Origin of the sequence: Streptomyces sp. NPDC046977, from assembly GCF_040644455.1 — a bacterium.
Lineage (GTDB): Bacteria > Actinomycetota > Actinomycetes > Streptomycetales > Streptomycetaceae > Actinacidiphila.
Genome location: NZ_JBEYWO010000015.1, coordinates 115343 through 173013 on the forward strand (window position 1 = coordinate 115343; position 57671 = coordinate 173013).

5 protein-coding genes (2 of these 5 running past the window's edge) are annotated in these 57671 nt (G+C 73.5%); all 5 read left to right on the plus strand.

Annotated elements, in window-relative coordinates; all coding sequences use genetic code 11:
• Positions 1-10956, plus strand: partial view of a type I polyketide synthase gene (locus ABZ883_RS22775; RefSeq protein ID WP_360908788.1) — the 3' portion only. 13617 nt of this gene lie to the left of the window's left edge; the window shows 10956 of its 24573 coding nt (coding positions 13618-24573); its start codon lies off the left edge, out of view; it ends in the stop codon at positions 10954-10956.
• Positions 10957-11096: 140 nt separating this feature from the next.
• A complete protein-coding gene (locus ABZ883_RS22780; protein WP_360908790.1) occupies positions 11097-16064 on the plus strand; it encodes a type I polyketide synthase in 4968 nt (1655 codons plus the stop codon).
• A 370-nt stretch (positions 16065-16434) separates the two neighbouring features.
• The gene (locus tag ABZ883_RS22785) at positions 16435-31950 is read left to right on the plus strand and encodes a type I polyketide synthase (protein WP_360908792.1); all 15516 of its coding nucleotides are present in this window, start codon (positions 16435-16437) and stop codon (positions 31948-31950) included.
• A gap of 106 nt (positions 31951-32056) precedes the next feature.
• Positions 32057-53209 (plus strand): SDR family NAD(P)-dependent oxidoreductase, encoded by a 21153-nt coding sequence (locus tag ABZ883_RS22790; RefSeq protein ID WP_360908794.1) that lies wholly within the window; start codon positions 32057-32059, stop codon positions 53207-53209.
• A 123-nt stretch (positions 53210-53332) separates the two neighbouring features.
• Positions 53333-57671, plus strand: the 5' portion of a protein-coding gene (locus ABZ883_RS22795; RefSeq protein WP_360908796.1) for a type I polyketide synthase. The gene runs 5282 nt beyond the window's last position; the window shows 4339 of its 9621 coding nt (coding positions 1-4339); the start codon lies at positions 53333-53335; the stop codon falls past the right edge of the window.

Genomic DNA, 57671 nt, shown 5'->3' on the forward strand with positions numbered 1-57671 from the left:
CCGGAGCGCATCGACGGTGTTCTTCGGGCGAAGGCCACGTCGGCCCTCAACCTGCACGAGCTGACGATCGAGCTGGGCATCACCCTCGACGCCTTCGTGCTCTTCTCTTCTGCCGCCGGCGTATGGGGAGCCGCGGGCCAGGGCAATTACGCGGCGGCGAACGCCTACCTCGATGCTCTCGCTGAGCAGCGGCGTGCGGATGGTTTGGCGGCGACGTCGATTGCTTGGGGTCCGTGGGCCGAGGGCGGCATGGCGGCCGACGAGGCGATGGCCGCCCGGATGCGCCGCGGCGGCGTATCGCCCATGAACGCGGCAACAGCACTGACTGCCCTGCACCGTGCGGTGGGCGCCCAGGACATTGTCGTCGCCGTCGCGGACATGGACTGGGAGCGCTTCGCCCCTGGATTCACGTCCGCGCGTCCGAGCAGGCTCCTCGCCGAGCTGCCGGAGGCGATGGCGGTCGCCCGCACTGAAGAGGACACGGATGAGTCCTCTCAGGCGGTCGGTTCGTCGTTTGGTGTGCGGTTGCGGGGGATGGCTGAGGGTGATCGTGCGCCGTTTGTGCTGGAGTTGGTGCGTCGGGCGGTTGCCGAGGTGCTGGGGCATAGCGGCGTGGGGGATGTCGAGGCGGGTCGGGCGTTCAAGGAGTTGGGCTTTGACTCGCTGACCGCGGTGGAGCTGCGGAACCGGTTGGGTGCGGCGACGGAACTGCGGTTGCCGGCGACGCTGGTCTACGACTATCCGACGTCGGCTGCGCTCGCGGATTATCTGCGGGGTGAGGCGCTGGGGACGGTCCGTGTTGCGGATGCGGATCTGCCGGCGGTGATTGTTGCGGATGATGATCCGATCGCGATCGTGGCGATGAGTTGCCGGTTCCCGGGTGGTGTACGGAGCCCTGAGGACCTGTGGCAGCTGTTGTCGTCGGGGACGGATGCTGTTTCGGGGTTGCCGTTGGACCGTGGCTGGGATGTCGCGGGGATGTATGACGCTGATCCTGGTGCGCAGGGGACGTCGTATGCGCGCGAGGGTGGCTTCGTTTATGACGCGGCGGACTTCGATGCGGACTTCTTCGGGATCTCGCCGCGTGAGGCGTTGGCGATGGATCCGCAGCAGCGGTTGTTGCTGGAGACGTCGTGGGAGGCGTTCGAGCGGGCCGGCATTGATCCTGTGACGCTGCAGGGCAGCCAGACCGGTGTGTTCGTCGGCACGAACGGCCAGGACTACCTGTCGGTGTTGCTGGAGGATTCCGAGGGCCTGGAAGGGCACTTGGGGACGGGCAACGCGGCGAGTGTGGTGTCGGGTCGGTTGTCGTACGTGTTCGGGCTGGAAGGCCCGGCGGTGACGGTCGACACGGCGTGTTCGGCGTCGTTGGTGGCGTTGCACTGGGCGGTGCAGGCGCTGCGCAATGGCGAGTGCTCGCTGGCGCTGGCCGGTGGTGTGACGGTGATGTCGACGCCCGGCACGTTCGTGGAGTTCAGCCGTCAGCGCGGCTTGGCGGAGGACGGCCGGGTCAAGGCGTTCGCCGCCGCTGCTGATGGCACGGGGTGGGGTGAGGGTGTTGGTCTGCTGCTGGTCGAGCGGTTGTCCGACGCACGGCGCAACGGTCACCCGGTGCTGGCTCTGGTGCGGGGTTCGGCGATCAATCAGGACGGTGCGAGCAATGGTCTGACGGCGCCGAACGGTCCGTCGCAGCAGCGCGTGATCCGCCAGGCCCTGGCCAGTGCGGGGCTGTCGGCCACGGATGTGGATGCGGTGGAGGCGCACGGCACGGGCACGCGGCTGGGTGATCCGATCGAGGCCCAGGCCCTGCTGGCTACGTACGGCCAGAACAGGCCGGAGGACAGGCCGCTGCTGCTTGGGTCGATCAAGTCGAACATCGGTCACACGCAGGCCGCGGCCGGTGTCGCGGGTGTGATGAAGATGGTGCTGGCGATGCAGCACGGGGTGCTGCCGCAGACCCTGCACGTCGATGCACCGACCCCGCATGTAGACTGGATGGCTGGGGACATCGCTCTGCTGACCGAGGCGGCCGAGTGGCCGGAGACCGGACGGCCCCGTCGAGCGGGTATCTCGTCGTTCGGGTTCAGCGGCACCAACGCCCACACCGTCATCGAACAGGCACCGCTGAACGACGACGTGGAGCAGGTCGCTCCGCAGGGCGAGGAGAAGCTGTACCTCCCCTTGGCGCTCTCGGCGAAGAGCGACAGTGCTCTGCGTGAGCAGGCCGGGAATCTTCGTGTGCGGTTGGTCGCGGCTCCGGAGGTGCGGCTGTCCGATGTGGGGCGGACGCTGACGACGGGCCGCTCGGCCCTCGAACGGCGTGTGGTGGTGACGGCCCAGGGCCGTGACGATGTGCTGGCCGCGCTTGAGGCCCTGGCCGAAGGAACCTCCGTGCCCGGCACGGTGACCGGATCCCCGGTCGCGGGCAAGCTCGCCTTCCTGTTCACGGGCCAGGGCAGCCAGCGGCTGGAGATGGGCAGGGAGCTCTACAACACCTACCCGGCGTTCGCCGAAGCCCTCGATGGGGTCAGCGCTCACCTCGACACCCAGCTCGAACGACCCCTGCAGACCGTGCTGTTCGGGGACAACACGGAGGCTTTGGACCAAACGGAGTTCACGCAGCCGGCGCTGTTCGCGGTCGAGGTGGCGCTGTTCCGGCTGCTGGAGTCGTGGGGTGTCAAGCCCGACTTCGTGTCTGGCCACTCGATCGGTGAGATCGCTGCCGCGCATGTGGCCGGCGTGCTGTCGCTGGAGGACGCCTGCACGCTGGTCGCCGCTCGTGGACGGCTGATGCAGGCGCTGCCGGCCGGCGGCGTGATGATCGCGCTGCAGGCATCGGAGGACGAGGTCCTGCCGCTGCTGACCGACCGCGTGAGCATCGCGGCCGTCAACGGGCCCCAGGCGGTGGTGATCGCGGGTGTCGAGGACGCGGCGACGGCGATCGTGGAGTCCTTGCCGGACCGGAAGTCCAAGCGTCTGACGGTCAGTCACGCATTCCACTCGCCGCACATGGACGGCATGCTCGACGCCTTCCGCGAGGCGGTCTCCGGGCTGTCGTTCGAAGCCCCGCGCATCCCCGTGGTCTCCAACCTGACCGGTGCCGTCGTCACCGACGAGATGTCCTCGCCCGACTTCTGGGTCCGCCACGTCCGTGAAGCCGTCCGCTTCCTCGACGGCGTCCGAGCCCTGGAGACCGAAGGAGTCACGACCTACCTGGAGCTCGGCCCGGACGGAATCCTGTCGGCGATGGCGCAGGAGTGTCTGAGGGGCGAGGCCGCGGCCTTCGCTCCGGTGATGCGCAAGGGCCGCCCCGAAGCGGAGACCGCTGTCACGGCGCTCGCGCAGGCGTATGTCCGAGGCGTGGAAGTGGACTGGACCGGATTCTTCGCCGGGACCGGCGGACGACTTGTCGATCTGCCGACATACGCCTTCCAGCGAAAGCGGTACTGGCCGGAGGCGGCACTGAGCGGCAACGCTCCCACCGGCGGTGCTGTGGACACCATCGATGCCCGGTTCTGGGACGCCGTCGAGCGCGAGGATCTGACCTCGCTGCTGGCGGAGTTGGACGTCGCCGGCGATGCGTCGCTGGTCGAGGCGCTTCCGGCGCTGTCGGCGTGGCGTCGACAGGGCCGTGAACGATCGGAGGTGGACGGCTGGCGCTACCGGGTGGTGTGGAAGCCGCTGGCCGAGGCCTCCGGTGCGCGCCTGTCCGGGGCGTGGCTGGTGGTCGTGCCGACCCGGGGAGCTGATGCTGCAGCGGTCGTAGGCGCGCTGGCGGGGCGTGGTGCGGAGGTGCGCCGGGTCGAGGTCGAGCCGGGCACGGATCGTGCGTCGCTGGCGGGTCTCGTCGCTGGTGAGTACGCCGGTGTGGTCTCGCTGCTGGGGCTCGTCGACACGGTGAGCCTGATCCAGGCGCTGGGCGATGCCGGAGTGCACGCCCCGTTGTGGTGCCTCACGCGTGGAGCCGTCTCCGTCGGCCGGTCGGACAGATTGACCGCGCCGACGCAGGCTCAGCTGTGGGGACTGGGCCGGGTCGCCGCCCTGGAGGTGCCGGAGCGCTGGGGCGGTCTGATCGACCTGCCCGAGGTACTGGACGAGCGTGCGCTGTCGCGCGTGGTCGGTGTCCTGACCGCCTCCGAGGACCAGGTGGCCGTGCGCTCGTCCGGAGTGTTCGGGCGACGGCTGGTTCGCGCGGCGCTGCCCGAGGGCACGGCTTCGTGGACCCCGTCCGGCACAGTGCTGGTGACCGGTGGCACGGGTGCGCTCGGACGTCATATCGCCCGGTGGCTGGCGGGTGCGGGTGCCGAGCGGCTGGTGCTGACCAGCCGGCGCGGCATGGACGCACCCGGTGCCGCGGAACTCGTTGCCGAGCTGGGCGTCGACGTCTCCGTCGTCGCGTGTGATGCCTCCGACCGTGATGCGCTGCGGGCGCTGCTTGCCGAGCACGCTGATTCGCTGACCGCTGTCGTGCACACGGCGGGCGTCCTGGACGACGGCGTCCTCGACTCGCTCACCCCGGACCGTCTCGAGACCGTCCTGCGGGCCAAGGCGACCTCCGCCCTCAACCTGCACGAGCTGACGACCGAACTCGGCATCACCCTCGACGCTTTCGTCCTCTTCTCCTCGACGAGCGGCACGATCGGCGCCGCCGGCCAGGGCAACTACGCGGCCGCGAATGCCTACCTCGACGCCCTCGCCGAGCAGCGCCGGGCCGACGGCCTGGCCGCGACATCGATCGCGTGGGGCCCGTGGGCCGAGGGCGGTATGGCGGCCGACGAGGCGATGGCCGCCCGGATGCACCGCGGCGGCATTCCTCCGATGGACGCGGCTCTGGCCGTCTCGGCCCTGCGGCGTGCGCTGGAGGCGGCGGACGCCGCCGTCGCCATCGCGGACATCGACTGGGAGCGGTTCGCCCCCGGCTTCACCTCAGTCCGGGGCAGCAAGCTCCTCGCCGATCTGCCCGAGGCACAGCGAGCCCTCGCCCCGCGTACCGGCGAGGCCGGGGACGCCAGGGGCGACGGGGACGCGGCACACGGTTCCGGCTCGCTCGCGGAACGGCTCGGGAAGCTGAGCGAGCCGGAGCGGGAGCGGGCGCTGCTCGACCTCGTGCGCGGGGAGGTGGCGGCGGTCCTCGGTCATGCCGGAACGGAGACCGTCGGCGCGGAGCGGGCGTTCAAGGAGCTCGGCTTCGACTCGCTGACCGCCGTCGAGCTGCGCAACCTGCTGGGTGCGGCGACCGGGATGCGGCTGCCGGCCACCCTGGTCTATGACTACCCGACGTCGGCGGCCCTCGCCGACTACCTGCGAGGGGAGCTGTTCGGCACGCAGCCCGTGGTGCCGGGCCCGGTCGTCGCCGCCGTACCGGTGGACGACGACCCCATCGCGATCGTGGCGATGAGCTGCCGCTTCCCGGGCGACGTACGGACCCCGGAGGACCTCTGGCACCTGCTGGCGACCGGAACGGACGCGGTTGGAGAGTTCCCGGCGGACCGCGGCTGGGACGCGGAGGCGCTGTTCGGCTCGCAGACCGTCGGCGAGGAGGTGCCGCCGTACGCCCAGGAGGGCGGATTCCTTTACGACGTGGCGGACTTCGATCCCGGATTCTTCGGGATCTCCCCGCGCGAAGCCGTCGCCATGGACCCGCAGCAGCGGCTCCTGCTGGAGACGTCGTGGGAGGCGTTCGAGCGGGCCGGCATCGACCCGTCCTCGCTGCGCGGCAGCCAGGCGGGCGTCTTCGTCGGCACGAACGGCCAGGACTACCTCTCCCTCGTGCTCAACTCCGCCGATCGTGACGGGGGTTTCCTCGGCACCGGCAACTCCGCGAGCGTGGTGTCGGGCCGTATCTCGTACGTCTTCGGCCTGGAGGGGCCGGCCGTCACGGTCGACACGGCCTGCTCCGCGTCCCTGGTGGCGCTGCACCTCGCGGCGCAGGCACTGCGCAACGGCGAGTGCACGCTCGCCCTGGCCGGTGGTGTGACGGTCATGTCGACGCCGGGTGCCTTTGTGGAGTTCAGCCGCCAGCGCGGTCTGGCGGCGGACGGCCGGGTCAAGGCGTTCGCCGCTGCCGCGGACGGTACGGGCTGGGCCGAGGGCGTCGGCATGCTGCTGGTCGAGCGCCTGTCCGACGCCCGGCGGAACGGCCACCCGGTCCTCGCCCTCGTCCGGGGCTCGGCGGTCAACCAGGACGGCGCCAGCAACGGCCTGACGGCGCCGAACGGCCCGTCCCAGCAGCGGGTGATCCGCCAGGCCCTCGCCAGCGCCGGTCTGTCGGCCACCGATGTGGACGTGGTCGAGGCGCACGGCACCGGCACCCGTCTGGGCGACCCGATCGAGGCCCAGGCACTGCTGGCCACCTACGGCCAGGGCCGCTCGCCGGAGCGGCCGCTGCTGCTCGGCTCGATCAAGTCCAACATGGGCCACACGCAGGCCGCGGCCGGTGTGGCCGGTGTGATGAAGATGGTGCTGGCGATGCAGCACGGCGTGCTGCCGCAGACCCTGCACGTGGACGAGCCGACGCCGCACGTCGACTGGTCGGCAGGCGAGATCGCCCTGCTGACCGAGCAGCGGGAGTGGCCGGACACCGGTCGCCCCCGCCGCGCCGGCATCTCGTCCTTCGGCGTGAGCGGCACGAACGCGCACACCATCGTGGAGCAGGCCCCGCCCGCCCCGCAGGTCGCTGACGCGGAGCCCGACCGGACGGACGAGGAGGGCGCCGCGACGCCGTCGGTGTGGGTGCTGTCCGGCAGGACCGAAGCCGCCCTGCGTGACCAGGCGGAGCGACTGCGCGACCGTCTCGCCGCCCAAGAGGAGCCGCGTCCGCTCGACGTCGCCTTTGCTCTGGCGACCGGACGGGCGGCGCTGGACCACCGCGCCGCGATCGTCGCCGATCACCGCGAGGCGTTCGCCGACGGACTCGCCGCCCTGGTGGCTGGGGACTCCACCGCGCAGGTGGTCCGGGGCGTGGCGGACACGGAACAACGGGTCGCGTTCCTGTTCACGGGCCAGGGCAGCCAGCGCCTCGGGATGGGGCGCGAGCTGTACGACACGTACCCCGTGTTCGCCGAGTCCCTGGACGCGGTGTGTGCGCACCTGGACCGGCATTTCGAAGTGCCGCTCAAGGACGTGCTGTTCGGGGACGACGCCGATGTCCTGAACCGCACGGAGTTCACGCAGCCGGCGTTGTTCGCGGTCGAGGTGGCGCTGTTCCGCCTGGTCGAGTCGTGGGGTGTGCGACCGGACTGTCTCTCCGGCCACTCCGTCGGTGAGCTTGCCGCCGCGCATGTGGCCGGGGTGTTCTCGCTTGAGGACGCGTGCGCGTTGGTGGCCGCGCGTGGTCGGTTGATGCAGGCGCTGCCGGGCGGCGGGGTGATGATCGCGCTGAAGGCGTCGGAGGACGAGGTGCTGCCGCTGCTGAGCGAGCGGGTGAGCATCGCTGCGGTCAACGGTCCTCGTTCGGTGGTCGTCGCGGGTGACGAGGATGCTGCCGCGGGGATTGTGGAGGCGTTCCCGGACCGGAAGTCCAAGCGTCTGACGGTCAGTCACGCGTTCCACTCGCCGCACATGGACGGCATGTTGGCGGACTTCCGGAAGGTCGCCGAGGGCCTGTCCTACACCGCGCCCCGTATTCCGCTGGTGTCCAACCTGACCGGCGGTCTGGTCACGGACGAGGTGACGTCGCCCGATTTCTGGGTCCGGCACGTCCGTGAGGCCGTCCGCTTCCTCGACGGCGTCCGCGCCCTCGAGGCCGCAGGTGTCACCACGTACGTCGAACTCGGCCCTGACGGGGTGCTGTCCGCGATGGCTCAGGACTGTGTGACCGGGGAAGGCGCCGCCTTCGTCCCCGTCCTGCGCAAGGGCCGCCCCGAGCCGGAGACGGCGGTGACCGCCCTCGCCCGGGCCCACACGCGTGGTGTCACGGTCGACTGGGCCCGGTTCTTCGCCGGGACCGGTGCCCGCCGCCACGTCGACCTGCCCACCTACGCCTTCCAGCGCGAGCGCTACTGGGCGGAGTACCTGCCCGAGTACGAGGACGTGGCGTCGGTCGGCATCGGTGCGGCCGGGCACCCGCTGCTCGGGGCCGCGGTCGAGCTGCCGGGCTCGGACGGCTTCGTCTTCACCGGGCGGCTGTCCACCCGGACGCACCCCTGGCTCGCCGACCACGTCGTTGCCGACACGGTCGTCCTTCCGGGCGCGGCCTTCGTCGAACTGGCCCTGCGCGCAGGTGAGGAGGCCGGGTGCGGCGGCCTCGACGAGCTGACGATCGAAGCGCCGCTCGTGCTCCCCGAGAAGGGTGGGGTGCAACTCCGCGTCACCGTGGGCGGGCCGGACGAGCAGGGGCTCCGCCCCGTCCAGGTGCACAGCAGGCCCGACGCGGCGGCCGGCCCGGACGGACCCGCGAACGGACTGGCGGAAGGGGAGTGGACCCGGCACGCCGACGGTCTGCTCTCCGCCGACAGCGCGGACCAGTCCGCGGCCGACGCCGCGAACGACGAGACGGCGGGGCAGTGGCCGCCCGCCGGCGCCGAGCCGGTCGCCCTGGACGCGGTCCGCGACCGCCTGGCGGCCGCCGAGCTCTACCACGGCCCCGCCTTCCGCACGCTGACCCAGGTGTGGGTGCGCGGCGAGGAGGTCTTCGCCGAGGCCGGGCTGCCGCAGGAGCAGCAGGCGTCGGCCGGGCGGTACGCGCTGCACCCGGCGCTGCTCGACGCGGCCTCGCAGGTACTGGCAGCCGGCCCCGCCGGCACGGGTCGGACGGCCGTCGCCTGGCGCGGTCTGCGCCTGCACGCCGTGGGCGCGGCCGCCGTGCGGCTCCACGTTGCGCCGGCCGGTGAGGACACCGTCTCCGTCGTCGTGGCCGACAGCACGGGCGGGCGGATCGCCTCCGTCGAGGCGCTGGTGACCGGGCAGCCCGACACCACCCGCTTCGCACCGGCACCCGCGGGGGCCCGCGAGTCGCTGTTCCGGCTCGACTGGACCCCCGTGCGGACGACCGGAGCACGGGCAGCCGCTGCCGCCCCCCTCGCGGTCGTCGGGGACTCCGCCGGTGCGCTGGAGCAGGCCGGCGTCGGCACGGAGTCGTACACCGACCTCGCGGCACTCGACGCGGCCGTCGCGGCGGGCGGGACGATGCCGGGCACGGTGCTCGTGCCGCTGAGCGGGACGACCGGCACGACCGGCACGCAGGCCGGCATCGACACGGCCGACGGCGTCGCACGCCTCGCGGGCGAGGTGCGCGACACAGCGCACGAGGCCCTGGCCCTGGTGCAGGACTGGCTGGGCAACGGCAGGTTCGCCGGGGCACGGCTCGTCGTCGTGACCCGGGGCGCGGTGGCCGTGGGCGCCGACGAGACCGAGGACCTGGCGCAGGCGCCGGTGTGGGGCCTGGTGCGTACGGCGCAGACGGAGAACCCGGAGCGCTTCGTGCTCGTCGACGTCGACGGGACCGACGCCTCCTGCCGGGTACTGCCGGACGCCGTCGCCTCCGCGGAGCCCGAACTCGCGGTACGCGGCGGAGCGGTGTTCGCGTCCCGCCTGGTCAGGACCGAGGCGACGGAGACCGGCGCTCGTTCCTTCGACCCCGAGGGCACCGTCCTGATCACCGGCGCCGGCGGCGGCCTGGCCGGGCTCGTCGCCCGGCATGCCGTGGAGGCGCACGGGGCGCGGCGGCTGCTGCTGGTGAGCCGACGCGGCGCGGGGGCGGAGCACGCGGCGGAACTCACCGCACAACTGCGGGCGTCGGGTGCGGAGGTGACCTGGGCGGCGTGCGACGTGGCCGACCGTGACGCGCTCGCCACCGTGCTCGCGGGGGTTCCCGCCGAGCATCCGCTCACCGCGGTCGTCCACACCGCGGGCGTCCTGGACGACGGGATCGTGGACCTGCTCACCCCGGAGCGGATGGACCGGGTGCTGCGGCCCAAGGCCGAGGCGGCCCTCCACCTGCACGAGCTGACCCGGGACCTCGACCTGTCGGCGTTCGTCCTCTTCTCGGCCGCCGCGGGCACACTCGGCGGCGCCGGGCAGGCCAACTACGCGGCCGCGAACGTCTTCCTCGACGCGCTCGCGCGACACCGCAGCCGCGCCGGGCTCCCCGCGCTGTCCCTGGCCTGGGGCATGTGGGCCGAGGAGCGCGGCATGGCGGGCCGGCTGACCGAGGCGGAGCGGGGCAGGGTCGCCCGCGGCGGCATCGTGCCGCTGTCGGCGGAGGAGGGCCTGGCGCTCCTCGACGCGGCCCTCTCGGCGGCGGAGCCCGTGCTCGTACCGGTCGGGATCGACCTGCCGACGCTGCGGGCGAGGGCCGCGGACGGCGCGCTGCTGCCGATGTTCCGGGGCCTGGTGCGCACCCCCGCACGCAGGACGGCGCAGAGCGGCACGGGGAACGCGGCGGCCACGGCCGTGGACGGGGCCGCGGACGAGCGCACGCTGACCGAGCGCCTCACCGGGCTCCCGGCGGCGGAGCGGGAGCGGACCGTCCTGGACCTGGTGCGCGGCCAGGTGGCCGCCGTCCTCGGGTACCGGTCGGCCGAACTCGTCGGCGACGGGCAGGCGTTCAAGGAGCTCGGCTTCGACTCGCTGACGGCGGTGGAGCTGCGCAACCGCCTGAGCGCCGCCAGCGGCCTGCGACTGCCGGCCACCTTGGTCTACGACTACCCCAACCCCGCCGCACTGGCCGGGCACCTGCTGGACGAGATGGCCCCCGAGCCTGCCGAGCGCGGGCTGTCGGTCCTGGAGGAGATCGGCCGGCTGGAGAGCACCTTCTCCTCGCTGACCCCGGAGGAGATGTCCGAGGCGGCGGCGGACGACGCCGCGCACGCGCGCGTGGCGGTGCGTCTGCAAGCACTGCTGGCGCAGTGGAACGAGGCCCGCGGGACGGCCGGCGAGTCCGGGGCCGACGAGATCGAAGAGGCGAGCGACGACGAGCTGTTCGCGCTCATCGACAAGAAGTTCGGCAAGGCCTGACCCGACACGTCGTGGACGCACCGCCGGCCCTCGGCGGTGCGTCCGCCCCGACCTCCGAACCTCCGACCCCCGAACCAAGACATCCCGAGCACGTGCGAGAAGACTCCACGGTCTCGACCACGCGAATAGGTGAAGCGCCAGTGGCGAACGAAGCGAAGCTCCGCGAGTACCTCAAGAAGGTCACGACCGATCTCGACGAGGCGTACGGACGCCTGCGGGACATCGAGAGCCAGGCTCACGAGCCCATCGCCGTCACGGCGATGAGCTGCCGCTTCCCGGGCGGCGTCCGTTCCCCCGAGGACCTGTGGGACCTGGTCGCCTCCGGAGGCGACGCGCTCACCGCGTTCCCCGCGGACCGGGGCTGGGAGCTCGACGGGCTCTTCTCGGACGACCCCGACGAGCCCGGCACGTCGATCACCCGCGAGGGCGGATTCCTCGCCGACGCCCCGGTCTTCGACGCCGGGTTCTTCGGGATCTCGCCGCGTGAGGCGCTGGCGATGGACCCGCAGCAGCGGTTGCTGCTGGAGACGGCGTGGGAGGCGTTCGAACGGGCCGGCATCGACCCGGGCAGCCTGCGCGGCAGCCAGGCCGGCGTGTACGTCGGGGTCAACGGATCGGACTACCTGACCCCGCTGCTGGAGGCCGCCGAGGACTACGCCGGTCACCTGGGCACCGGAAACGCCGCCAGTGTGATGTCCGGCCGCATCTCGTACACCCTCGGTCTCGAGGGTCCCGCGGTCACGGTCGACACCGCGTGCTCCGCCTCGCTGGTGGCGCTGCACCTGGCGGTGCAGGCGCTGCGGGCGGGGGAGTGCTCGCTCGCGCTGGCCGGCGGCGTCCACGTGATGTCGACGCCGGGCCTGTTCATCGAGTTCTCGCGGCAGCGCGGCCTCGCTCCGGACGGACGCTGCAAGGCGTTCTCGTCCGACGCCGACGGCTTCGGCCCGGCAGAGGGTGTGGGGCTCCTCCTGCTGGAGCGGCTGTCGGACGCGCGGCGCAACGGCCGCCCGGTGCTGGCGGTGGTGCGGGGTTCGGCGATCAACCAGGACGGCGCGAGCAACGGCCTGACGGCGCCGAACGGCCCGTCGCAGCAGCGGGTGATCCGTGCGGCCCTGGCCAACGCGCGCCTTTCGGCGGGCGACGTGGACGTGGTGGAGGCGCACGGCACGGGCACGGCCCTGGGCGACCCGATCGAGGCGCAGGCGCTGCTGGCCACCTACGGCCAGGACCGGCCGGCGGAGCGGCCCTTGCTCCTGGGTTCCGTGAAGTCGAACATCGGTCACACGCAGGCCGCGGCCGGTGTGGCGGGCGTGATGAAGATGGTGTTGGCGATGCGGCATGGTGTGGTGCCGAAGTCGTTGCACGTGGATGAGCCGTCGCCGCATGTGGATTGGGCGTCGGGTGCGGTGTCGTTGGCGTCGGATGCGGTGGTGTGGCCGGAGTCGGGGCGTGTGCGGCGGGCGGGTGTGTCGTCGTTCGGGTTCAGTGGGACGAATGCGCACGTGATTGTGGAGCAGGCGCCGGAGCCTGAGGCTGAGTCTGAGGCGCCGTCGTCGGCCGATGGTCCTGTGGTGGTGCCGTGGGTGCTGTCGGGCAAGAGTGCGGTGGCGTTGCGGGGTCAGGCGGAGAGGTTGTCGGGCTGGCTGGTGGGTGGGGCTGGTTCGGCGGCGTCGGTGGCTGATGTGGGGTGGTCGTTGGCGTCGTCGCGGGCGGCGTTGGAGCACCGTGCGGTGGTGCTGGGTGACCATGCGGCGGGGTTGTCGGCGGTGGCGCAGGGTGTGCCGGCGGCGGGTGTGGTGTCCGGGCGGGTTGTCGGTGGCAAGACGGTGTTCGTGTTCCCGGGCCAGGGTTCGCAGTGGGTGGGCATGGCCGAGGAACTGCTGGACTCTTCGCCGGTGTTCGCCGCCCGGATAGGGGAGTGCGCGCGGGCGCTGGAGCCGTTCACGGGCTGGTCGCTGGTGGATGTGCTGCGTGGTGTGGAGGGTGCTCCTTCGTTGGAGCGCGTGGATGTGGTGCAGCCTGCGTTGTTTGCGGTGATGGTGTCGCTGGCGGAGGTGTGGAAGGCGGCCGGCGTGCGTCCGGCTGCGGTGATCGGGCATTCGCAGGGTGAGATCGCGGCGGCCTGTGTGGCGGGGATCTTGTCGCTGGAGGATGCGGCCCGGGTGGTGGCTCTGCGGAGTCAGGCGATCGGCCGGGTGCTGGCGGGTCTGGGCGGGATGGTGTCCGTGGCGTTGCCCGCGGACGAGACGCGTGAGCGGATCGCGGCGTGGGGTGAGGAGCGGATTTCGGTTGCCGCGGTGAACGGGCCATCTTCCGTGGTGGTTTCCGGTGAGGTTGAGGCGCTGGAGGAGCTGTTGGCCTCGTGCGAGAGCGATGGGGTTCGGGCGCGGCGGATCGCGGTGGACTACGCGTCGCACTCGGCGCAGGTCGACCTCCTTGAAGAGGAGCTCGGGAAGCTGTTGGCGCCGATCGCGCCGGGCGATGCTGAGGTGCCGTTCCTGTCGACGGTGACCGGTGAGTGGGTGTCAGGGCCGGAGCTGGACGGCGGTTACTGGTTCCGGAACCTGCGCCAGACCGTCGAGCTGGAGCAGGCGGTGCGGACGCTGCTGGAGCAGGGCTTCGGTGTGTTCGTCGAGTCCAGCCCGCACCCGGTGCTGACGGTTGGTCTTCAGGAGACCGTCGAGGACGCAGGCCGCGAGGCCGCGGTCCTGGGTTCGCTGCGCCGCAACGAAGGCGGTCTGGAGCGGTTCTGGCTGTCCCTTGGTGAGGCCTACGTCCACGGCGCGTCCGTCGACTGGCAGGCGGTGTTCGCCGGAACCGGTACACAGCGTGTCGACCTCCCCACCTACGCCTTCCAGCCGCAGCGGTTCTGGCCAAAGATCACCGCGAACCCCGACGCCGACATGCCGGTGGAGAACGCGATCGACGCCCGTTTCTGGGAGGCCGTCGAACGCGAGGACCTCGAAGCCCTCGCGGGCACCCTCGCTCTCGACACCCCGGAAGCGATCGGTTCGTTGGGCAATGTCCTGCCCGGACTGTCGTCGTGGCGTCGGCAGAGCCGTGAGCAGTCCACCGTCGACGGCTGGCGCTACCGCGTGGCGTGGAAGCCCCTGCCCGAGCCGGCCTCCGCCCACCTCACCGGCCTCTGGCTGCTCGCCGTCCCCGACACGCTCACCGGCATCGACGGGGAGTGGGCGGCCGCCGTCGAGCGCACGCTCACCGACCGCGGCGCGCAGGTGCGTACCGTACGCGTCGAGCACGGCACGGCCGACCGCGAGCAGCTGACGGCGACCGTGAGGGCCACCCTCGACGGCACCGCGCCCAGCGGCGTCCTCTCCCTCCTTGCCCTCGGTGGCGAAGGCGCGTTCGCGGGTGAACTCGCGTTCGTCCAGGCGCTCGGTGACGCCGAGGTGACCGTGCCCCTGTGGTGCGTGACCCGCGGCGCCGTCGCCACGGGCCGCTCCGAGCAGGTGACCGATCCCGCCCAGGCGCTGATCTGGGGTCTCGGGCGGGTCGCCTCCATGGAGCAGGGCGGCCGCTGGGGCGGCCTCGTCGACCTGCCCGGCACGGACACGGCCGACGACCGTACGCTCAGCCGCCTCTCGGGCCTGCTGGCCGGCGACGGTGCGGAGGACCAGGTCGCGCTGAGGGCCTCCGGGATGCTCGGTCGCCGGCTGGTGCGTGCGCGGCTGGCGGAGACCGGCACCGTCCGTGAGTGGCGACCGCAGGGCACGGTGCTGGTCACCGGCGGTACGGGTGCGCTCGGCGCGCATGTCGCGCGCTGGCTCGCGTCCAACGGCGCCGAGCACCTGGTGCTGACCAGCCGGCGGGGCATCGACGCCCCCGGTGCCGCCGAGCTGCGCGACGAACTGACCGCGCTGGGCGCGGAAGTGACCGTGGCCGCCTGCGACGTCGCAGACCGCGACGCCCTGGCCGCGCTCCTCGGGGCCGTCCCCGCCGACCGCCCCCTGACCGCCGTCGTCCACGCGGCCGCGGCGGTGGACGACGGCGTGATCGAGGCTCTGACCCCCGACCAGGTGGAGGCGGTGCTGCGTGTCAAGGTCGACGCGACCATGCACCTGCACGAACTGACCCGCGACCTCGACCTCTCCGCCTTCGTATTGTTCTCGTCCTTCGCCGCCACCTTCGGTGCGCCCGGACAGGGCAACCAGGCGCCGGGCAACGCCTTCCTGGACGCGTTCGCCGAGCACCGCCGGGCGGCCGGGCTCCCCGCCACGTCCGTGGCCTGGGGCCCCTGGGGCAGCGGCGAGGGCGACGGCAGCGCAGTCGGCGACCGCATGCGCCGCCACGGCATCCTGACGATGGCGCCGGAGCGCACCCTGTCCGCCCTGCAGCACGCGCTGGACCGGGACGAGACGACGCTGACCGTCGCCGACATGGACTGGAAGCGCTTCACGCTCGCCTTCACCGCGGACCGCGACCGGCAGTTGCTCGGGGAACTCCCCGAGGCCCGGCGGGTGATCGAGTCCGCCGAGCGCGAGTCCGCCGACGACCTGGCCGGGGGCGTGCCGCTGACCCGGCAGCTCGCCGGTCTCCCGGAGGCCGAGCAGGAGCGCCTGCTCCTCGACCTCGTCCGGACCGCGGTGGCCGCCGTTCTCGGGCACGCGGACCTGTCGACCGTGGAGGCGAACCGGGCCTTCAAGGAGCTCGGCTTCGACTCGCTCACCTCGGTCGAACTCCGCAACCGCCTGGGGGCCGTGAGCGGGCTCAAGCTGCCCGCCAGCCTGGTCTTCGACCACCCCACCCCGGCCGCCGTCGCCGGTTTCCTGCGCGCCGGGATCGTCCCCGACGCCGCGGCGGGCGGGGCTCCGCTGCTGGAGGAACTGGACAAGCTGGAGGCCGTGCTGCAGCGGGGGACCGGCGACAACGTCGTCCGGGCCCGGGTGACGATGCGGCTCCAGTCGCTGCTGGCCAAGTGGAACGAGAGCGACGAGCCCGAGCCGGCCGCCGCGGCGGTACCGGCGGGCACGGAGGGCGGCAGCGGGGCGGACCCGGCCGGCACCGCGCTGGACGACGTGGCGCAGCTGCAGGACGCGAGCGACGAGGAGCTGTTCGCGTTCATCAACAAGGGCCTCGGCCGCGCCTGAACCGCGGAGCGGGTATTCGGCCGCCGCCCGGCGGCCGAATACCCGAATCCCGGGCCGCCGGTCCCGCCCGGCCCCGCCCGGTCCCGAGAATTACGGAACAGATCGCGGGGCATTATTGACGGGGGAAGTCTTCGCCGGTCACCATGGTCGACACCCCTTGAATTGCGGCATCGCAGCCATGTCCCGCGCAACCTGCGATGCAGGGGTCCGTAGGGGGCAGTTAGGGGTTGTCCGCGGAATCACGGGCTGAATATTCTGACCGCTGGCCAGCCGATTTGATCACCAAAGCGGCTGCTGCGTACCAGATGCGATTCCCGGATTTCCGATAATTTTCTGACGGCGCCTGCTGCAAAATAGGTGGTTGCGTTAAATGGCGAATGAAGAGACGCTGCGGGACTACCTGAAGTTGGTGACGGCGGATCTGCATCAGACGCGTCAGCGACTGCGGGACGCCGAGGCGAAGAGCCAGGAGCCGATCGCCATCGTGGGCATGGCGTGCCGCTACCCCGGCGGCGCGACGTCGCCCGAGGACCTGTGGCGGATCGCCGCCGAGGGCGTCGACGCGATCTCCGGTTTCCCCGCGGACCGCGGCTGGGACCTGGAGGCGGTGTTCCACCCGGACCCCGACCACCCGGGCACCAGCTACGCCGACCAGGGCGGCTTCGTCTCCGACATCGCCCGCTTCGACCCGTCGCTCTTCGGGATCTCGCCGCGTGAGGCGCTGGCGATGGACCCGCAGCAGCGGTTGCTGCTGGAGACGTCCTGGGAGGCGTTCGAGCGGGCCGGCATCGACCCGACGTCGATGCGCGGCAAGCAGGTCGGCGTGTTCGTCGGCACCAGCAACCACGACTACCTCGCGGCGCTGCTCAGTTCGTCGGAGAACATCGAGGGCTACATCGGCATCGGCAACGCGGCGAGCGTCGCGTCCGGCCGGCTCTCGTACACCTTCGGCCTGGAGGGCCCGGCGCTGACGGTCGACACCGCCTGCTCGTCCTCGCTGGTCGCCCTGCACCTGGCCGTTCAGGCGCTGCGCAACGGCGAGTGCACGCTCGCGCTCGCGGGCGGCGCCACGCTGATGTCCGCGCCGGGCACCTTCGTCGACTACAGCAAGCAGCGGGGCCTCGCCGACGACGGCCGCTGCAAGGCGTTCTCCCCGGAGGCCGACGGCTTCAGCCTCTCCGAGGGCGTCGGCGTGCTCCTGGTGGAGCGGCTGTCCGACGCCCGCCGCAAGGGGCACCCCGTGCTCGCCGTGGTCCGCGGCTCGGCCGTGAACCAGGACGGCGCCAGCAACGGCCTCACCGCCCCCAACGGCCCGTCCCAGCAGCGTGTCATCCTTCAGGCGCTCTCCAACGCCCGGCTCACCCCCGACGAGGTCGACGCCGTCGAGGCGCACGGCACCGGCACCAGCCTCGGCGACCCCATCGAGGCGCAGGCCCTGCTCGCCACCTACGGCCAGGACCGCCCCGACGGCGAGCCGCTGTGGGTCGGCTCGCTCAAGACGAACATCGGACACGCCCAGGCCGCCGCCGGCGTGGCGGGCGTCATCAAGAGCGTGATGGCGATGCGGCACGGTGTGCTGCCGCGCCTCCTCCACCTGACCGAGCCGACGCCCCACGTGGACTGGTCGGCGGGCGAGGTGTCGCTGCTCGCCGAGGCGCGCCCGTGGCCCGAGGGCGAGCGGCCGCGCCGCATCGGCGTCTCGTCCTTCGGCATGAGCGGCACCAACGCGCACATCATCCTGGAGAGCGCCGAGACCGCGTCCGACCCGGAAGAGCCCGTGGATCCGGCCGATCACACCGGTCGGTCGACGGCTCCGGCCGTCCTGCCCGTCGTCCTGTCCGGCCGGACCGAGGCCGTCCTGCGCGCGCAGGCCGCCGCGTTGCACGCCCACGTCACCGCCCACCCGGACGTCCGCGTCGCCGACGTCGCGTACTCGCAGGCGCTCACCCGTGCCGCCCTCGACCGCCGCGCCGCGGTCGTCGCCGACGACCGCGACGGACTTCTCGCCGGGCTCGCCGCGCTGGCCGGGGCGAACGCCTCCGCCGACGTCGTCGAGGGGAGCGCCGGCGAGGGCAAGCTCGCCTTCCTCTTCACCGGCCAGGGCAGCCAGCGGCTCGGCATGGGCCGGGAGCTGTACGGGACGTACCCGGCGTTCGCGCAGGCGCTGGACGCGGTGTGCGCGCACATGGACACGCATCTCGACAGGCCGCTGAAGGACGTGCTGTTCGGCGACGACGCGGACCTCCTCGACCGCACCGAATGGACCCAGCCGGCGCTGTTCGCCGTCGAGGTGGCCCTGTTCCGGCTCGTCGAGTCCTGGGGCATCCGTCCCGACTACCTGGCAGGCCACTCGATCGGCGAGATCGCCGCCGCGCATGTGGCCGGGGTGTTCTCGCTTGAGGACGCGTGCACGCTCGTCGCGGCCCGCGGCAGGCTGATGCAGGCCCTGCCGGCCGGCGGCGTGATGATCGCGCTGGAGGCGTCGGAGGACGAGGTCCTGCCGCTGCTCACCGATCGCGTGAGCATCGCCGCCGTCAACGGCCCCCGGTCGGTGGTCATCGCCGGTGACGTGGACGCGGCCGCCCGCATCGTCGACCGGTTCGACGGCCGCAAGTCCAAGCGCCTCACGGTCAGTCACGCCTTCCACTCGCCCCACATGGACGGCATGCTCGACGCGTTCCGCCACGTGGTGGCCGGGCTGTCGTTCCAGGCGCCCCGCATCGCGGTCGTCTCCAACGTCACCGGCGACCTGGCCGGCGAGGACATGGCCTCCGCCGACTACTGGGTGCGCCACGTCCGTGAGGCCGTCCGCTTCCTCGACGGCATCCGCCGGCTGGAGAGCCGCGAGGTCACCACGTACCTCGAACTGGGCCCCGGAGGAGTCCTCTCGGCCCTGGGCCAGGAGTGCCGGACCGTCACCGGGCACCGAGCCGCGGCCTTCCTGCCCGCGCTGCGCACCGGCCGCTCCGAGGCCCGGTCGCTGGTGGCGGCCGTCGCCGGCGCCCACGCGCGCGGGCAGTCCCCGGACTGGACCGCGCTGTTCGCCGGCACCGGCGCCCGCCGCGTCGACCTGCCGACCTACGCCTTCCAGCGCGAGGCGTACTGGCCGCGCGACGCCTTCTCCTACCTGACCGAACTCCCCGAGGACGGCCGGCCCTCCGCCACCGACGCCAGGTTCTGGGAGGTCGTCGACAGCGAGGACCTGGCCGCCCTCGCCGACACCCTCGGCATCGACGGCGACCAGCCGCTCAGCGCCGTGCTGCCCGCCCTGTCCGCCTGGCACCGCCGCCACCGCGACAGCGACCGGATCGACCAGTGGCGCTACCGCGTCCAGTGGAAGCCGCTGACCGACCTGCCGCCCGGACGGCTCACCGGGCAGTGGCTGCTCGTGCTGCCGACCGCGCACGAGGACGACCCGTGGGCGCGCGCCGCCCAGGAGATCCTGACCGCGCGCGGCGCCACCGTCCGCACGCTCGTCCTCGACCCGGCCGCCGACGACCGTACGGCCGTCGCCCGGCGCCTCGACGAGGACGGCGCCGTGCCCGGCGAGTTCGCCGGCGTCCTGTCCCTCCTCGCCCTCGACGAGCGGCCGCACCCCGAGGACCCGGCCCTGCCCGCCGGCCTCGCCGCCACCACCGCCCTCGTCCAGGCGCTCGGCGACGCCGGGGCCGAGGCGCCGCTGTGGAACGCCACCCGGGGCGCGGTCTCCACCGGCCGCTCCGACCGCCTCACCAGCACCGCCCAGGCCGCGGTCTGGGGCCTCGGCCGCACCGCGGCGCTCGAACTGCCCAGCCGCTGGGGTGGTCTGGTCGATCTGCCGCAGACGGCCGACGACCGCGCCGCCGGCAGGCTCGCCGACATCCTCGGCGCTCCCGGCACCGAGGACCACCTCGCCGTGCGCTCCGCCGGGGTCCTCGTCCGCAGGCTCGTCAGGGCCACCCGCCAGGAGAGCCCCGCCGACGAGTGGACCACCACCGGCACCGCGCTGGTCACCGGCGGCACCGGAGCCCTCGGCCGGCACGTGGCCCGCCTGCTCGCCCGTGCGGGCGCCGGCCACCTCCTGCTGGTCAGCCGTCGCGGCGCGGACGCCGAGGGCACCGGCGAACTCGCCGCCGAACTGAACGCCCTGGGCGCCGAGGTCACCTTCGCCGCGTGCGACGTCGCCGACCGCGAGGCGGTCGCCGCCCTGCTCGCGGGCATCCCCGCCGAGCACCCCCTGACCACCGTCGTCCACGCCGCCGGCGTCCTCGACGACGGAGTCCTGGACGCCATGACGCCGCGCCGCCTCGCGGGCGTCCTGCGGCCCAAGGCGTACGCCGCGCAGGTCCTGCACGAGCTGACGCGCGACCTCGACCTGTCCGCGTTTGTGCTGTTCTCCTCCGTCGCCTCCACCTTCGGCGCCGCGGGCCAGGCCAACTACGCCGCCGCCAACGCCCACTTGGACGCCCTCGCGGAGCAGCGGCGCGCCGACGGACTGCCCGCCACCGTGCTCGCCTGGGGCGCCTGGGCCGAGGGCGGCATGGCCACCGGCGAACTCGTCACCGAGCGGCTGCGACTGGCCGGCCTGCCCGCGCTCCCGCCCGACCTCGCCCTCGCGGCGCTGCGCTCGGCGCTCGCCCTCGACGACACCTCCGCCGTCGTCGCCGACATCGACTGGCAACTGCTCGCCCCCGGCCTCGCCTCCGTGCGCCCCTGCCCGCTGATCGCCGACCTCCCAGAGGCCGCGCAGGCGCTCGCCGCCGCGCCCGGGACGGCCGCCGACCCCGCGGGCGACAGCGACACGTTCGCCCACCGGCTGACCGACGCCCCGGAAGGCGAACGCGACGCCCTCGCCCTGGAGTTCGTCCGCACCCAGGTCGCGGCCGTCCTCGGCCACGCCGGACCGGAGTCCGTCGACCCCGGCACCGCCTTCCGGGACCTCGGCTTCGACTCGCTCACCGCCGTGGAGATCCGCAACCGCCTCGCCGCCCGCACCGGCCTGCGGCTGCCCGCCACGCTGATCTTCGACTACCCCAACTCCCACACCCTCGCGGACTTCCTCCGCGGCGAGGTGCTCGGCGGCCAGGTCACGGACACGGCCCGCCGCGCCCCCGTCACCACCGCCCCGGCCACCGACGACGACCCCATCGCCATCGTCGCGATGAGCTGCCGCTTCCCCGGCGGCGTCCGCACCCCCGAAGACCTGTGGCAGCTCCTCGCCGGCGGCCGCGACGCCATCACCGGCTTCCCCGCCGACCGCGGCTGGGACCTCGACGGGCTCTACGACCCCGAGGCCGTCGACGAGAACACCAGCTACGTCCGCGAGGGCGGCTTCCTCCAGGACGCGGGCCACTTCGACCCCGCGTTCTTCGGGATCTCGCCGCGCGAGGCGCTGGCCATGGACCCGCAGCAGCGGCTGCTGCTGGAGACCTCCTGGGAGGCCTTCGAGCGCGCCGGCATCGACCCCACGACCGTCCGCGGCGAGCAGATCGGCGTCTTCACCGGCACCAACGGCCAGGACTACCTCAACGTCATCCTGGCCGCCCCCGGCGGCGCCGAGGGCTTCATCGGCACCGGCAACACCGCGAGCGTGGTCTCCGGCCGCATCTCGTACGTCCTCGGGCTGGAGGGCCCGGCGGTGACCGTCGACACCGCGTGCTCGTCGTCACTGGTCGCCCTGCACTGGGCGATGCAGGCGCTGCGCGCCGGCGAGTGCTCCATGGCCCTGGCGGGCGGCGTCACCGTGATGTCCACGCCCGCCTCCTTCATCGACTTCAGCCGCCAGCGCGGGCTCGCCGAGGACGGCCGGATCAAGGCCTTCGCGGCCGCGGCCGACGGCACGGGCTGGGGCGAGGGCGTCGGCATGCTGCTCGTCGAGCGCCTGTCGGACGCCCGGCGCAACGGCCACCCCGTGCTCGCGATCGTCCGCGGCTCGGCCGTGAACCAGGACGGCGCGAGCAACGGCCTCACCGCCCCGAACGGCCCGTCCCAGCAGCGCGTGATCCGGCAGGCCCTGGCGAGCGCCGGGCTGGCGGCCGCGGACGTGGACGCCGTCGAGGCGCACGGCACCGGCACCACGCTCGGCGACCCCATCGAGGCCCAGGCCCTGCTGGCCACCTACGGCCAGGACCGGTCGCCGGAACAGCCCCTGTTCCTGGGGTCCGTCAAGTCCAACCTCGGGCACACGCAGGCCGCGGCCGGTGTCGCGGGCATCATGAAGATGGTGCTCGCCATGGAGCACGGCGTGCTCCCCGCGACGCTGCACGTGGACGCGCCCACCCCGCACGTCGACTGGACGACGGGCGACATCTCCCTGCTCACCGAGGCCCGGCAGTGGCCCGAGACCGGGCGGCCCAAGCGGGCCGGAATCTCCTCCTTCGGCATCAGCGGCACCAACGCCCACACGATCGTCGAACAGGCCCCGGGCGCCGAGGAGTCGGCGACGCCCGCCGCGCACCGCGTCGGCCCCGTGCCGTGGGTGCTCTCCGCCAGGACCGACGACGCCCTGCGCGACCAGGCCCGCCACCTGCACTCCCGCGCCGAGGCCGACCCCGCTCTGCGCCCGGAGGACCTGGGACTCTCCCTCGCCACCGGCCGCACCGCCTTCGAACGGCGCGGCGCGGTCGTCGCCGCCGACGCCGCCGGACTGCTGGCCGGGCTCGCCGCACTCGCGGACGGCCGGTCGGCCGCACAGGTGCTGACGGGCTCCCCGGTGGGCGGCAGGTCGGCGTTCCTGTTCACGGGCCAGGGCAGCCAGCGGCTCGGCATGGGCCGGGAGCTGTACGAGGCCTTCCCGGTGTTCGCGGATGCGCTCGACGCGGTGTGCGCGCACATCGACACGCACCTCGAAGTGCCGCTGAAGGACGTGCTGTTCGGCGACGACGCGGACCTCTTGGACCGGACGGAGTTCACGCAGCCGGCGCTGTTCGCGGTCGAGGTGGCGCTGTTCCGGCTGCTGGAGTCGTGGGGTGTGAAGCCCGACTTCGTGTCCGGCCACTCCATCGGCGAGATCGCCGCCGCCCACGTTGCCGGGGTGCTGTCCCTGGAGGACGCGTGCACGCTGGTCGCTGCTCGCGGACGGCTGATGCAGGCGCTGCCCACGGGCGGTGTGATGATCGCCGTGCAGGCTTCGGAGGACGAGGTCCTGCCGCTGCTGAACGAGCGCGTGAGCCTCGCGGCGGTCAACGGCCCTCAGGCGGTGGTGATTGCCGGTGACGAGGACGCTGCGACGGCGATCGTGGAGGTGTTCCCGGACCGCAAGTCCAAGCGCCTGACGGTCAGTCACGCGTTCCACTCGCCGCACATGGACGGCATGCTGGACGCCTTCCGCGAGGTCGTGTCGGGGCTGTCGTTCGGGGCTCCGCGTATCCCGGTCGTGTCGAACCTGACGGGCGCCGTGGTCACGGATGAGATGGCCACGCCCGACTTCTGGGTGCGGCACGTCCGCGAGGCCGTGCGCTTCCTCGACGGCATCCGTGCCCTTGAGGCCGCGGGCGTCACCACGTACCTCGAACTCGGCCCCGACGGCGTCCTGTCCGCGATGGCCCAGGAGTGCCTGACCGGCGAGAACGCGACCTTCGCTCCGGTGCTGCGCTCCTCGCGCCCCGAGGCCGAGACCGCCGTCGTGGCGCTGACGCAGGCATTCGTGCGAGGCGTGGCGGTGGACTGGGCCGCGTACTTCGCCGGGACCGGCGCGCGCCGCGTCGACCTGCCCACCTACGCCTTCCAGCGGCAGCGCTACTGGCCGGCACTGCCCTCCTTCTACCTCGGCGACGTCGAGGCGATCGGCCTCGACGACACCGCGCACCCGCTGCTCACCGCCGGGGTCGCCCTGCCCGAGTCCGACGGGATGGTGTTCGCCGGACGGCTCGCCCTGTCCACCCACCCCTGGCTCGCCGACCACGCCATCCTCGGCAGCGTCCTGCTGCCCGGCACGGCCTTCGTGGAGCTCGCGATCCGTGCCGGCGACCAGCTCGGCTGCGACTACCTGGAGGAACTGACCCTCGAAGCGCCGCTGGTGCTGCCCGCGACCGGCGGCGTCCAACTGCGGCTGTGGGTCGGCGCCCCCGACCAGACCGGACGCCGTCCGCTCGCCCTCCACTCGCGCCCCGAGGGTGCCGCCGCGGAGGAGCCCTGGACCCGGCACGCCGCCGGTGTGCTCTGCGAGGGGGGCCGGCCGCCGGCCGGCGCCGGTCTCGCCGAGTGGCCCCCGGCCGGTGCCCGCGAGCTGGAGCTGGACGGCCGGTACGACGGCCTCGCCGCCATCGGATTCGCCTACGGTCCCACCTTCCGCGGCCTCCGGGCCGCCTGGCAGCGCGGCCAGGAGATCTTCGCCGAGGTACGGCTGCCCGAGGCCGTCGAGGAGGAGGCCCGCCGCTTCGGGCTGCACCCGGCCCTGCTCGACGCCGCCCTGCACGCCATCGGCCTCGGCGGCATCGGCGCCGACGACGGCCAGGGACGCCTGCCGTTCGCCTGGACCGGGGTGTCCCTGCACGCGGGCGGTGCCGCCGCGCTGCGCGTCCACCTGACCCCGGCCGGGGCCGAGGGCGTCCGGCTGGAGATCGCGGACGCCTCCGGCGCGCCCGTCGCGGCCGTCGAGTCCCTGGGACTGCGTCCGGTCACCGCCGACCAGCTCGCGGCGCGGCCCGCCCACCACGAGTCCGTCTTCCGCCCCCACTGGACCGAACTGCCGGGCCTGACCGCCCCCGTGGACGGCCCCCCGGTCCGCTGGGCCGCCCTCGGCGACGAGGCCCGCGTCCTGCTCGCCGGTACGGACGCCGACGTCCACCCCGACCTCGCGGCGCTGATCGCGGCCGTCGACGCCGGGGCGGCCGTCCCCGACGAGGTCGTCACCGTCCTCGCCGCCCACCCGGGGACCGTTCCCGCGCCGGTCGTGCATGAGGCCGCGCACGAGGCGCTCGAACTCGCCCGGACCTGGCTCGCGGACGACCGCTTCGCCGCCTCCCGCCTGGTGGTCGTGACCCGGGGCGCGACGGCCACCGACACGTCCGGCGTGGACGACCTGGCCGCGGCGACCGTGTGGGGCCTGCTGCGCTCCGCGCAGACCGAGAACCCGGGCCGGATCGCCCTCGTCGACATCGACGCCGACGGCCACGACCGCACCGGTCGGGCCCTGCGGGCGGCCCTCGCCGGCGACGAGGAGCGGTTCGCCCTGCGCGGTGGCACGGTGCTCGTGCCGCGTCTGGCACGCGTCGAGAACCGCACGACCCCTACGACCGCCACAACCGCTCAGGACGACGACGTCCGCGATCGCGGTCCCGTCTTCGGGCCCGACGGCACGGTGCTCGTCACCGGCGCCACGGGCGCGCTGGGCGGCCTCGTCGCCCGGCACTTGGCCGAACGGTACGGTGTGCGGCGGCTGCTGCTCGTCGGCAGGCGCGGCGCCGAGGCGCCCGGCGCCGCCGCGCTCGTCGCGGACCTCGCCGCCTCCGGCGCCGAGGCGACCTGGGCCGCGTGCGACGTCGCCGACCGGGACGCACTCGCCGCCGTCCTCGCCGCGATTCCCGCCGAGCACCCGCTGACCGGCGTCGTGCACACCGCCGGCGTCCTCGACGACGGTGTCGTCTCCTCGCTGACCCCGCAGCGGCTCTCCGCCGTCCTGCGCCCGAAGGTCGACGCCGCCCTCCACCTCCACGAGCTCACCCAGGGCGCGGACCTCACCGCGTTCGTGCTCTTCTCGTCCACCTCCGGGCTCTTCGGCGGCCCGGGACAGGCCAACTACGCCGCCGCCAACGCCTTCCTCGACGCCCTCGCCGAGCACCGCCGGGCCCGCGGCCTGCCCGCGACCTCGACAGCCTGGGGCCTGTGGGACGTGGCCGACGGCATGGCCGGGTCCCTCGACGCCACCGACGTCAACCGGATGCGCCGCGCCGGGCTGCCGCCGCTGACGGCCGCCGACGGCCTGGAGCTGTTCGACACCGCGCTCACCCTGCCCGAGCCGTCCGTCGCCCTGATGCGGGTGGACGCCGAGGCGCTGCGCGCCCTGGCGGCGGCCGGAACGCTCGCGCCGCTGCTGCGCGGCCTCGTCCGCGGCGTGGCCCGGCGCACCGTCGACGCCTCCGCCGCCACCGGGGCGGCGCAGACCGAACTGCGGGCACGGCTGTCCGCGCTGCCCGCGGCCGAGCGGGACCGCGCCGTGCTCGACCTCGTCCGCACCGAGGTCGCCGCGACTCTGGGACACGCGGGCGCCGCGTCCGTCGAGCCGGGCCGCGCCTTCAAGGAACTGGGCTTCGACTCCCTGACCGCGGTCGAGTTCCGCAACCGGCTGGCCGCCGCCACCGCGCTGCGCCTGCCCGCGACGCTGATCTTCGACTACCCCGACCCGACCGTCCTCGCCCGCCATCTGCGCGCCGAACTGACCGGGGACACGCCCGCTGCCGTCGAGGCCGCCCCGGCGCCCGCGGCCGCCGACGACGAGCCGATCGCCATCGTGGCGATGAGCTGCCGCTACCCCGGGGGCGTCCGCAGCCCCGAGGACCTGTGGGACCTCCTGACGGCCGGCGCGGACGGCATCACGCCCCTGCCGCGCAACCGCGGCTGGGACACCGAGGCGCTGTACGACCCGGACCCCGAGAGCCGGGGCACGAGCTACGCCCGCGGCGGCGGCTTCCTGCACGACGCCGCCGAGTTCGACGCCCACTTCTTCGGCATCTCGCCGCGCGAGGCGCTGGCCATGGACCCGCAGCAGCGCCTGCTCCTGGAGACCACCTGGGAGGTCTTCGAACGGGCCGGGATCGCGCCGTCCTCCGTACGCGGCAGCCGCACCGGCGTCTTCGCCGGCGTGATGTACCACGACTACGGCGCGCGCCTGCACGCCGTGCCCGAGGGCGTCGAGGGCTACCTCGGCACCGGCAGTTCCAGCAGCGTCGTGTCGGGCCGCGTCTCGTACACCTTCGGCCTGGAGGGTCCCGCGGTCACCGTCGACACCGCGTGCTCCTCCTCGCTGGTCGCCCTGCACCTGGCCGCGCAGGCCCTGCGGCGCGGCGAGTGCTCGCTGGCCCTGGCGGGCGGCGTGACCGTGATGTTCACGCCGGGTACGTTCATCGAGTTCAGCCGCCAGCGCGGCCTGGCCGCCGACGGCCGTTGCAAGTCGTTCGCGGCCGCCGCCGACGGCACCGGCTGGGGCGAGGGCGCCGGCATGCTCCTGCTGGAACGCCTCTCCGACGCCCGCCGCAACGGCCACCCGGTCCTCGCGGTCGTGCGGGGCTCCGCCGTCAACCAGGACGGCGCCAGCAACGGCCTGACCGCGCCCAACGGCCCCTCGCAGCAACGCGTCATCCGCGCCGCCCTCGCCGGCGCCGGTGTCGCCGCGAAGGACGTCGACGTCGTGGAGGCGCACGGCACCGGCACCACGCTCGGCGACCCCATCGAGGCGCAGGCCCTGCTGGCCACCTACGGGCAGGAGCACACCGGCGACCGCCCGCTGCTGCTCGGGTCGGTGAAGTCCAACCTCGGTCACACCCAGGCCGCCGCCGGTGTCGCGGGCGTCATCAAGATGGTGCTGGCGATGCGGCACGGCGTTGTGCCGAAGACCCTCCACGTGGACGAGCCCACCCCGCACGTCGACTGGTCGTCGGGTGCGGTCTCCCTGCTCACCGAGCAGACCGCCTGGCCCGAGACCGGCCGCCCGCGGCGGGCCGGCGTGTCGTCCTTCGGCATCAGCGGCACCAACGCGCACGCCATCATCGAGCAGGCCCCCGAACCCGAACCCGCCACCGTCCCCGAGCCGGAGGCCCGGCACGGCCTCGTCCCGGTGCTCGTGTCGGCACGCGGCGAGGAGGCGCTGCGCGCCCAGGCCCGCCGCCTGTACACGCACCTGCGCGACGAACCCGCCCAGAGCGCGGGCGACCTCGCCTTCTCCCTGGCCGCGACCCGCTCCGCGCTGGAACAGCGCGCCGCGCTCGTCGCCGCGGACCGCGACGACCTCCTGCGCGGCCTGGACGCCCTCGCCCGCGGCGAGGACGCCGCCGGACTGCTGCGCGGCACCGCCCGCACGGGCGGCACGGCCTTCCTCTTCACGGGCCAGGGCAGCCAGCGGCCCGGCATGGGCAGCGAGCTGTACGCGACGCAGCCGGTGTTCGCCGCTGCGCTCGACGAGGTCTGCGCCGAACTCGACCGGCACCTCGACCGCCCGCTCAAGGACGTCCTGTTCGCCGCCGACGCGGACCTGCTCGACCGCACCGGTTGGACCCAGCCCGCGCTCTTCGCCGTCGAGGTTGCGCTGTTCCGCCTCGTCGAATCGCTCGGCCTGAAGCCGGACTTCGTCGCCGGCCACTCCGTCGGCGAGATCGTGGCCGCCCACGTCGCGGGCGTCCTGTCCCTCCAGGACGCCGCCGAACTGGTCGCCGCCCGGGGCCGGCTGATGCAGGCGCTGCCCGCCGGCGGCGTGATGATCGCGCTCCAGGCCTCGGAGGACGAGGTCCTGCCGCTGCTCACCGAGCGGGTGAGCATCGCCGCCGTCAACGGGCCGCGGTCCGTGGTGATCGCCGGTGACGAGGACGCGGCGGTAGCGATCGCGGAGTCCTTCGCGGACCGCAAGTCCAAGCGTCTGACGGTCAGTCACGCCTTCCACTCCCCGCACATGGACGGCATGCTCGCGGACTTCCGCAAGCTCGCCGAGGGCCTGGTCTACGACGCCCCCCGCATCCCGGTCGTCTCGAACCTCACCGGGGCCCTGGTCACCGACGAGATGTCTTCGGCGGACTTCTGGGTGCGGCACGTCCGTGAGGCTGTCCGCTTCCTCGACGGCGTCCGTGCCCTGGAGGCTGCGGGCGTCACCACCTACCTCGAACTCGGCCCCGATGGCGTGCTGTCCGCGATGGCCCAGGAATGCGTCACCGGCGACACCGACGACGAGGCGGTCTTCGCCCCCGTCCTGCGCCACGACCGGCCCGAGGCCGAGACCCTCGTCACGGCGGTCGCCCGCGCCCACGTCCACGGCGCCGCCGTCGACTGGGAGGCGTACTTCGCGGGCACCGGTGCCCGGCGCGTCGCCCTTCCCACCTACGCCTTCCAGCGCAAGCGCTTCTGGCTCGACGTGGGCCTCGGCGCCGAGGACGTCCTGGCCGCCGGACTCGGCACCGCCGACCACCCGCTGCTCGGCGCCGCCGTCGAACTGCCCGCGTCCGACGGGCTCGTCCTCACCGGGCGCCTGTCGCTTGCCGCGTACCCGTGGCTGGCCGAGCACACGGTCATGGACACCGTCCTGCTGCCCGGCTCGGCCCTCGTGGAACTGGCCCTGCGCGCCGGAAGCGAGTGCGGCTGCGGCACGCTGGAGGAACTCACCGTCGAGGCACCGCTCGTCCTCCCCGAACAGGGCGCCGTCCAGGTCCAGGTGGCGGTGGAGGCGGCCGACGACGAGGGCCGGCGCAACCTGGCCCTCTACGCCCGGCGGGCCGACGAGGACTCCGACACGCCCTGGACCCGGCACGCCGCCGGCATCCTCGCGCCCACCACCGCCGCCGCGGACGCGCCCGATCTTGCCGCATGGCCGCCGCCCGGCGCGGAACCCGTCCCCACCGAGGCGTTCTACCCGGCCGCAGCCGCCGCCGGACTCGGCTACGGCCCGGTGTTCCAGGGCCTGCGGGCCGCCTGGCGGCGCGGTGACGAGACGTTCGCGGAGATCGCCCTCGGCGAGGAGCACACCACCGACGCCGCCGAGTACGGCATCCACCCCGCGCTGCTCGACGCGGCCCTGCACGCCATCGGCCTGCGCGAGCCCGCCGACGGCGAGGCCGAAGGCGCCCGGCTGCCCTTCGCCTGGACCGGCGTACGCCTGCACGCGGTCGGCGCCGCCGCCGTCCGCCTCCGCCTGACCTCCGCGGAGTCCGGGGGAGTGGCCCTCGACCTGGCGGACCTGACCGGCGCGCCGGTCGCCTCCGTCGACTCCCTCGTCCTGCGGCCCGTCACCGCGGGACAGATCGGCGAGGACCGGGCCGCCCGCCACGAGTCGCTGTTCGGCGTCGAGTGGACCAGGCTGCCCCTTCCGGCCGCTACGATCCCCTCCGGCGAGCGCTGGACCGTGCTCGGCGAGGACGCCGCCGCCCTGCGCGTCGGCGGCGAGTCCCTGGAGACCCACCCCGGACTCCCCACGCTGCGCGCCGCGCTCGCGGCCGGCGCCCCGGCACCCGACGTCGTCCTCGTGCCGCTGACGGCCACGGACGACGGCACGCCCGCGGCGGGCGCACGCACGGCTGCCCACCAGGCCCTCGCCCTGGTCAAGGAATGGCTCGCCGAGGAGCGGCTGGACGGCGCACGGCTCGTCCTCGTCACGCGCGGCGCGGTCGCCGCCGCCGACGGCGAGCACGTCACCGACCTGGCCCACACCGCCGTCTGGGGTCTGGTGCGCTCCGCGCAGTCCGAGAACCCCGGGCGCTTCGTGCTGGTCGACACCGACGGCACCGACGCGTCCCTGGCGGCCCTGCCCGCCGCGCTCACCACCGACGAACCCCAGTTCGCCCTGCGGGCGGGCGAGGCCCACGCGTTCCGCCTGCGCCGCATCGCCCGCGACGCCGCCGAGACCGGGGCTCCCGCCTTCGACCCCGACGGGACGGTGCTGGTCACCGGAGCGACCGGCACCCTGGGCGGACTGATGGCCCGTCACCTCGCCACGGAGCGCGGTGCGCGGCACCTGCTGCTGCTCAGCCGGCGCGGCTCCGACGCGCCCGGCGCCGCCGAACTCACCGCCGACATCGTCGCCTCGGGCGCTTCGGTGACGTGGGCGGCCTGCGACGCCGCGGACCGTGAGGCGCTGGCGGAGGTGCTGGCGGCCGTGCCCGCCGGGCGTCCGCTGACCGCCGTCGTCCACACCGCCGGAGTCCTCGACGACGGCATCATCGACTCCCTCACCCCCCAGCGCCTCGACACCGTCCTGCGCCCCAAGGCCGATGCCGCGTGGAACCTCCACGAGCTGACCGCCGGCGGCACGGTGACCGCCTTCGTCCTCTTCTCGTCCGTCGCCGGCTCCTTCGGCGCGCCCGGCCAGGGCAACTACGCCGCCGCCAACGCCTTCCTGGACGCCCTCGCCCAGTACCGCCGCGCCCACGGCCTGCCCGCCACCTCCCTCGCCTGGGGCCTGTGGGCCACCGACGGCGGCATGGCGGGAGCCCTGGAGGACACCGACCTCACCAGGATGGCCCGCTCCGGCGTCCTCGGACTCGCCCCCGACGAGGGACTGTCCCTCTTCGACACCTCCAGCGCCCTCGACGACGCCGTCCTCGTGCCCATGCGCGTCGACCTGGCGGCCCTGCGCTCCCAGGCCGCCGACGGCACGCTGCCGACCCTGCTGCGCTCCCTGGTCCGCACCCCGGCCCGCCGCGCCGCCGACACCGGAAGCACCGCCGGGACCCGCCCCGGCGCCGCTGCCACCGGGTCCCTGGAGGCCCGCCTCGCCGGACTCACCGCCGACGAACGCGACCAGCTGCTCACGGACCTGGTCCGCACCCAGGTCGCCGCGGTCCTCGGCCACGGCGGCGCCGACGACGTGGACGCCGCCCGGGGTTTCCTCGACCTGGGCTTCGACTCGCTCACGGCGGTCGACCTGCGCAACCGGCTCACCGCGCACGCGGGACTCCGGCTGCCGGTCACCCTCATCTTCGACTACCCGTCCCCGGCAGCCCTCGCCCGCTACCTCGGCGAGCGGCTCGGCCACGACGACCAGGCACGCCCGCCCGTCCACGCGGAACTCGACCGGCTCGAAGCGGTCCTCGCGGCGGTCGGCCCCGACGACATCGAACGCGCCGGCATCACGTCCCGGCTGCGAGACCTTCTGGCGAAGTGGAACGGAACGCACAGTGCGCAGGACAGCGCCGCCGAGGAGCGGCAGATCCAGTCCGCGACCGCCGAGGAGATCTTCGACCTCCTCGACGACGAACTGGGGCTGTCCTGAACCGCCCCGCGCCGGCCGGTTCCCCGACACGACCCGGCCCGGCCCGCGGCCTCCGATCCACCGGCTCCGCGCGAGCCTTCCGACTTCGATCCCGGGGATGGCGTAAATGGTGAACGAGGAGAAGTACCTCGATTACCTCAAGCGGGCGACCACCGACCTCCGCGAGGCGCGGCGGCGGCTGCGCGAGATGGAGGAGAAGGACCAGGAGCCCATCGCCATCGTCGCGATGAGCTGCCGCTACCCCGGCGGTGTCGCCACCCCCGAGCAGCTGTGGGAGCTCGTCGCCCACGGCGGCGACGCGGTCTCCCCGTACCCCACCGACCGCGGCTGGGGCACCGACGTCCTCTTCGACCCCGACCCCGACAGCGGGATCGACGTCTACGAGAAGGTCGGCGGCTTCCTCCATGACGCCGCCGACTTCGACCCCGGCTTCTTCGGCATCTCGCCGCGCGAGGCGCTGGCCATGGACCCGCAGCAGCGGCTGCTGCTGGAGATCTCGTGGGAGGCCCTCGAACGGGCCGGGATCGACCCCGCCGCACTGCGCGGCAGCCGCACCGGCGTCTTCGCCGGACTCATGTACCACGACTACGCCGCCCGGTTGTTCAGCGTTCCCGAGGAGATCGAGGGCTTCCTCGGCAACGGCAGCTCCGGCAGCATCGCCTCCGGCCGCGTCGCCTACACCCTCGGCCTGGAGGGCCCGGCCGTCACCGTCGACACCGCGTGCTCCTCCTCGCTGGTCGCCCTCCACCTCGCGGCCCAGGCGCTGCGCGGCGGCGAGTGCACACTGGCGCTGGCGGGCGGCGTCACGGTGATGTCGACGCCCGGCACCTTCACCGAGTTCAGCCGCCAGCGCGGACTGGCCGGCGACGGCCGCTGCAAGTCTTTCGCGGCCGCCGCCGACGGCACCGGCTGGGGCGAGGGCGCCGGCATGCTCCTGCTGGAGCGGCTGTCGGACGCCCAGCGCAACGGCCACCCCGTGCTGGCCGTCGTGCGCGGCTCCGCGGTCAACCAGGACGGCGCCAGCAGCGGCCTGACCGCGCCCAACGGCCCCTCCCAGCAGCGCGTCATCCGCGCCGCCCTCGCCGGCGCCCGCCTGTCCGCCGGACAGATCGACGTCGTCGAGGCGCACGGCACCGGCACCACCCTCGGCGACCCCATCGAGGCGCAGGCCCTGCTCGCCACCTACGGTCAGGAGCACACGCCCGAACAGCCCCTGCTGCTCGGCTCGGTGAAGTCCAACCTCGGTCACACGCAGGCCGCCGCCGGTGTCGCGGGCATCATCAAGATGGTCATGGCGATGCGGCACGGCGTCGTGCCGAAGACCCTCCACGTCGACGCGCCGACGCCCAACGTCGACTGGACCGAGGGCGCGGTCTCGCTGCTCACCGAGTCCGTCGCGTGGCCCGAGACCGGACACCCGCGCCGGGCCGGCGTCTCCTCGTTCGGCATCAGCGGCACCAACGCCCACACCATCATCGAGCAGGCCCCCGAAGCCGACGCCGCCGAGGTCCCGGAGACCGACGCGGCACCGGTGCCCGTGCCGCCGCTGTGGAACCTCTCCGGCCGGACGCCCGCGGCCCTGCGCGCCCAGGCGGCCGGACTGCGCGACCACCTGACCGCCCACCCCCATCTCGGGGCGCAGGACATCGCCTGCTCCCTCGCCACCGGACGCTCCGACTTCGAGCACCGCGCCGTCCTCACCGCGGGAGACCCGGCCGGGCTCCGCGACGCACTGGCGTCCCTCGCGGACGCCGGGGCCGACGAGGAGACCGCGACCGTGCCGGGCGTCACGCGCGGCCGCCCGGTCGCGGGCAAGACGGCGTTCCTGTTCACGGGGCAGGGCAGCCAGCGCCTCGGCATGGGGCGGGAGTTGTACCGGACGTATCCGGTCTTCGCGCGGGCCCTGGACGAGGTCTGCTCGCACCTCGGCACACCGCTGCGGGACGTGCTGTTCGGCGATGACGCCGAGGCGCTGGACCGTACCGAGCACGCGCAGCCGGCGCTGTTCGCCGTCGAGACGGCGCTGTTCCGGCTGCTGGAGTCGTGGGGTGTGAAGCCGGACTTCGTGTCGGGGCATTCGGTGGGTGAGATCGCTGCCGCGCATGTGGCGGGGGTGCTGTCGCTGGAGGACGCGTGCGCGCTGGTCGAGGCGCGTGGGCGGTTGATGCAGGCGCTGCCGGGCGGTGGCGTGATGATCGCGGTGCAGGCGTCGGAGGACGAGGTCCTGCCGATGCTCACCGACCGGGTGAGCATCGCCGCCGTCAACGGCCCCCAGTCGGTCGTCATCGCCGGTGACGAGGACGCGGCACTGGAGATCGCCGCCTGGTTCGTGGGCCGCAAGTCCAAGCGCCTGACGGTCAGCCACGCGTTCCACTCGCCGCACATGGACGGGATGCTGGACGCGTTCCGCGCGGTTGTGTCCGGGTTGTCGTTCGAGGCTCCGCGTATCCCGGTGGTCTCGAACCTGACCGGTGCCGTGGTCACCGACGAGATGGCCTCGGCGGACTTCTGGGTGCGGCACGTCCGCGAGCCCGTCCGCTTCCTCGACGGCGTCCGCACCCTCGCCGGGCGCAACGTCACCCACTTCGTGGAACTCGGCCCCGACGCGGTGCTGTCCGCCATGGCCCAGGACGGCCCGGTCGGCGAGACGGCCGCGTTCGTCCCCCTGCTCCGCGCCGGCCGGCCCGAGACGGAGACCGCCACGGCCGCCCTCGCCCGGCTCCACGTCCGCGGCGTGCCTGTCGCCTGGGACGCCTACTACGCGGGCAGCGGCGCCCGGCGCGTCGACCTGCCCACCTACGCCTTCCAGCGCGAGGCGTACTGGCTCGACGCCGGCCGCCCCGCCGGGGACGTCTCGGCCGCCGGACTCGGCGCCGCCGACCACCCGCTGCTCGGCGCCGCCGTCGCGCTCGCCGGCCTCGACGGCTTCCTCTGCACCGGCCGCCTCTCCCTGGGCACCCACCCGTGGCTGGCCGACCACACCGTCCACGGCACCGTCCTGCTGCCCGGCACCGCCTTCGTGGAACTCGCGATCCGCGCCGGCGACCAGGTGGGCTGCGACCTGTTGGAAGAACTCACCCTGCACGCGCCGCTGGTGCTGCCGCACGACGGCGCCGTCCAGGTCCAGGTGTGGGTCGGAGCACCCGACGCCACGGGCCGCCGCACCCTCGGCGTGCACTCCCGGCCCGAACCGGCCGGGGACACCCCGCAGGACGCCGCGAACGACGCACCGTGGACGCTGAACGCCGACGGCGTCCTCACCACCGGCGCCCCCGCCCCCGGCTTCGCCCCCGAGGTGTGGCCGCCGGCCGGCGCCACCGCCGTGCCCGTCACCGACCTGTACGCCGGACTCGCCGAAGCGGGCCTGGAATACGGACCCGCCTTCCAGGGCGTACGCGCCGCCTGGCGCGACACCGACGGGACGACGTACGCCGAGGTCGCCCTCGCCGACGAGCAGCGCACGGACGCCGCCCGCTTCGGCCTGCACCCCGCCCTGCTCGACGCCGCCCTGCACACCATCGGCCTCGCCGGACTCGTCGAGGACACCGGCCGCGGCCGGCTGCCCTTCTCCTGGAACGGCGTCGCCCTGCACGCGGTGGGCGCCTCCGCGCTGCGCGTACGGCTGACGGCGGCCGGTACGGAAGCGGTCTCCCTGGCACTCGCCGACGAGGACGGCCGGCCGGTCGCCGACGTCGCCTCGCTCACCCTCCGCCCGGTCTCCGCCGGACAGCTCGGCACCGGGCACGGCGGCCACCGCGACGCCCTGTTCGCCGTGGACTGGACGCCCCTCGACACCCCCGCGACGACGGCCGAGGACTGGGCCGTGCTCACCGGCCCGGCCTCCGGCGACCTCCCGGGCCTGCCCGGCACCCGGCACGCCTCCACGGCCGCGCTGATCGAGGCCTGCGACGCGGGCGCCCCCGTACCCGGCACCGTCCTGGTCCCGTACGCCGCCCCGGCCGCGCTCACCGCCGAGGCCGTCCACGAGGCCGCGCACCGCGCGCTCGCCCTGCTGCACTCCTGGCCGGCGGAGGACCGCTTCGCCGACACGCGGCTCGTCCTGCTCACCGAAGGCGCCCTCGCCGCCCGCGACGACGACCGCGTCCCCGACCCGGTGCACGCCGCCGTCTGGGGTCTGGTGCGCTCCGCGCAGTCCGAGAACCCCGGGCGCTTCGTGCTGGTCGACACCGACGGCACCGACGCCTCGCTGGCGGCCCTGCCCGCCGCACTCGCCACCGGTGAACCCCAACTCGCCCTGCGCGACGGCATCGTGCACGCCGCCCGCCTCAGCCGGGTCGTCGTGCCCGCCGAGGACTCGGCTCCCGCGTTCGACGCCGAGGGGACGGTGCTGGTCACCGGAGCGACCGGCACCCTGGGCGGGCTGGTGGCCCGTCACCTGGTGGCGGAGCGCGGCGTACGGCACCTGCTGCTGCTCAGCCGGCGCGGCGCCGACGCGCCCGGTGCCGCCGAACTGAGCGCTGAGCTGGGCACGTTGGGTGCCTCGGTGGCGTGGGCCGCGTGCGACGCCGCCGACCGTGACGCGCTGGCGGAGGTGCTGGCGGCCGTGCCCGCGGAGCGTCCGCTGACCGCCGTCGTCCACACGGCCGGAGTCCTGGACGACGGCATCATCGACTCCCTCACGCCGGAGCGGCTCTCCGCCGTCCTGCGCCCCAAGGCCGACGCCGCCCTCAACCTGCACGAGTTCACCCGCGACCTCGACCTCGCCGCCTTCGTCCTCTTCTCGTCGGCCGCCGGCGTCTTCGGCGCGCCCGGCCAGGGCAACTACGCCGCCGCCAACGCCTTCCTGGACGCCCTCGCCCAGCACCGCCGCGCCCACGGCCTGCCCGCCACCTCACTCGCCTGGGGCCTGTGGGAGGACACCGACGGCATGGCGGGCCGGCTCGACCAGGCCGACCTGGACCGCATGAAGCGCGGCGGCGTACAGGGCCTCACGGCCGACGAAGGGCTCGCGCTCCTCGACCTCGCCGACGCCCTCGGTGCCGGGGTAAGCGATGGCGGCGGATCCCCCCGCGCTCTGCTCGTGCCCATGCGGCTGACCCTGCCCCACGGCGCGCGCGGCACCGACGTCGCACCCCTGCTGCGCGGCCTCGTCCGCGGCCCCGGCAGGCGCGTCGTGACGAACACCGGAGACCGTGCCACCGCCGGCTCCGCCCTGGAGCAGCGACTCCTCGCACTCGACCCGGCCGAGCGGGAACGGCTGCTCCTCGACCTCGTCCGCGGCCACGTGGCGGACGTCCTCGGCCACGGCTCCCCGGACGCCATCGAGCCCGAACACGCCTTCAGCGAGCTGGGCTTCGACTCCCTCACCGCCGTCGAACTGCGCAACCGGCTCGGCGCCTCGGTCGGCCGGCGCCTGCCCGCCACCCTGATCTTCGACTACCCCACCTCCCTCACCCTCGCCCGGCACCTGCTCGTCGAGTTGGCCGGGACGGACACCGCCACACGCTCGGCCCTCGCCCACGCGGCCGTCACCGACGGCGCCCTCGCGGACGACCCGATCGCCATCGTCGCGATGAGCTGCCGCTTCCCCGGCGGCGTCACCACCCCCGAACAGCTGTGGCGCCTGCTGGAGAACGGCGAGGACGCCGTCTCCGGCTTCCCCGAGGACCGCGGCTGGGACCTCGACGCCCTGTACGACCCGGACCCGGACCACCCCGGCACCTCGTACACCCGGCACGGCGGCTTCCTCCACGACGCCGCCGCGTTCGACCCCACCTTCTTCGGCATCAGCCCGCGCGACGCCGTCGGCACCGACCCGCAGCAGCGGCTCCTGCTGGAGACCACCTGGGAGGCGTTCGAGCGGGCCGGCATCGACCCGGCGACGATGCGCGGCAGCCGGACCGGTGTCTTCGCGGGCGTGATGTACCACGACTACGCCACGCTCCTCGAACGCAGCACCGACGGCGCCGACGGCTCCCTCGGCTCGGGCAGCACCGGCAGCATCGCCTCGGGCCGCGTCTCGTACACCTTCGGCCTCGAAGGACCCGCCGTCACCATCGACACGGCGTGCTCCTCGTCCCTGGTCGCCCTGCACTTGGCGGTGCAGGGGCTGCGCAACGGTGAGTGCGACATGGCGCTGGCCGGCGGCGTCACCGTCATGGCCACCCCCGGCACCTTCGTCGGCTTCAGCCGTCAGCGCGGCCTGTCCGCCGACGGCCGCTGCCGCGCCTTCTCCGCCGACGCCGACGGCACCGGCTGGGCCGAGGGCGCCGGCATGCTGCTGGTGGAGCGGCTGTCGGACGCGCGCGCCAAGGGCCACCCGGTGCTGGCCGTGGTCCGGGGTTCGGCGGTCAACCAGGACGGCGCCAGCAACGGCATGACCGCCCCCAACGGCCCGTCCCAGCAGCGCGTCATCCGCGCCGCCCTGGCAAGTGGCGGACTGACCGCGGCGGACGTGGACGCCGTGGAGGCGCACGGCACCGGCACCACGCTGGGCGACCCCATCGAGGCGCAGGCGCTCCTGGCGACGTACGGCCAGGAGCGCGGCGGCGAACAGCCGCTGTGGCTCGGTTCGATCAAGTCCAACTTCGGCCACACGCAGGCCGCTGCCGGCGTCGCGGGCATCATCAAGATGGTCATGGCGATGCGGCACGGCGTGCTCCCCAGGACGCTTCACGCCGACGAGCCCTCGGCACACGTGGACTGGTCGGCGGGCGCGGTCTCGCTGCTCACCGAGGCCGTCGCCTGGCCCGAGACGGGCCGTCCGCGCCGGGCCGGCGTGTCGTCGTTCGGCATCAGCGGCACCAACGCCCACACGATCATCGAGCAGGCCCCTGCCGCTGCTGTGCCTGAGGCTTCCGACCGGCCGGGCCCCGTGCCCGTGCGGCTCGCCGGCCGCAGCGTCGACGCCCTCTCCGCCCAGGCCCGCGCCCTGCGCGCACACCTGGCCGCCCACCCGGGCACGTCCCTGCGCGACCTCGCGTACTCCCTGGCCACCGGTCGGGCCGCCTTCGACCACCGCGCCGTCGTCGTCGCTTCGGACGACGCGTCGCTCGCCGCCGCGCTCGACGGCCTTGCCGACGGGCACCCCGCCCCTGGGCTCACGGCCGGCACGGTCAGCAAGGGCGGTCGCACGGCGTTCCTGTTCACGGGGCAGGGGAGTCAGCGGCTGGGGATGGGGCGTGAGTTGTACGCGGCCTATCCGGTGTTCGCGCGGGCGTTGGACGCGGTGCGTGAGCGGCTTGGTCTGGATGTGCTGTTCGGAGATGACGCTCAGGCGTTGGACCGTACGGAGTTCGCGCAGCCTGCGTTGTTCGCGGTGGAGGTCGCGCTGTTCCGGCTGTTGGAGTCCTGGGGCGTGAAGCCGGACTTCGTGTCCGGGCATTCGGTGGGTGAGATCGCTGCCGCGCATGTCGCCGGGGTGCTGTCGCTGGACGACGCGTGTGCTCTGGTCGAGGCTCGGGGCCGTTTGATGCAGGCGCTGCCCACGGGCGGTGTGATGATCGCGCTGCAAGCGTCGGAGGACGAGGTCCTGCCGCTGCTGAACGAGCGCGTGAGCATCGCCGCGGTCAACGGGCCTTCGTCGGTGGTGATCGCGGGTGACGAGGATGCCGCGGTCGCGATCGTGGATTCCCTCGGGGACCGGAAGTCGAAGCGCCTGACGGTCAGTCATGCGTTCCACTCGCCGCACATGGACGGGATGCTCGACGCGTTCCGCGAGGTCGTGTCGGGGCTGTCGTTCGAGGCTCCGCGTATCCCGGTCGTGTCGAACCTGACGGGCGCCGTCGTCACGGATGAGATGGCGTCGGCGGACTTCTGGGTGCGGCACGTCCGTGAGGCTGTCCGCTTCCTCGACGGCGTGCGCGCTCTGGAGGCCGCGGGCGTCACCACGTACCTCGAACTCGGCCCCGACGGTGTGCTGTCGACCATGGCCCAGGAGTGCGTGACCGAGGACGGAGCGGGCTTCGCCCCGGTGCTGCGCGGTGGTCGTCCGGAGGCCGAAACTGTTCTCACCGCCCTGGCCCACCTGCACGTTCGTGGTGGGGCCGTGGACTGGGAGGCGCTTTTCGCCGGCACCGGTGCGCAGCGGGTGGACCTGCCCACCTACGCCTTCCAGCGCGCCCGCTACTGGCCCGACGCCGCCCACCCGCTTGCCGGTGACGCCGCAGGGCTCGGCCTTGCCGCCGCTGGGCACCCGCTGCTGGGCGCGTCCGTCACCCTGGCCGATGTCGACGGCCTGGTGTTCACGGGCCGGTTGTCGTTGCGTTCGCATGCGTGGCTGGCCGATCACGTGGTGTTCGGGTCGGTGTTGTTGCCGGGGACGGCGTTTGTGGAGCTGGCTCTGCATGCGGGTGAGCGTGTGGGGTGTCCGGGTCTGGCGGAGTTGACGCTTGCGGCGCCTTTGGTCCTGCCGGAGTCCGGTGCGGTTCAGGTGCAGGTGGTGGTCGGGGAGGCCGACGGCTCGGGCGGTCGTGCCGTTGCGGTGTACTCGCGTCCGGACGGTGACGACGAGGCCTGGGTTCGCCATGCGGTGGGCCTGCTGACGGACAGCGTGCAGGCCGAGGCGAGCGACCTGTCCCCGTGGCCGCCCGCCGGAGCCACCGCCGTGAGCGCGGCGCGCGCGTACGAGGTGCTGGACGCCGCCGGTCTCACGTACGGCCCCCTGTTCCAGGGGCTCGGCGCGGCGTGGCGGCGTGACGGCGAACTGTTCGCCGAGGTGTCGCTCCCTGCCGAGTTGGACGGTGACGCCGAGGGATTCGGTGTGCATCCGGCGTTGCTGGACGCGGTGTTGCACAGTCTGGCTCTGGACGGTGTTCTCGCGGGCTCGGATGAGGGCGCGCGGTTGCCGTTCGCGTGGAGTGGTGTGCGGTTGCACGCGGCCGGCGCGTCGTCGGTTCGGGTGCGGGTGGCGTCGGCCGGGGACGGTGCGGTGTCGCTGGAGCTGGCGGACCCGACGGGTGCCCCGGTGGTGTCGGTCGAGTCGCTCGCGCTGCGCGCGGTCTCGCCCGACCAGATCGACGCCGCGCACGACAACCACCAGAACTCTCTCTACCGGATCGAATGGACCGGACGTCCGGCCGAGCGGGAGCGGACCTCGCCGTCGGTGACGGCCAGTTGGGCGGCCGTGGGCGGCGGGATACCGGGTCTGGACGGCCCGATCCACACCGACCTCGCTGCCCTGGCCGATGCGTCCGACGCCGTGCCGGACCTGGTGTTCGTCACCCTCGGAGAAGCCGAGGGCGAAGTGCGGGCAGCGGTGCACGCCGCGGCCGCCAGGGCGCTTGCCCTTGTTCAGGCCTGGCTGGAGGAGGACCGCTTCGCCGACTCCCGCCTCGTGTTCGTCACCCAGGGTGCGATGGTGGCCGACGACCTTGTCGGTGCGGCGGTCTGGGGCCTGGTCCGTTCCGCCGCGACCGAGCACCCCGGCCGGTTCGCCTTGGTCGACGTCGACGACCCGACTGCCCCGCCCGTGATGGCAGTTACTGCCGCCCTGGCCGCGGGGGAGTCGGAGATGCTCGCCCGCGAAGGCGCGGTGCGGGTACCGCGTCTGGTGCGTGCGGTGGTGGAGCCGGAGGCCGGGCCGCTGGTGCTGGACGGCACGGTGTTGGTGACGGGTGCCAGTGGTGAGCTGGGCGGTTTGTTCGCGCGTCATCTGGTGTCCGAGTACGGGGTGCGGGATCTGCTGCTGGTGAGCCGGCGGGGTGAGGACGCTCCGGGTGCGGCTGAGTTGACCGCTGAGCTGGCGGGTCTGGGTGCGTCGGTGGCGTGGGCGGCGTGCGATGTCGCCGACCGGGATGCGCTGGCCGGGGTGCTGGCGGAGCGGCCGCTGTCGGCGGTGGTGCATACCGCGGGTGTGCTGGATGACGGTGTGGTCGGGTCGCTGACGGCGGAGCGTTTGTCGGCGGTGCTGCGTCCGAAGGTGGATGCGGCGTGGAACCTGCATGAGCTGACGCGGGGCATGGATCTGTCGGCGTTCGTGCTGTTCTCTTCCGCTGCCGGTGTGTTCGGCAACGCGGGTCAGGCGAACTACGCTGCGGCCAATTCTTTCCTGGACGCTCTGGCTGTTCACCGCAGGGCGCAGGGCCTGGCCGCGACATCGCTGGCGTGGGGTCTGTGGGACGGAGGCATGGCCGGTGAGGTGTCGCGTTCTGGACGCGGTGCCGTGTACGCCCTGTCGGAGGAAGAGGGCCTGGCCCTGTTCGACGCGGCCGCCGCTTCGCGGGACGCGGAGTTCGTGCCGGTGAAGCTGGACCTGGGCGCGCTGCGTACGCAGGCGACCGGCGGGATGCTGCCGCCGCTGCTGAGCGGCCTGGTCCGCGTCCCGACCCGTCGCGCCGCAAAGGCCGTCGGCGCGGGGCCGGAGGCGGAACGCCTGGCCGGACTGTCCGTGGCCGAGCAGAAGGCTCACGTCCTGGAGCTCGTCCGCACCCAGGTCGCGGCGGTGCTCGGCTACGCGGGTCCGGAGGGTGTGGAGCCGGATCGGTCGTTCCGTGAGCTGGGCTTCGACTCGCTGACCGCCGTCGAGCTGCGCAACCGGCTCGGGGCGGCGATCGGGCTGCGCCTGCCGGCCACCCTCGTCTTCGACTACCCGACCTCCGTGGTCCTGGCCGAGCACTTGCGGGGTGAGCTCGTCGGAGCTGCCCCGGCAGTGGTGGCGCCGGTCGCCGTCCCGGTCCGCGATGACGAGCCGATCGCGATCGTGGGCCTGGGCTGCCGTTATCCGGGTGGGGTGGAGAGCCCGGAGGATCTGTGGCGGCTGGTTCTTGAGGGCCGGGATGCGATTTCCGGGTTCCCTGAGGATCGTGGCTGGGATGTGGAGGCGTTGTTCGACGCCGATCCCGATCAGCAGGGGACGAGTTACGCGCGGGAGGGTGGCTTCGTCCGGGATGCGGGTCACTTCGACCCGGCCTTCTTCGGGATCTCGCCGCGCGAGGCGGTGGCGATGGATCCGCAGCAGCGTCTGCTGCTGGAGACGTCGTGGGAGGCGTTCGAGCGGGCCGGCATCGATCCGACGACGATGCGTGGCAGCCGGACGGGTGTCTTCGCGGGTGTGATGTACCACGACTACGCGTCCCGCCTGTCGGTGCTGCCCGAGGGCGTCGAGGGCTTCCTCGGCACGGGCAACGCGGCGAGTGTCATCTCGGGCCGCCTGTCCTATGCGTTCGGCCTCGAAGGTCCGGCCGTCACCGTCGACACGGCCTGCTCGTCCTCGCTCGTCGCCCTGCACCTGGCGGTGCAGGCGCTGCGCAGTGGTGAGTGCGACATGGCGTTGGCCGGTGGTGTGACGGTGATGGCGACGCCGGCGGCGTTTGTCGAGTTCAGCCGTCAGCGGGGTCTTGCGTCCGACGGCCGGTGCAAGGCGTTCTCGGCGGATGCCGACGGCACGGGCTGGGCCGAGGGTGCGGGTGTGATGGTCGTGGAGCGGCTGTCGGACGCTCGTGCCAAGGGCCATCCGGTGCTGGCGGTCGTGCGCGGTTCGGCGGTGAACCAGGACGGTGCGAGCAATGGTCTGACGGCGCCGAACGGTCCGTCGCAGCAGCGGGTGATCCGGCAGGCCCTGGCCAATGCCGGGCTGACCGCGGCCGAGATCGACGCGGTCGAGGCGCACGGCACGGGCACGACGCTGGGCGACCCGATCGAGGCGCAGGCGCTGCTGGCGACGTACGGCCAGGAGCACGGTGACGAGCAGCCGCTGTGGCTGGGCTCGATCAAGTCGAACATGGGGCACACGCAGGCCGCGGCAGGTGTTGCGGGCATCATCAAGATGGTCATGGCGATGCGGCATGGTGTGCTGCCGCGGACGCTGCACGTCGACGAGCCCAGCCCGCACGTCGACTGGTCGGAGGGCGCGGTCTCGTTGCTCGCCGAGCAGAGGGACTGGCCGCAGACCGGCCGCCCGCGCCGCGCTGCGGTGTCCTCGTTCGGCTTCAGCGGCACCAACGCGCACGCCATCATTGAGCAGGCCCCCGAACCCGCACCGGTTGAAGCACGGGAGCAGGCCCCGGCGGAAGTCCTGCCGTATGTGCTGTCGGCGAAGACCCCGGAAGCGCTGCGCGACCAGGCGGCCCGCCTCCGGTCCCACATCGAGGACGCCGACGATGTCAGTGCCGCCGTCGCCCTCTCCCTGGCCACCCAGCGCGCCGCCTTCGAGCACCGCGCGGCGGTCGTGGCCTCGGACCGGGATGAGCTGCTGCGCGGCCTTGCCGCACTGCAGGCCGGTGGTTCGACGCCGTCGGCCACGCGGGACACCGTGAATACCGGAAAGCTGGCCTTCCTCTTCACCGGTCAGGGCAGCCAGCGGCTGGGCATGGGCCGGGAGTTGTACTCGACCTATCCGGTGTTCGCGCGGGCGTTGGACGCGGTGCGTGAGCGGCTGGGTCTGGATGTGCTGTTCGGGGACGACGCCGAGGCATTGGACCGTACGGAGTTCGCTCAGCCGGCGTTGTTCGCGGTCGAGGTGGCGCTGTTCCGGCTGCTGGAGTCCTGGGGTGTGAAGCCGGACTTCCTGTCCGGTCACTCCGTGGGCGAGATCGCCGCGGCCCACGTTGCCGGGGTGCTGTCGCTGGAGGACGCGTGCACGCTGGTCGAGGCTCGGGGCCGTTTGATGCAGGCGCTGCCCACGGGCGGTGTGATGATCGCGCTGCAGGCGTCGGAGGACGAGGTCCTGCCGCTGTTGACCGACCGCGTGAGCATCGCGGCCGTCAACGGCCCGCAGGCAGTGGTGATCGCGGGCGACGAGGATGCCGCGGTCGCGATCGTGGAGGTGTTCCCGGACCGGAAGTCCAAGCGTCTGACGGTCAGCCATGCGTTCCACTCGCCGCACATGGACGGCATGCTCGACGCCTTCCGCGAGGCGGTCGAGGGGCTGTCGTTCGAGGCTCCGCGTATCCCGGTCGTGTCGAACCTGACCGGTGCCGTGGTCACGGATGAGATGGCGTCGGCGGACTTCTGGGTGCGGCATGTCCGCGATGCCGTGCGTTTCCTGGACGGAGTCCGTGCTCTGGAGGCCGCAGGCGTCTCCACGTACGTCGAACTCGGCCCCGACGGTGTGCTGTCGGCGATGGCGCAGGAGTGCGTGACCGGGGAAGGCACGGCCTTCGTGCCCGTCCTGCGCTCCGCGCGCCCCGAGGCCGAGACCGTCACCAACGCGCTCGCCCAGGCCCACAACCGGGGCATCGCGGTCGACTGGCAGGCGTACTTCGCACGGATGGGCGCTGAGCCTGTCGACCTGCCCACCTACGCCTTCCAGCGGCAGCGGTACTGGCTGGAGGCGCCCGAGCACGCCGTGACCGGGGACGTGACGTCCGCGGGCCTCGGCGCGACGGACCACCCCATGCTGGGTGCGACTCTCGCGCTCGCGGACGTCGACGGCTTGGTGTTCACGGGTCGGTTGTCGTTGCGTTCGCATGCGTGGCTGGCCGATCACGTGGTGTTCGGGTCGGTGTTGTTGCCGGGGACGGCGTTTGTGGAGCTGGCTCTGCATGCGGGTGAGCGTGTGGGGTGTCCGGGTCTGGCGGAGTTGACGCTTGCGGCGCCTTTGGTCCTGCCGGAGTCCGGTGCGGTTCAGGTGCAGGTGGTGGTCGGGGAGGCCGACGGCTCGGGCGGTCGTCCGGTTGCGGTGTACTCGCGTCCGGATGACGCGGACGTGCCGTGGGTCCGCCACGCCGTGGGTGTGCTCACGGACGACGTCCGGCCGGGCTCGGCCGACATGTCTGTGTGGCCTCCGGCCGGCGTGAACGCCGTGGAGGTCGACGCGGCGTACGAGGCATTGGATGCGGCGGGCCTTGTGTATGGGCCGCAGTTCCGGGGCCTGCGTGCGGCGTGGCGGCGCGGCGACGAGCTGTTCGCCGAGGTGGCCGTACCGGAGGAGGCGCAACGGGACGCGGACACGTTCGGTGTGCATCCGGCGTTGCTGGATGCGGTGCTGCACAGCCTGGCCCTGGGTGGGGTACTCGCGGGCTCGGATGAGGGTGCGCGGTTGCCGTTCGCTTGGAGTGGTGTGCGGTTGCACGCGGCCGGCGCGTCGTCGGTTCGGGTGCGGGTGGCGTCGGCCGGGGACGGTGCGGTGTCGCTGGAGCTGGCGGACCCGACGGGTGCCCCGGTGGTGTCGGTCGAGTCGCTGGCACTGCGCGCGGTCTCGCCCGACCAGATCGACGCAGCGCAGGACCCCCGAGGGGATTCACTGTTCGAGGTCGACTGGACGGCGCTGCCTCTCGCGTCGGACACCCGGCAGCCGACGGTGCTGTGGCTGGGAAGCGCGGGACTCGCCGCCCTCGCGGGCGACGGCCCGGCCGTGCCGGAGACCGTGGTGGTGCCGCTCGACGGGGACGCTTCCGACGACCTTCCGAGTGCGGTGCACGCGGAGTCCGGTCGTGCGCTGGGTCTGGTGCAGGAGTGGCTTGATGAAGAGCGGTTCGCCGATTCGCGTCTGGTGTTCCTCACGCGGGGTGCGGTGGCCGCTGTGCCGGGCGACGAGGTCGCGGATCTGGTGCACGCCCCGGTGTGGGGCCTGATCCGCTCCGCTCAGTCGGAGAACCCGGGCCGGTTCGGCCTGATCGACCTCGACGGCGAGATCGAAGCCGACACCGTCACCGCGGCGTTGGGCTCGGGCGAGCCGGAGGTCGCGGTCAGGGCGGGGACGTTCCTGGTGCCGCGTCTGGTCCGTGCGGTGGTGGACCCGGACGCCGGGCCGTTGGTGCTGGACGGCACGGTGTTGGTGACGGGTGCCAGTGGTGAGCTGGGCGGTTTGTTTGCGCGTCATCTGGTGTCCGCGTTCGGGGTTCGGGATCTACTGCTGGTGAGTCGGCGGGGTGGGGACGCTCCGGGTGCTTCTGAGTTGACCGTTGAGCTGGCGGGGCTGGGTGCGTCGGTGGCGTGGGCGGCGTGCGATGTCGCCGACCGCGATGCGCTGGCGGGGGTGCTGGATGCGATTCCGGTGGAGCGTCCGCTGGTGGCGGTGGTGCACACCGCCGGTGTCCTGGACGATGGCGTCATCGCGTCCTTGGACCAGGACCGTCTGTCGAGGGTCCTGCGTCCGAAGGTGGACGCGGCGTGGAATCTCCACGAGCTCACGCGGAGCATGGATCTGTCGGCGTTCGTGCTGTTCTCCTCCGCCGCCGGTGTGTTCGGCAACGCGGGTCAGGCGAACTACGCTGCGGCCAACTCCTTCCTGGACGCGCTGGCCGCGCACCGCAGGTCGCAGGGCCTTGCTGCCACGTCGCTGGCGTGGGGCCTGTGGGACGGCGGCATGGCTGGCGAGCTGTCGCGTTCCGGACGCGGTGCCGTGAACGCCCTCACCGAGCAGGAGGGCCTCGCCCTCTTCGACACCGCTGCCGCCTCTCCGACGGCCGTGCTCGTACCGCTGAAGCTCGACCTGGCGGCCCTGCGCTCCCAGGCCGTAGGCGGCGGGATGCTGCCGCCGCTGCTGAGCGGACTGGTCCGCGTCCCGGCCCGCCGTGCCGCGAAGGCCGGCACCGGCTCTGTGGCCGAGCGCCTGGCCGGACTGTCCGTGGCCGAGCAGGAAGCTCATGTCCTGGAGCTGGTGCGCTCCGAGGTCGCGGCGGTGCTGGGACATACGGGTCCGGAGGGGGTGGAGCCGGATCGGTCGTTCCGTGAGCTGGGCTTCGACTCGCTGACCGCCGTCGAGCTGCGCAACCGGCTTGCCGCGGCCATCGGACAGCGCTTGCCGGCCACCCTGGTCTTCGACTACCCGACCTCCGTGCTTCTCGCGGAGTACGTGCGGGGCGAACTGGTGGGTACGGAAGCCGTGGTGACGGCAGCCGTGCCCGTCGCCCTGCGTGACGACGAGCCGATCGCGATCGTGGGTCTGGGCTGCCGTTATCCGGGTGGGGTGGAGAGCCCGGAGGATCTGTGGCGGCTCGTTCTTGAGGGCCGGGATGCGATTTCCGGGTTCCCTGATGATCGTGGCTGGGATGTGGAGGCGTTGTTCGACGCCGATCCCGACCAGCAGGGGACGAGTTACGCTCGCGAGGGTGGCTTCGTCCGGGATGCGGGTCATTTCGACCCGGCCTTCTTCGGGATCTCGCCGCGCGAGGCGGTGGCGATGGATCCGCAGCAGCGTCTGCTGCTGGAGACGTCGTGGGAGGCGTTCGAGCGGGCCGGCATCGATCCGACGACGATGCGCGGCAGCCGTACGGGTGTCTTCGCGGGTGTGATGTACCACGACTACGCGTCCCGCCTGTCGGTGCTCCCCGAGGGCGTCGAAGGGTTCGTCGGTACCGGCAATGCGGCCAGTGTCATCTCGGGTCGGTTGTCGTACGCCTTCGGTCTTGAGGGCCCGGCGGTGACGGTGGACACCGCGTGCTCCTCGTCCTTGGTGGCACTCCATCTGGCGGTGCAGGCGCTGCGGAGTGGTGAGTGTGATCTGGCGCTGGCCGGTGGTGTGACGGTGATGGCGACGCCGGCGGCGTTTGTGGAGTTCAGCCGTCAGCGGGGTCTGGCGTCCGACGGTCGGTGCAAGGCGTTCTCGGCGGATGCCGACGGCACGGGCTGGGCCGAGGGTGCGGGTGTGATGGTCGTGGAGCGGCTGTCGGACGCGCGTGCCAAGGGTCACCCGGTGCTGGCGGTCGTGCGGGGTTCGGCGGTGAACCAGGACGGTGCGAGCAATGGTCTGACGGCGCCGAACGGTCCGTCGCAGCAGCGGGTGATCCGGCAGGCGCTGGCCAATGCCCGCTTGACCGGGGCCGAGATCGACGCGGTGGAGGCGCACGGCACGGGCACGACGCTGGGTGATCCGATCGAGGCGCAGGCGCTGCTGGCGACCTATGGCCAGGAACACGGTGACGAGCAGCCGCTGTGGCTGGGCTCGATCAAGTCGAACATGGGTCACACGCAGGCTGCCGCGGGTGTCGCGGGCATCATCAAGATGGTCATGGCGATGCGGCACGGTGTGCTGCCGCGGACGCTGCACGTCGACGAGCCCAGCCCGCACGTCGACTGGTCGGAGGGTGCGGTCTCGTTGCTCGCCGAGCAGCGGGACTGGCCGGAGACCGGCCGTCCGCGCCGCGCCGCGGTGTCCTCGTTCGGCTTCAGCGGCACCAACGCGCACGCCATCATCGAGCAGGCCCCCGAACCCACGCCCGTACAGCCGCAAGAACCGGAGCGGCCGACCGGCCCGCTTCCCTGGACCCTGTCCGGGAAGTCCGTCGAGGCCCTCCGCGAACAGGCCGCACGGCTGCGGGCGTTCGCCCTCGACAACGCGGACGTGACCCCGGCCGACATCGGCTGGTCCCTGACCACGACCCGTACCGCGCTGGACCGCCGCGCAGTGGTCGTCGCCGAGGACCGCGAGGGATTCCTCGCCGCGCTCGAAGCGCTGGCAGCCGACGAGGCGAGCGCGGCAGTGACACAGGGCACGGCGGCGGCGGGCAAGGTGGCCTTCCTCTTCACCGGCCAGGGCAGCCAGCGCCTCGGCATGGGCCGCGAGCTGTACGCCACCTATCCCGTGTTCGCGGACGCCCTGGACGCGGTCTGCTCGCACCTCGACGCGCCGCTGAAGGATGTGCTGTTCGGCGACGACGCCGAGCTGCTGAACGAGACCGCCTCCACGCAGCCGGCACTGTTCGCGGTGGAAGTGGCGCTGTTCCGGCTGTTGGAGAGCTGGGGCGTGAAGCCGGACTTCCTCTCCGGCCACTCCATCGGTGAGATCGCCGCCGCGCATGTCGCCGGGGTGCTGTCCCTGGAGGACGCCTGCACGCTGGTGGAGGCGCGCGGACGGCTGATGCAGGCGCTGCCTTCCGGCGGTGTGATGATCGCGCTGGAGGCGGCCGAGGACGAGGTCCTGCCGGTGTTGGACGACCGCGTGAGCATCGCCGCCGTCAACGGCCCCCAGGCCGTGGTCATCGCGGGTGACGAGGACACGGCCACGGCCGTCGTGGAGCTGTTCCCGGACCGCAGGTCGAAGCGGCTGACGGTCAGTCACGCCTTCCACTCCCCGCACATGGACGGCATGCTCGACGCCTTCCGCGAGGTCGCCGAGGGCCTGACCTACGCCGCCCCGCGCATCCCCGTCGTCTCCAACCTCAGCGGCGCCCTCGTCAGCGACGAGATGGCCTCGCCCGACTTCTGGGTCCGCCACGTCCGCGAGGCCATCCGCTTCCTCGACGGCATCCGGGCCCTGGAGAACGCGGGCGTCACCACCTACCTCGAACTCGGCCCCGACGGCGTGCTCTCCGCCATGGCCCAGGACTGCCTGACCGCCGAAGGCGCGGCCTTCACCCCGGTGTTGCGCTCCTCGCGCCCCGAGGCCGAGACCGTCACCACCGCACTCGCCCTCGCCCACGCCCGGGGCATCGCGGCCGACTGGCAGGCGTACTTCGCGGGCACCGGTGCCCGGCGCGTCGACCTGCCCACCTACGCCTTCCAGCGGCAGCGCTACTGGCTGGAGGCTCCCGCGCACGCCCTGAGCGGCGACGTGACGTCCGCGGGCCTCGGCAGCGCGGATCACCCGCTGCTCGGCGCGGCGGTGGAGCTGCCCGACTCCGACGGGTTCCTCTTCACGGGCCGGATCTCCCTGCGCACCCATCCCTGGCTGGCCGACCACCGGGTCGCGGGCACCGCGCTGCTGCCCGGCGCCGCGCTCGTCGAACTGGCCGTGCGCGTCGGGGACCACGCGGGCTGCGACCTGCTGGAGGACCTGACGCTGGAAGCGCCGCTGGTGCTGCCCGAGTCGGGCGGCGTGCAGCTCCGGCTCACCGTCGCGGAGCCCGAGGCGGCGGGGCGTCGCGCCTTCCACGTGTACTCGCGGCCCGAGGAGTCCCCGGCGGACGAGCCGTGGACCCGGCACGCCGGCGGTTTCCTGGCCGTGGCGACCGAGGGGACGCCCACGGCGGAGGAAGCGGCCGCGTGGCCGCCCGCCGGGGCCGAGCCCTGCGACGTGGACGAGCTGTACGCGTCCTTCGACGCGATGGGCCTCGAGTACGGTCCGGCGTTCCGCAACCTGCGGCGCGCCTGGCGGCTCGGCGACGGCGAGGTCTGCGCCGAGGTCGCCCTCGCCGACGAGGACAGGCCGGAGGGCGCGCGGTTCGGGCTCCATCCGGCGCTGTTGGACTCGGCCCTGCACGCGGCCGGTCTCGGGGACTTCTTCCCTGGCGCCGAGCCGGGCGCTCGCCTGCCCTTCGCGTGGGACTCGGTGCGGCTGCACGCCGTGGGCGCCTCGGCGCTGCGGGTGCGCATGGCACCGGCCGGACAGGACGCCGTCTCCCTGCGGATCGCGGACGAGACGGGGCAGCCGGTGCTCAGCGTCGCCTCCCTCGTCCTGCGTCCGCTGAACGTCGACGGGATCACCGGCGGTGCCGGCGGGCCCGGTGGGGCCTTCCGGGACAGCCTGTTCCAGGTCGACTGGCCGGTGCTGCCGCTGCCCGAGGACGTGCAGCCGGAGGCCGCGGGCCGCTGGGCCCTGCTGGGCGGCGACCCGTTCAAGTTGGGCGCCGTCCTCGGCGCGCACAGCGTCCACGCGGACCTGGCGTCGCTCGGCGGGGAGATCGGTGCCCTCCGGGCCGACGACGCGCCGGAGACCGTCCTCGTCGCCCTCGCACCGGACGTCTCCACCGCCGGCGGCCTCGCGTCGGCCGCGCACAGCGCCGTCACCGACGCACTGGAGCTGATCCGGTCGTGGCTGGCGGACGCGCGGTTCGCCGCGTCGAGGCTGGCCCTTGTCACCCGGCGCGCCGTCGCCGTGGACGCCGACGAGGACGTCGAAGACCTGGCGCACGCCGCGGTGTGGGGCCTGGTCCGTTCCGCGCAGGCCGAGCACCCGGGCCGGTTCGTGCTGGTCGACGTCGACTCCGAGGACGCGTCCCTTCGGGCGCTGACCGCCGCGCTCGACACCGACGAGACGCAACTCGCCGTCCGGGACGGCGTCGTACGGACCCCGCGTCTCGCCCGCGCCGTCCCCGCCCCCGCACAGTCCGCGGACGCCCCCTTCGACCCGGACGGCACCGTCCTGGTCACGGGCGCCGGCGGTACCCTCGGCGGGCTCCTCGCCCAGCACCTGGTGGACGTCCACGGGGTGCGGCGCCTGCTGCTGGTGAGCCGGCGCGGCGCCGGGGCGGAGAACGCGGCGGAGCTCACGGAGCAACTGGGCGCATCCGGCACGGAGGTGACCTGGGCGGCGTGCGACGTGGCCGACCGCGACGCGCTCGCCACCGTACTGGCGGGCATTCCCGAGGAGCACCCGCTCACCGCGGTCGTGCACGCGGCCGGTGTCCTGGACGACGGAACGGTCGAGGCGCTGACCCCGGACCGGCTGCGGCGCGTCCTGCGGCCCAAGGTCGACGCGGCCTGGCACCTGCACGATCTGACCCGCGACCTGGACCTGTCGGCGTTCGTCCTGTTCTCCTCGGCCGCCGGTGTCCTCGGCAACGCCGGACAGGCCAACTACGCGGCAGGCAACACCTTCCTCGACGCCCTCGCCCAGCACCGCAGGGCGCAGGGACTCACGGCGGTCTCGCTGGCCTGGGGCCTGTGGGACGACGAGGCCGGCATGGCCGGGACGCTCGACGCGGCCGAGCGGCGGCGCCTGAGCCGGGGCGGCATGCTGCCGCTCTCCCCGGCGGAGGGCCTGGCGCTGTTCGACGCCGCCCTGCCCGGTGCCGCCGGGGAGGAAGCGACCGCGTCCCTCCTGGTACCGGCCCGGCTCGACTTGGCCGAACTCCGCAGGGCCGTCGGCGACTGGACACCGCCGCTGCTGCGCGGCCTGCTCCGCGGCACCGCGCGGCGCCGGGCGAGCGACGCGTCGGCGCAGACCCCGGACTCGCTCGCGCAGCGGCTCGCCCAACTGCCCTCCGCCGAACGGGACCGGGTCCTCCTCGACCTGGTCTGCACCCAGGTGGCCCAGGTCCTCGGCCACAGCGGCTCCGCCGCCATCGAACCCGGCAGTGCCTTCAAGGAACTGGGCTTCGACTCGCTGACCGCCGTGGAACTGCGCAACCGCCTCGGAGCCGCGTCCGGGCTGAGGCTGCCCGCGACGCTGATCTTCGACTACCCGACCCCCGAAGCGCTGAGCGGCTACCTGCGCTCCGCGCTGCCCCTCGACGACGACGGACCGTCGGTCCTCGGCGAACTCGACCGGCTCGAGCAGGCCTTGGGCGCGTCCGACGCGGACAGCGTCACCGCTTCGCGGATCACGATGCGCCTGCAGGCCCTCCTCGCGAAGTGGAAGGACGCGCAGGAAGCCGGCGGCACGGCCCCCGACACGGCCGACGACGACGGCGACCTCGATACCGCCACGGACGACGAGCTCTTCGACCTGCTGGACGAGGAACTCGGCTCCTCCTGACCCTTCCTGCCGCCCCACCTGCCCCACGACCCATCCGCGCCACCGGAGACCCGGCCGGGCGCGCCGCCCCGCCCGGACGACGACCGACCGGAACGACCGCCTCTGAGGCATGGAGCCCACGCAATGGAGAACGAGCACAAGCTTCGCGACTACCTCAAGCGGGCGACCGCCGACCTGCGCCAGGCCCGCAGGCGGCTGCGCGAGGTGGAGGAGAAGAACGAGGAGCCCATCGCCATCGTCGCGATGAGCTGCCGCTACCCCGGAGGCGTGCAGACCCCCGAGGACCTGTGGCGGCTCGTCGCGAACGGTGAGGACGCCATCTCTGCCTTCCCGGTCGACCGCGGCTGGGACGTCGAGTCGCTGTACGACGCCGACCCCGACAGCGCGGGATCCAGCTACGTCAGCGAGGGCGGCTTCCTGTACGACGCCGGCCGCTTCGACCCCGCGCCCTTCGGGATCTCGCCGCGTGAGGCGCTGGCGATGGACCCGCAGCAGCGGTTGCTGCTGGAGACGGCGTGGGAGGCGTTCGAGCGGGCCGGCATCGACCCGTCCTCGCTGCGCGGCAGCCGGACGGCCGTCTTCGCGGGCGTCATGTACCACGACTACACCGCCCGCCTCGACTCCGTCCCCGACGGCGTCGAGGGCTTCCTCGGCACCGGCAGCAGCGGCAGCATCGCCTCCGGGCGCGTCGCCTACACCTTCGGTCTCGAGGGCCCGGCCGTCACCATCGACACGGCCTGCTCGTCGTCGCTGGTGGCGCTGCACCTGGCGGTGCAGGCGCTGCGGGCGGGGGAGTGCTCCATGGCGCTCGCCGGCGGCGTAACCGTCATGGCCACCCCGTCGACGTTCACCGAGTTCAGCCGTCAGCGCGGTCTCGCGGCGGACGGACGCTGCAAGCCCTTCGCGGCCGCGGCCGACGGCACGGGCTGGGGCGAGGGCGCCGGCATGCTGCTGGTCGAGCGCCTGTCGGACGCGCGGCGCAACGGCCATCCGGTGCTGGCGGTGGTGCGGGGTTCGGCGATCAACCAGGACGGTGCGAGCAACGGCCTGACGGCGCCGAACGGGCCCTCGCAGCAACGCGTCATCCACCAGGCGCTCACCAACGCGCGCCTGTCCGCCGCGGACGTCGATGTCGTCGAGGCGCACGGCACCGGCACGACGCTCGGCGACCCCATCGAGGCGCAGGCCCTGCTCGCCACGTACGGGCAGGAGCACACGGCCGAACAGCCCCTGCTGCTCGGCTCGATCAAGTCGAACATCGGACACACGCAGGCCGCGGCAGGCGTCGCCAGCATCATCAAGATGGTGTTGGCGATGCGGCATGGTGTGGTGCCGAAGTCGTTGCACGTGGATGAGCCGTCGCCGCATGTGGATTGGGCGTCGGGTGCGGTGTCGTTGGCGTCGGATGCGGTGGTGTGGCCGGAGTCGGGGCGTGCGCGGCGGGCGGGTGTGTCGTCGTTCGGGTTCAGTGGGACGAACGCGCACGTGATCGTGGAGCAGGCGCCGGAGCCGGAGGCTGAGTCTGAGGCGCCGTCGTCGGCCGATGGTCCTGCGGTGGTGCCGTGGGTGCTGTCGGGCAAGAGTGCGGTGGCGTTGCGGGGTCAGGCGGAGCGGTTGTCGGGCTGGCTTGCGGGTGGGGCTGGTTTGGCGGCGTCGGTGGCTGATGTGGGGTGGTCGTTGGCGTCGTCGCGGGCGGCGTTGGAGCACCGTGCGGTGGTGCTGGGTGACCATGCGGCGGGGTTGTCGGCGGTGGCGCAGGGTGTGCCTGCGGCGGGTGTGGTGTCCGGGCGGGTTGTCGGTGGCAAGACGGTGTTCGTCTTCCCGGGCCAGGGTTCGCAGTGGGTCGGCATGGCCGAGGAACTGCTGGATTCCTCGCCGGTGTTCGCGGAGCGGCTGGGGGAGTGCGCGCGGGCGCTGGAGCCGTTGACCGGTTGGTCGCTGGTGGATGTGCTGCGCGGTGTCGAGGGCGCTCCGTCGCTGGAGCGCGTGGATGTCGTCCAGCCTGCGTTGTTCGCGGTGATGGTGTCGCTGGCGGAGGTGTGGAAGGCCGCGGGGGTGCGTCCGGCTGCGGTGATCGGGCATTCGCAGGGCGAGATCGCGGCCGCGTGCGTGGCGGGGATCTTGTCGCTGGAGGACGCGGCCCGGGTGGTGGCTCTGCGGAGTCAGGCGATCGGCCGGGTGCTCGCGGGTCTCGGCGGGATGGTGTCCGTGGCGCTCCCCGCGGACGAGACGCGTGAGCGGATCGCTGCGTGGGGTGAGGAGCGGATCTCGGTTGCCGCGGTGAACGGCCCGTCGTCCGTTGTGGTCTCGGGTGAAGTGCAGGCGCTGGACGAGCTGCTGTCCTCCTGCGAGGCGGATGGGGTTCGGGCGCGGCGGATCGCGGTGGACTACGCGTCGCACTCCGCGCAGGTCGACCTCCTCGAAGAAGAACTCGGGAAGCTGCTTGCGCCGATCACGCCGGGTGAGGCGCAGGTGCCGTTCCTGTCGACGGTGACCGGCGAGTGGATGACCGGCCCGGAGTTGGACGGCGGTTACTGGTTCCGCAACCTGCGGCAGACCGTTGAACTGGAGCAGGCGGTCCGGACGCTGCTGGAGCAGGGCTTCGGGGTGTTCATCGAGTCCAGCCCGCACCCCGTCCTCACCGTCGGGCTGCAGGAGACCGTCGAGGACTCCGGCCGTGAGGCCGCTGTCCTGGGCTCGCTGCGCCGTAACGAAGGCGGTCTGGAGCGGTTCTGGCTGTCGCTTGGTGAGGCCTACGTCCATGGCGCGTCCGTGGACTGGCAGGCGGTGTTCGCCGGAACCGGCACACAGCGCGTCGACCTCCCCACCTACGCCTTCCAGCGCGAGCACTACTGGCTGGAGAGCGGAACCCCCGAGGCCGCCGGGGCGACCGCCCCCGCCGACAGCGTGGAGGCCCGCTTCTGGGAGGCCGTCGAACGCAACGATGTGGCCGCCCTGACGGCCGAGTTGGACGTGGACGGCGACCAGGCACTGACCGCGCTGCTTCCGGTGCTGTCGTCGTGGCGTCGGCAGAGCCGTGAGCAGTCCACCGTCGACGGCTGGCGCTACCGCGTCACGTGGAAGCCCCTGCCCGAGCCCGCCTCCGCCCACCTCAACGGCACCTGGCTGCTCGCAGTCCCCGACACGCTCACCGGCGCGGACGAGGAGTGGGCGGCCGCCGTCGAGCGCACGCTCACCGACCGCGGCGCCGACGTGCGCCGGATCGCGGTCGTCCAGAGCGGCGACGACACGCGCGCCGAACTCACCGCACGCGTGCGCGAAGCGCTCGCCGACGGGCCCGCGGTGTCCGGTGTCCTCTGCCTGTCGACGCCCTCGGGTACCGCGGCCGGCACTGTCGTGACCACGCTCTCCGTCGTCCAGGCACTCGGCGACGCCGAGGTGACCGCGCCGCTGTGGTGCGTGACCCGCGGCGCCGTCGCCGCCGGCCGCTCCGAGCGGCTGGAGCACCCGACGCAGGCGCTGATCTGGGGTCTCGGCCGTGTGACCGCGCTGGAGCACGGCGAGCGCTGGGGCGGCCTGGTGGACCTCCCCGGCACGGACGACGTGGACGACCGGGCACTGGCCCGGCTCGCCGGCGTCCTGGCGGGTGACGCGGCCGAGGACCAGGTCGCGGTACGCCCGGGCGGCCTGTTCGCGCGGCGTCTGGTCCGTGCGCGGCTCGCTGAGACCAAGACCGTCCGCGAGTGGCGACCGCAGGGCACGGTGCTGGTCACCGGCGGTACGGGCGCGCTCGGCGCGCACGTCGCGCGCTGGCTCGCGTCCAACGGCGCCGAGCACCTGGTGCTGACCAGCCGGCGGGGCATCGACGCCCCCGGCGCCGCCGAGCTGCGCGACGAACTGACCGCGCTGGGCGCCGAGGTCACCGTCGCCGCCTGCGACGTATCCGACCGCGACGCCCTCGCCGCACTCCTCGGCGCCGTCCCCGCCGACCGCCCCCTGACCGCCGTCGTCCACACCGCCGCCGTCCTCGACGACGGCGTGATCGAGGCTCTGACCCCCGACCAGGTGGAGGCGGTGCTGCGCGTCAAGGTCGACGCGACCCTGCACCTGCACGAGCTGACCCGCGACCTCGACCTGTCCGCCTTCGTGCTGTTCTCCTCCTTCGCCGCCACCTTCGGCGCGCCCGGCCAGGGCAACTACGCCCCGGGCAACGCCTTCCTGGACGCGTTCGCCGAGCACCGCAGGGCGGCCGGCCTGCCCGCGACCGCGATCGCGTGGGGCCCCTGGGGCGACGGCGGAATGGCGGAGGGCGCGGTCGGCGACCGCATGCGCCGCCACGGTGTCATCGAGATGGACCCGGAGCGGGCCGTCGCCGCGCTGCAGCACGCCCTGGACCGGGACGAGACGACGCTGACCGTCGCCGACATGGAGTGGAAGCGCTTCGTCCTCGCCTTCACCTCCGGCCGGTCCCGGCCGCTGCTGCACGACCTGCCCGAGGCGC

Excerpts from the sequence above, each read along its gene's own strand:
- ABZ883_RS22785 (WP_360908792.1), top strand. The coding sequence starts at position 16,435 with ATGGCGAATGAAGAGACGCTGCGGGACTACCTGAAGTTGGTGACGGCG.
- ABZ883_RS22790 (WP_360908794.1), top strand. The coding sequence starts at position 32,057 with ATGGTGAACGAGGAGAAGTACCTCGATTACCTCAAGCGGGCGACCACC.